General features: G+C 72.2%; 38 protein-coding genes and 3 pseudogenes. 27 read left to right on the top strand and 14 right to left on the bottom strand.

Annotated elements, in window-relative coordinates:
• Positions 1 to 46: 46 nt before the first annotated feature.
• From glgX to ACZ592_RS31825, 3 genes are all read left to right on the top strand, one after another.
• Positions 47 to 2,374, top strand: a complete 2,328-nt coding sequence (glgX, locus tag ACZ592_RS31835) for a glycogen debranching protein GlgX (RefSeq protein ID WP_471585153.1) — start codon at positions 47 to 49, stop codon at positions 2,372 to 2,374.
• Positions 2,375 to 2,433: 59 nt separating this feature from the next.
• On the top strand, positions 2,434 to 3,372 hold the full coding sequence (locus ACZ592_RS31830) for a LysR family transcriptional regulator (RefSeq protein ID WP_471585152.1): 939 nt from the start codon (positions 2,434 to 2,436) through the stop codon (positions 3,370 to 3,372).
• Between the two features lie 161 nt (positions 3,373 to 3,533).
• The gene (locus ACZ592_RS31825; protein ID WP_471585151.1) at positions 3,534 to 4,901 is read left to right on the top strand and encodes a carbohydrate-binding protein; all 1,368 of its coding nucleotides are present in this window, start codon (positions 3,534 to 3,536) and stop codon (positions 4,899 to 4,901) included.
• A gap of 4 nt (positions 4,902 to 4,905) precedes the next feature.
• On the opposite strand, the pseudogene ACZ592_RS31820 reads toward ACZ592_RS31825, so the two are convergent.
• A pseudogene (locus ACZ592_RS31820) lies at positions 4,906 to 5,252 on the bottom strand (LuxR C-terminal-related transcriptional regulator); the annotation flags it as partial.
• A 168-nt stretch (positions 5,253 to 5,420) separates the two neighbouring features.
• On the opposite strand from ACZ592_RS31820, the gene ACZ592_RS31815 reads away from it, so the two are divergent.
• The 5 genes from ACZ592_RS31815 to ACZ592_RS31795 all read left to right on the top strand — a co-directional run bounded on the left by ACZ592_RS31815 (position 5,421) and on the right by ACZ592_RS31795 (position 14,965).
• Complete coding sequence (locus ACZ592_RS31815; protein ID WP_471585150.1) at positions 5,421 to 7,625, top strand: ABC transporter ATP-binding protein; 2,205 nt, start codon at positions 5,421 to 5,423, stop codon at positions 7,623 to 7,625.
• Entirely contained in the window at positions 7,622 to 9,499 is a 1,878-nt protein-coding gene (locus ACZ592_RS31810) for an ABC transporter ATP-binding protein (RefSeq protein WP_471585149.1), read from the top strand. Before ACZ592_RS31815 ends, ACZ592_RS31810 begins: the two co-directional genes overlap by 4 nt.
• Positions 9,500 to 9,536: 37 nt before the next feature.
• Positions 9,537 to 10,379, top strand: coding sequence for a PaaI family thioesterase (locus ACZ592_RS31805; protein ID WP_471585148.1), 843 nt, complete (start codon positions 9,537 to 9,539; stop codon positions 10,377 to 10,379).
• A gap of 591 nt (positions 10,380 to 10,970) precedes the next feature.
• Entirely contained in the window at positions 10,971 to 13,037 is a 2,067-nt protein-coding gene (locus ACZ592_RS31800; RefSeq protein ID WP_471585147.1) for a M4 family metallopeptidase, read from the top strand.
• A 305-nt stretch (positions 13,038 to 13,342) separates the two neighbouring features.
• Positions 13,343 to 14,965: a M4 family metallopeptidase gene (locus tag ACZ592_RS31795; RefSeq protein ID WP_471585146.1), complete on the top strand. Its 1,623-nt coding sequence runs from the start codon at positions 13,343 to 13,345 to the stop codon at positions 14,963 to 14,965.
• 99 nt (positions 14,966 to 15,064) lie between these two features.
• Here the strand turns inward: ACZ592_RS31795 and ACZ592_RS31790 are convergent, their stop codons facing one another.
• The 3 genes from ACZ592_RS31790 to ACZ592_RS31780 all read right to left on the bottom strand — a co-directional run bounded on the left by ACZ592_RS31790 (position 15,065) and on the right by ACZ592_RS31780 (position 19,815).
• Positions 15,065 to 15,619, bottom strand: a complete 555-nt coding sequence (locus ACZ592_RS31790; RefSeq protein ID WP_471585145.1) for a hypothetical protein — start codon at positions 15,617 to 15,619, stop codon at positions 15,065 to 15,067.
• Between the two features lie 91 nt (positions 15,620 to 15,710).
• On the bottom strand, positions 15,711 to 18,341 hold the full coding sequence (glgP, locus tag ACZ592_RS31785) for an alpha-glucan family phosphorylase (RefSeq protein ID WP_471585144.1): 2,631 nt from the start codon (positions 18,339 to 18,341) through the stop codon (positions 15,711 to 15,713).
• A gap of 130 nt (positions 18,342 to 18,471) precedes the next feature.
• The gene (locus ACZ592_RS31780) at positions 18,472 to 19,815 is read right to left on the bottom strand and encodes a carboxylesterase/lipase family protein (protein WP_471585143.1); all 1,344 of its coding nucleotides are present in this window, start codon (positions 19,813 to 19,815) and stop codon (positions 18,472 to 18,474) included.
• A 137-nt stretch (positions 19,816 to 19,952) separates the two neighbouring features.
• On the opposite strand from ACZ592_RS31780, the gene ACZ592_RS31775 reads away from it, so the two are divergent.
• Together ACZ592_RS31775 and ACZ592_RS31770 are read left to right on the top strand one after the other, a co-directional pair.
• A complete protein-coding gene (locus ACZ592_RS31775; protein ID WP_471585142.1) occupies positions 19,953 to 22,709 on the top strand; it encodes a serine/threonine-protein kinase in 2,757 nt (918 codons plus the stop codon).
• 68 nt (positions 22,710 to 22,777) lie between these two features.
• Positions 22,778 to 25,249, top strand: coding sequence for a protein kinase domain-containing protein (locus tag ACZ592_RS31770; protein ID WP_471585141.1), 2,472 nt, complete (start codon positions 22,778 to 22,780; stop codon positions 25,247 to 25,249).
• 6 nt (positions 25,250 to 25,255) lie between these two features.
• On the opposite strand, the gene ACZ592_RS31765 is transcribed toward ACZ592_RS31770, so the two are convergent.
• Positions 25,256 to 25,723 (bottom strand): nuclear transport factor 2 family protein, encoded by a 468-nt coding sequence (locus tag ACZ592_RS31765; RefSeq protein ID WP_471585140.1) that lies wholly within the window; start codon positions 25,721 to 25,723, stop codon positions 25,256 to 25,258.
• Between the two features lie 335 nt (positions 25,724 to 26,058).
• Here ACZ592_RS31765 and ACZ592_RS31760 point away from each other — a divergent pair, with 335 nt between their 5' ends.
• The 4 genes from ACZ592_RS31760 (at position 26,059) to glgB (ending at position 33,967) form a co-directional block, all read left to right on the top strand.
• The gene (locus tag ACZ592_RS31760; RefSeq protein WP_471585139.1) at positions 26,059 to 28,095 is read left to right on the top strand and encodes an alpha-1,4-glucan--maltose-1-phosphate maltosyltransferase; all 2,037 of its coding nucleotides are present in this window, start codon (positions 26,059 to 26,061) and stop codon (positions 28,093 to 28,095) included.
• Entirely contained in the window at positions 28,092 to 29,819 is a 1,728-nt protein-coding gene (gene treS / locus ACZ592_RS31755) for a maltose alpha-D-glucosyltransferase (RefSeq protein ID WP_471585138.1), read from the top strand. The genes ACZ592_RS31760 and treS overlap by 4 nt, the downstream gene beginning before the upstream one ends.
• A gap of 162 nt (positions 29,820 to 29,981) precedes the next feature.
• A complete protein-coding gene (locus ACZ592_RS31750) occupies positions 29,982 to 31,412 on the top strand; it encodes a maltokinase N-terminal cap-like domain-containing protein (RefSeq protein WP_471585137.1) in 1,431 nt (476 codons plus the stop codon).
• Positions 31,413 to 31,630: 218 nt separating this feature from the next.
• The gene (gene glgB, locus ACZ592_RS31745; protein ID WP_471585136.1) at positions 31,631 to 33,967 is read left to right on the top strand and encodes a 1,4-alpha-glucan branching enzyme; all 2,337 of its coding nucleotides are present in this window, start codon (positions 31,631 to 31,633) and stop codon (positions 33,965 to 33,967) included.
• Positions 33,968 to 34,025: 58 nt separating this feature from the next.
• Here glgB and ACZ592_RS31740 read toward each other — a convergent pair whose 3' ends face one another.
• The 4 genes from ACZ592_RS31740 to ACZ592_RS31725 form a co-directional block, all read right to left on the bottom strand.
• The gene (locus ACZ592_RS31740; RefSeq protein WP_471585135.1) at positions 34,026 to 36,284 is read right to left on the bottom strand and encodes a HelD family protein; all 2,259 of its coding nucleotides are present in this window, start codon (positions 36,282 to 36,284) and stop codon (positions 34,026 to 34,028) included.
• Between the two features lie 152 nt (positions 36,285 to 36,436).
• Complete coding sequence (locus ACZ592_RS31735; RefSeq protein ID WP_471585134.1) at positions 36,437 to 36,769, bottom strand: thioredoxin family protein; 333 nt, start codon at positions 36,767 to 36,769, stop codon at positions 36,437 to 36,439.
• Between the two features lie 74 nt (positions 36,770 to 36,843).
• The gene (locus ACZ592_RS31730) at positions 36,844 to 37,236 is read right to left on the bottom strand and encodes a MerR family transcriptional regulator (RefSeq protein ID WP_471585133.1); all 393 of its coding nucleotides are present in this window, start codon (positions 37,234 to 37,236) and stop codon (positions 36,844 to 36,846) included.
• 84 nt (positions 37,237 to 37,320) lie between these two features.
• On the bottom strand, positions 37,321 to 37,956 hold the full coding sequence (locus ACZ592_RS31725; RefSeq protein WP_471585132.1) for a mycothiol-dependent nitroreductase Rv2466c family protein: 636 nt from the start codon (positions 37,954 to 37,956) through the stop codon (positions 37,321 to 37,323).
• 134 nt (positions 37,957 to 38,090) lie between these two features.
• Between ACZ592_RS31725 and ACZ592_RS31720 the strand changes: the two are divergent.
• Together ACZ592_RS31720 and ACZ592_RS31715 are read left to right on the top strand one after the other, a co-directional pair.
• A pseudogene (locus ACZ592_RS31720) lies at positions 38,091 to 39,062 on the top strand (glycoside hydrolase family 16 protein); the annotation flags it as partial.
• An 85-nt stretch (positions 39,063 to 39,147) separates the two neighbouring features.
• Entirely contained in the window at positions 39,148 to 39,531 is a 384-nt protein-coding gene (locus ACZ592_RS31715) for a VOC family protein (protein ID WP_471585131.1), read from the top strand.
• A gap of 122 nt (positions 39,532 to 39,653) precedes the next feature.
• Here the strand turns inward: ACZ592_RS31715 and ACZ592_RS31710 are convergent, their stop codons facing one another.
• Positions 39,654 to 40,583, bottom strand: a complete 930-nt coding sequence (locus ACZ592_RS31710) for a helix-turn-helix domain-containing protein (RefSeq protein ID WP_471585340.1) — start codon at positions 40,581 to 40,583, stop codon at positions 39,654 to 39,656.
• 171 nt (positions 40,584 to 40,754) lie between these two features.
• Between ACZ592_RS31710 and ACZ592_RS31705 the strand changes: the two genes are divergently transcribed.
• Positions 40,755 to 41,594 carry an alpha/beta fold hydrolase gene (locus ACZ592_RS31705; RefSeq protein WP_471585130.1) on the top strand — a complete coding sequence of 280 codons (840 nt, stop codon included), beginning with the start codon at positions 40,755 to 40,757 and terminating at the stop codon, positions 41,592 to 41,594.
• On the opposite strand, the gene ACZ592_RS31700 is transcribed toward ACZ592_RS31705, so the two are convergent.
• The 3 genes from ACZ592_RS31700 to ACZ592_RS31690 form a co-directional block, all read right to left on the bottom strand.
• Positions 41,591 to 42,205: a dihydrofolate reductase family protein gene (locus tag ACZ592_RS31700; RefSeq protein WP_471585129.1), complete on the bottom strand. Its 615-nt coding sequence runs from the start codon at positions 42,203 to 42,205 to the stop codon at positions 41,591 to 41,593. The two genes, ACZ592_RS31705 and ACZ592_RS31700, sit on opposite strands and share 4 nt — an antisense overlap.
• Before the next feature lie 351 nt (positions 42,206 to 42,556).
• Entirely contained in the window at positions 42,557 to 42,784 is a 228-nt protein-coding gene (locus ACZ592_RS31695) for a hypothetical protein (protein WP_471585128.1), read from the bottom strand.
• Between the two features lie 220 nt (positions 42,785 to 43,004).
• Positions 43,005 to 44,693 (bottom strand): MFS transporter, encoded by a 1,689-nt coding sequence (locus ACZ592_RS31690; protein ID WP_471585127.1) that lies wholly within the window; start codon positions 44,691 to 44,693, stop codon positions 43,005 to 43,007.
• A 184-nt stretch (positions 44,694 to 44,877) separates the two neighbouring features.
• Here ACZ592_RS31690 and ACZ592_RS31685 point away from each other — a divergent pair, with 184 nt between their 5' ends.
• On the top strand, positions 44,878 to 45,468 hold the full coding sequence (locus ACZ592_RS31685; protein WP_471585126.1) for a TetR/AcrR family transcriptional regulator: 591 nt from the start codon (positions 44,878 to 44,880) through the stop codon (positions 45,466 to 45,468).
• Positions 45,469 to 45,614: 146 nt separating this feature from the next.
• Here the strand turns inward: ACZ592_RS31685 and ACZ592_RS31680 are convergent, their stop codons facing one another.
• A complete protein-coding gene (locus tag ACZ592_RS31680) occupies positions 45,615 to 47,021 on the bottom strand; it encodes a cation:dicarboxylate symporter family transporter (protein ID WP_471585125.1) in 1,407 nt (468 codons plus the stop codon).
• A gap of 239 nt (positions 47,022 to 47,260) precedes the next feature.
• Between ACZ592_RS31680 and ACZ592_RS31675 the strand changes: the two genes are divergently transcribed.
• The 9 genes and pseudogenes from ACZ592_RS31675 to ACZ592_RS31635 all read left to right on the top strand — a co-directional run.
• Positions 47,261 to 48,907, top strand: a complete 1,647-nt coding sequence (locus ACZ592_RS31675) for a sensor histidine kinase (RefSeq protein ID WP_471585124.1) — start codon at positions 47,261 to 47,263, stop codon at positions 48,905 to 48,907.
• Entirely contained in the window at positions 48,904 to 49,590 is a 687-nt protein-coding gene (locus ACZ592_RS31670) for a response regulator (protein WP_471585123.1), read from the top strand. The genes ACZ592_RS31675 and ACZ592_RS31670 overlap by 4 nt, the downstream gene beginning before the upstream one ends.
• Positions 49,591 to 49,803: 213 nt before the next feature.
• Positions 49,804 to 51,171, top strand: a complete 1,368-nt coding sequence (locus ACZ592_RS31665; RefSeq protein ID WP_471585122.1) for an extracellular solute-binding protein — start codon at positions 49,804 to 49,806, stop codon at positions 51,169 to 51,171.
• A 104-nt stretch (positions 51,172 to 51,275) separates the two neighbouring features.
• The gene (locus ACZ592_RS31660) at positions 51,276 to 52,220 is read left to right on the top strand and encodes a carbohydrate ABC transporter permease (RefSeq protein ID WP_471585121.1); all 945 of its coding nucleotides are present in this window, start codon (positions 51,276 to 51,278) and stop codon (positions 52,218 to 52,220) included.
• A 24-nt stretch (positions 52,221 to 52,244) separates the two neighbouring features.
• Positions 52,245 to 53,123 (top strand): carbohydrate ABC transporter permease, encoded by an 879-nt coding sequence (locus ACZ592_RS31655; RefSeq protein WP_471585339.1) that lies wholly within the window; start codon positions 52,245 to 52,247, stop codon positions 53,121 to 53,123.
• A 256-nt stretch (positions 53,124 to 53,379) separates the two neighbouring features.
• Positions 53,380 to 54,027 (top strand): hypothetical protein, encoded by a 648-nt coding sequence (locus tag ACZ592_RS31650; RefSeq protein ID WP_471585120.1) that lies wholly within the window; start codon positions 53,380 to 53,382, stop codon positions 54,025 to 54,027.
• Positions 54,015 to 55,049, top strand: a complete 1,035-nt coding sequence (locus tag ACZ592_RS31645; RefSeq protein WP_471585119.1) for a hypothetical protein — start codon at positions 54,015 to 54,017, stop codon at positions 55,047 to 55,049. Before ACZ592_RS31650 ends, ACZ592_RS31645 begins: the two co-directional genes overlap by 13 nt.
• 45 nt (positions 55,050 to 55,094) lie before the next feature.
• The gene (locus tag ACZ592_RS31640) at positions 55,095 to 57,347 is read left to right on the top strand and encodes a protein kinase domain-containing protein (RefSeq protein ID WP_471585118.1); all 2,253 of its coding nucleotides are present in this window, start codon (positions 55,095 to 55,097) and stop codon (positions 57,345 to 57,347) included.
• Between the two features lie 112 nt (positions 57,348 to 57,459).
• A pseudogene (locus ACZ592_RS31635) lies at positions 57,460 to 57,671 on the top strand (putative T7SS-secreted protein); the annotation flags it as partial.

Below are 57,671 nucleotides of genomic sequence, written 5' to 3'. Positions count from 1 at the left end.
CGCCCTTCTTCGCGCGTCGACCGACCGAGCCGCGGGAGGCTGACAGGTGTCGAGCGCACCCGAGCAGGGGACAGTGCGAAAGGCGCGGGCGATGGGGAGCGGCACGGCCCGGCGGCCTGCCCCGACGGTGAACGGGAAGGGCAGGGCGGCGCCGGGGCCCGCGCCGGCGCGGGCCGTGTGGCCCGGCACGCCGACCCCGCTCGGTGCCCGCTTCCGGGTGGGGCCCGACGGCGTGGCGGGGACCAACTTCGCGCTGTGGGCGGGCGGGGCGGAGGCGGTGGAGCTGTGTCTCTTCGACACGGTGGGCGCCAGGGTCGTCGAGACGCGGTGCGCGCTGAGCGAGCTGACGCACGAGATCTGGCACGGCTTCGTGCCGGGTGTGCGCCCCGGGCAGCGGTACGGCTACCGGGTGCACGGCCGCTGGGATCCCTGGACGGGCGCCCGGTGGAACCCGGCGAAGCTGCTTCTCGATCCGTACGCGCGCGCGGTGGACGCCGGTGCGGGCAACGACTACGGCCGGCTGCCGGGCGAGGTGTACGGGCACGTGCGCGACTGGCCCCAGCAGCACGTGGCGGACACGGTCCGCGACGAGCGGGACTCGGCGCCGTACGTCCCCAAGGGCGTCGTCGTGCACGACGACGCGCCCGACGACGAGTGGACGCACGACCGGCGGCCCAAGACGCCGTGGGCGGACTCGGTCATCTACGAGCTGCACGTGCGGGGTTTCACCAAACTGCACCCGGGGGTGCCCGAGCGGCTGCGCGGCACGTACGCGGGCCTCGCGCACCCGGCCGCGCTCGACCACCTCGTGCGCCTGGGGGTGACGGCGGTCGAGCTGCTGCCGGTGCACCAGTTCGCGCACGAGGACCACTTGCTGAGCCGGGGCCTGAAGAACTACTGGGGCTACAACTCGATCGGCTACTTCGCCCCGCACGCGGCGTACGCGGCGTCCGGCACCCGCGGCGAGCAGGTCGGCGAGTTCCGGCGGATGGTGCGGGCGCTGCACGAGGCCGGCATCGAGGTCATCCTCGACGTCGTCTACAACCACACGGCGGAGGCCGGTGAGCTCGGCCCGATGCTGTCCCTGAAGGGCATCGACAACCGCGGCTACTACCGGCTGCAGCAGAACGACGCGCGGCGGTACGCGGACTACACGGGGTGCGGGAACACGCTGCAGGTGGTCCAGCCGCACGTGCTGCGGCTGATCACGGACTCCCTGCGGTACTGGGTGACGGAGATGGGCGTGGACGGCTTCCGCTTCGACCTCGCGGCGGCGCTCGCCCGCTCCTTCCACGACGTCGACATGCTCTCGCCGTTCCTGGCGGTGATCGCGCAGGACCCGGTGCTGCGGCGCGTGAAGCTGATCGCCGAGCCGTGGGACGTGGGGTCCGGGGGCTATCAGGTGGGGGCGTTCCCGCCGCTGTGGACGGAGTGGAACGACCGCTACCGGGGTGCGGTGCGGGACTTCTGGCGCGGCGCGCTGCCCGACGTGCGCGATCTGGGGTACCGGCTCTCGGGGTCGAGCGACCTGTACGCGTGGGGCGGGCGCAGGCCGTACGCGTCGGTGAACTTCGTGACGGCGCACGACGGGTTCACGCTGCGGGACCTGGTCAGTTACGAGCGCAAGCACAACGAGGACAACGGCGAGGGCAACCGGGACGGCTCCGACGACAACCGGTCCTGGAACTGCGGCACCGAGGGCGAGACGGCCGACGCGGACATCGCGTCGCTGCGCCGCCGCCAGCTGCGCAACCTCATGACGACGCTGCTGCTCTCCACCGGGGTGCCGATGCTGGTCGCGGGCGACGAGATGGGGCGTACGCAGGGCGGCTCCAACAACGCCTACTGTCAGGACAACGAGATCAGCTGGGTCGACTGGGGGCTGCGCGAGGAGCCGGGGTGGCGGGAGCTGTTCGCGCTCACCGCGCGCCTGATCGAGCTGAGGCACCGTCACCCGGTGCTGCGCAGACGGGCGTTCTTCTCCGGCCGCGCGCACTCGGCGGACGGGCTGCGGGACCTTGCGTGGTTCACGGCGAGCGGCGTGGAGATGGTGGAGGCCGACTGGTACGCCCCCACGGCGACGCTCGGCATGTATCTGTCGGGACGCGACATCCCCGGCCGTGACGAGCGGGGCGCGCCGATCCTCGACGACAGCTTCCTCGCGGTGCTGCACGCGGCGGACGAGGCCACGGCGTTCGTGCTGCCGGGCCCGCCGTGGGCCGAGGCCTACGAGGTGGTGGTGGACACGTCCCTCGAGGACCAGAGCGGGCCGCCCTGCGCGGTGCACCGGGCGGGTGACGCGGTGCCGGTGGCGGGCCGGTCGGTGCTGCTGCTGCGGGTGAGCGGCGGCCGGGGACCCGGTGGGCCCGGATGATCAGTTCTGGTCCGGACCTGAGTCTTGCCCCGGCCCCGGGGTGACCCCAAGCTCACCTCATGGACCTGGAGTTGCGGCACCTGAAGACGATCAGGGCGATCGCCGACGCGGGCAGCCTGACCAAGGCCGCCACCGCGCTCGGGCTCGCTCAGCCCGCGCTCAGCGCGCAGTTGAAGCGCATCGAGCGGGCGTTGGGCGGCGAGCTGTTCGAGCGGGGGCGGCACGGCGTGCGGGCCACCGCGCTCGGGGAGTTCGTGCTGGCGCGGGCCAGGGTCGTACTGCCGGCGGTGAGCGGGCTGCGGGAGGAGGCGCAGCGGTTCGCGCAGGCCTGGGAGGGCGGTACGGGGTTCCGGCTCGGCGGCATCCACGGGCCGCTGCTCGGCGCCCTGGTGGACCGGCTCGCCGCCGCGTACCCGGGGGTGTCCGTGACGACCCACACCTCCTGGTCCGAGCGGGAGATCGCCGCGCGCACGGCGGCGGGGCGCCTCGATTTCGCGCTGGTGGGCACGTGCGGGGCGAGCACGCCGCCGGAGAGCGAGCTGCTCGTGTGGCGTGAGGTGGCCCGCGACCCCGTCTTCGTGATGCTGCCCACCGGCCATCCGCTGGCCGACGCGCAGGAGATCGACCTGGCGCGCCTCGCGGACGAGGCGTGGACGGACGTGCCGGGCGACGGGTGTTTCGCGGACTGCTTCTCCGCGGCCTGCGCGCGGGCGGGGTTCACGCCGACGCGGGTGTACGAGACGGACGTCGCCTCGTGCGTCCATCTGGTGCAGGTGGGACGGGCGGTGGGGCTCTGCCGGGCGACGTTCCCGCCGACGCCCGGCCTGGTGACCCGGCCGCTCGCGGGGGCGCCGCTGTACTGGCGGCACCTGCTCGGCTGGCATCCGGCGGCGCCCGCCCACGACACCGCGGCCGCCGTCTTCGCACAGGCCCGCGCCGCCCACGCCGAGGCCGCGACACGCAGCGAGAGCTACACGGCGTGGCTCTCGGCGCCCTGAGCGGCGCCGGCGCGACACCTCGGCGGCGGCTCCACGGCGCCGGGGCCGGCGGGTTCCATAACGCCGGGGACGGGGGTCGACTGACAGCTGCTGACGGGCAGTTGAGGCTTCTACGGTATGGGCGATCCCCGCTCGTCCCCGGCAGCCCGAGGAGACCTCGTATGCTCCCCACCCATCACAGACGCCTCGCCGCGGCGTGTGCCGCGGTCGCCGCGGCCGGCACCCTGGTCCTCGCCGGACTGCCCGGTGCCGCATCCGCACAGACCGATCCCGCCTCCCCGTCCCTCTCCCCCGCCGAGAGCGCCGCCGTCGACAAGACTTCTCCCGGAGTCTTGAAGGCCATGCAGCGCGATCTCGGCCTCACGGCGGCGCAGGCCGAGGCCCGTCTGGTCAACGAGGCCGAGGCCGGCGCCGTCGCGGGAGCCCTGCGCAACGCGCTCGGCCGCGACTTCGCGGGTGCCTGGGTGCACGGCACCACGTCCGCGAAGCTGACCGTCGCCACCACCGACGCCGCCGACGTCCCCGCGATCGAGGCGCGGGGCGCGCGGGCCGACGTCGTCGAGCACTCCCTCACCCGACTGGACGCGGCCAAGGCGGCGCTGGACAAGGCGGCCCGCAAGACGGCGACGCGTGACGCGCCCGTCTGGTACGTCGACGTGCGCTCCAACCGGATCGTCGTGCGGGCCGTGCGCACCGCGGCGGCCGCGTCCCTGGTCTCCGCGGCGGGCCTGGACTCCTCCCTCGTACGCGTCCGGAAGAGCGCGGAGCGGCCGAGGCCGCTGTACGACCTCGTGGGCGGCGAGGCGTACTACATGGGCGGCCGCTGCTCCATCGGCTTCCCGATCACCAAGGGCACCCAGCAGGGCTTCGCCACGGCGGGCCACTGCGGGCGCGCGGGCACCGCGACCAGCGGCTACAACCAGGTGGCCCAGGGCACGTTCCAGGCGTCCATCTTCCCCGGCAGGGACATGGCCTGGGTCGCCACCAACTCCCAGTGGACCGCCACCCCGTACGTGAAGGGCCAGGGCGGGCAGCGGATCGGCGTCGGGGGCTCCACGCAGTCCCCGGTGGGTGCGTCGATCTGTCGCTCCGGCTCCACTACGGGGTGGCACTGCGGCACGATCTCGCAGCACAACACCAGCGTCACCTACCCCGAGGGCACCATCAGCGGGGTGACCAGGACGACGGTCTGCGCCGAGCCCGGCGACTCGGGCGGCTCCTACATCTCGGGGAGCCAGGCACAGGGGGTCACCTCGGGCGGTTCGGGCGACTGCTCCAGCGGCGGTACGACCTTCCACCAGCCGATCAACCCGCTGCTCCAGCAGTTCGCCCTGACGCTGAAGACCACGGGCGGCGGCGACCCGGGCCCGGGTGACCCCGAGCCGGGCGGCACGTGGGCCGCGGGCAAGGTGTACGCGGCGGGCGACTCGGTCACCTACGGCGGCTCGACCTACCGGTGCCTGCAGGGGCACCAGGCGCAGCCGGGCTGGGAGCCGCCGAACGTGCCGGCGCTCTGGCAGCAGGCCTAGGACGTCAGCCGAGGATGCCTCGGCTGTACGCCGTCGCGACGGCCGCGGCCCGGTCCTTGACGCCCGACTTGCCGTAGAGGTGGGTGAGATGCGTCGTGACCGTGGCCTCGCCGGTGAAGAGGCCGACGGCGATCGCACGGTTCACGTGCCCTCGGCGACGAGCGCGAGCACTTCCCTCTCACGGGTGCTCAGCGGTTCGTTGCCGGGGGCACGCACGCGTGAGACGAGCCGGGGGGCGACGACGGGCGACAGGACTGTGCGGCCCTCGGCGGCGGCCCGGACCGCGGTGAACAGTTCCTCGCGCGGGGCGTCCTTGAGGAGGTAGCCCGTCGCGCCCGCCTCGATCGGGGGGATCGGGGGGATCGGGGGGATCGGTGAGATCGCGGGGACGCCGCTGCCGCCGGGCGTGCGCAGGTCCATCAGGACGACGTCCGGGCGCCATGACCGCGCCACGACCGCACTCTGCCGAGCGGAAAACTCGGTGGGCTCTGTCAGTGGCGATCCGTAGGCTCGCTCCTGATGCCGAAATCAGATGCCCCTGCCAAGGATCGGTCCACCGTACGGACACTGCTGCGACTCTGGCCGTACGTGCGCCCGGTCCGGACTCGCCTGATCACCGCGGCAATTGTCGCGATCGTCGCCTCCTGTACGGGGCTCGTGTTCCCCCTCGTACTGAAGTGGATGGTGGACGGTCCGGTGGCCGACCGGGACCCGACCGGGGTGTGGCTGGGGGCGCTGCTGCTGCTTCTGCTCGGCGTCGCGGAAGCGCTCCTCTTCGGGCTGCGGCGGTGGCTGGTCGCCCGGCCCCTCGCGAGCGTCGAGGCGTCGATGCGGGCGGACCTCTACCGCCACCTGCAGCGGCTCCCGGTGGCGTTCCACGACCGGTGGGCATCGGGGCAGTTGCTCTCGCGCGGCACCACGGATCTGATGCTGCTGCGCATGTTCCTCGCCTTCCCGCTGACGTTCCTGCTGGTCAACGGCGCGACGATCCTGGTCGGCGTGATCATCCTGCTCGGCCAGGACTTCACGCTCGGCCTCGTGCTGTTGGCGCCCGTGGCGCCGATGGTGCTCGTCCTCGCGTACTACGAGGGCCGGTACACCGCCGTGGCGCGGCGCGCGCAGGACCAGGTCGGTGACCTGACGACCGTCGTCGAGGAGAGCGTGCTCGGCATCCGCATCATCAAGGGGTTCGGGCGCCACCGCAGCCAGGCGCGGGCGTTCCGCGAGCTGTCACGCACGCTGCGCGGCACCGAGATGGTAAAGGCGAGGATCCTCGCCGCGATCTACGCCGTGATCATGGCGCTCCCCGAGGCCGCGATCGGGGCGGCGCTGGTGCTCGGCACGGTGCGGGTCGCGGACGGCGGCCTGTCGGCGGGCACCCTCGTCGCCTTCCTGTCGACGGCGCTCGCGCTGCGCTGGCCGGTGGAGTCGATCGGCTTCCTGATCGCGATGAGCCAGGAGTCGGCGACGGCCACGGAACGGTACTTCGAGGTGATGGACGCGGAGCCGGAGGAGGGGGCGGTCGCGGCCGCCGCTGCCCCGGTCTCCGGTGCCGTCTCCGCCTCGGCCTCCGCCTCTGCGCCTGCGCCTGCCTCTGCGTCCGCTTCCGCCTCTGCCTCGGTTCCCGCCCCCGGCAAGGGCTTCGACGGTTCCGGTGGACTCCGTTTCGACGGCGTGGAGTTCAGATACCCCGACGCGCCGGCGGACGCGCCCCCGGTCCTCGACCGGATCGACCTCCACGTGCGGCACGGCGAGACCATGGCGATCGTCGGCACGACCGGCAGCGGCAAGACGACGCTCACCGCGCTCGTGCCGAGGCTGCACGAGACGACCGGCGGCCGCATCACGCTGGACGGCGAGGACATCACGGCGATGGACCGTGAGCGGCTGCGCACGCTCGTGGCCGTCGCCTTCGAGGAGCCGACGCTGTTCTCCGCGACCGTCGGCGAGAACGTCCTGATGGGCGCGGAGGAGACCGCGGGCGACGACGAGCTGCGCCGCGCGCTCGACGTCGCGCAGGCCGACTTCGCGCACGCCCTGCCGCAGGGCACCGGCACCCAGGTCGGCGAGCAGGGCCTGAGCCTCTCGGGCGGCCAGCGCCAACGCCTCGCCCTGGCCCGCGCGGTGGTGGGCCGGCCCCGCTTCCTGGTCCTGGACGACCCGCTGTCCGCCCTCGACGTCCACACGGAGGCGCTGGTGGAGGCCGCGCTGCGCCGGGTCCTCGCGGACACGACCGCGCTGATCGTCGCCCACCGCCCCTCGACGGTCCTGCTCGCCGACCGGGTCGCGCTGCTCTCGGGCGGCCGCGTCGCCGCGGTGGGCACGCACCAGGAACTGCTGCGGGAGAACGCGGAGTACGCCTGGCTGATGTCCGGCGCGGAGGCGGTGCGCCCGGACGGGGACGCCGACGACGGTCTCTCGGAGGGCGAGGACCACGGCAACCGCCCGGCCTCCGGCCCACGTTCCGACTCCGACTCCGGCTCCGGCTCCGGCAACGACTCCGGCAACGACTCCCGCACCAGCACCGGCACCGGCACCGACGAAAGGCGCGCGGACGACGACTCGGACCGCGTCACCGGCCCCACCGGCGGCCACCAGCACGCCCAAGGCAGCCGCCAGGACGCCGACGCCGGCTCCGGCAGGAGCCATCCGCACCCCGATGCCCCGCACCCCGATGCCCCCCACTCGACCACCGGCCACCCCGCCGAGGAGGCTGCCCGATGACCTCGTCGGCATCCGTACGTGAGAAATCCGCCGAATCCGAAGAGCCGGAGCTGCCCGGCGGGCCGGCCGCGCCCGACGACCCCTTCGACAAGGACGAGCTGCCCACGGCCCCGGGGGCGACCCGCGCGCTGCTGCGTTCGCTGCTCTCCCCGCTGCGCGGCCGCGTCACGCTCGCCGCCGTGCTGCTCCTCGTGCAGCAGGCCGTCGTGCAGGCCGGGCCGCTGCTCGTCGCGTACGCCATCGACAGCGGCGTACCCGCCGTGCGCGCCGACGACTACGGCCCGCTGATCGCCGTCGGCGTGGGCTACCTGTGCTGCGCGGCCGCGTCGGGCGCGCTGCAGTACGCGTTCATCATCGCCTCCGCCCGCGTCAGCCAGGACGTACTGCTGGATCTGCGCGGCCGCATCTTCCGGCACGCGCAGGCGCTCAGCGTCGACTTCCACGAGCGGTACACCTCGGGACGGCTCATCTCCCGCTCCACCACCGACGTCGAGTCGCTGCGCGAACTGCTCAACGAGGGGCTCCAGGAGCTCATGACGGTGCTGCTGTCCTTCGTCTACATCTCGGTGATGCTGCTCTGGCTCGACCTGAGCCTCGGCGCGGTGGCGGTGGCCTCGTTCGTGCCGCTCTACCTCCTCGTACGCAGCTACCAGCGGCGCGCGGGCGCTCTGTTCCGCGACCGCTCGACCGCCATCGCCGCGGTCATCGTGAAGTTCGCGGAGACCATGAACGGCATCCGGCCGGTGCGGGCCTTCCGCAGGGAGCGGAGCAACGACGCGGAGTTCGGCGTGCTCAACCGCCGGCACGAGCGGACCAACGGCGCCGCGATGCTGGAGATGGCCCGTTACGTGGTCGGCTCGCGGCTCGTCGCCAACACGGCCGTCGCGGGCATCGTCCTGTGGGGCGCGCACCGGGTCGCGGACGGCGGGCTCGCACTCGGCGTGCTGGCCGCCGCCGTGCTGTACCTGCGGCGCCTGTACGACCCGATCGACCGGCTCGGCATGTTCCTCAACTCCTACCAGTCGGCGGCCGCGTCCCTGGAGAAGGTCGCGGGGCTGCTCGCCCAGACGCCGACCGTGCCCGAGCCCGACGCGTCCCTCGCGCGCCCGCTGCCCGCCCTGGCGTCCGAGCACCCGGGCCGCGAAGTGCGGTTCGACGGCGTGCGGTTCGCCTACCGCACCGGCGGCGAGGTGCTGCCCCGCTTCGACCTGACACTGCCCGCGGGGCAGACCGTCGCGGTCGTCGGCTCCACCGGCGCGGGCAAGTCCACGCTGGCCAAGCTGCTCGCCCGCTTCTACGACCCGACGGAGGGCGGTGTCCTCCTGGACGGCGTCGACCTGCGGGAGCTGTCGGGGGCCGAACTGCGGCGCGGGGTCGTGATGGTGACCCAGGAGGCGTTCCTGTTCTCCGGGACCGTCGCCGAGAACATCGCGATCGGCAGGCCCGACGCGACCCGCGAGGAGATCGAGCGCGCCGCCGAGGCCATCGGCGCCCACGACTTCATCATGGCGCTCCCCGACGGGTACGACACCGACGTGCGCAAGCGCGGCGGCCGGATCTCCGCGGGCCAGCGGCAGCTGGTGGCCTTCGCGCGGGCCCTCCTCGCCGACCCGGCGGTGCTGATCCTCGACGAAGCGACCAGCTCCCTTGACATCCCGGGCGAGCGGGCCGTGCAGCGCGCCATGCACACCGTGCTGCGCGGCCGCACGGCCGTGGTGATCGCCCACCGGCTCTCCACGGTGGAGATCGCCGACCGGGTGCTCGTCATGGAGCACGGCCGGATCGTCGAGGACGGCAGCCCCGGCGAACTCGTCGCGGGCAGCGGCTCCTTCGCCGATCTCCACCGGGCCTGGCGGGAGAGTGTGGTGGGCTGAGGACATGGGCGGCACGGACAGGGAGACGGCCCTACCGATGGACAGGACCGTGAACATGGACATGGACATGGACATGGACATGGACATGGACACGGACACGGAACTGCGGGCAGGCGGGGCGGACGCGGGCGAGATCCTCACCGTCCCGCCGTCCTGCCAGGGGTACCCGGGCGTGGCCTTCGGCGGATACGTCGCCGGGCTGCTCGCCGCACGCGCGGGGGCCGGGACGGTACGGGTGGACTTCCGGGCCCCGACCCCGGTGGACGCGGCCGTCCGCCTGGCCGAACTCGCGCGCGGGGGCGCCCGGTTGACGGACTCCGCGGGCACGGTGCTCGCGACGGCGACGCCCGCTCCCGCCGTGGCCGCGGCCGGCGTGCCAAAGGTGCCGTCCCTCGCGCAGGCCGTGGCGGCGACCGAGGCCTTCCTCGCCGCCGGCCTCACGGGTCTCGCCGAGGACGGCGCCTCGGTCGACTGCTTCGGCTGCGGGACACGGCCGCCGGACCAGGGGCTGCGCCAGCACTGCATGCGGGTGCCCGGCCGTGACGTGGTGGCGACGGCCTGGACACCGCACCCCGCGTTCGCCGACGGGCAGGGCCTGTTGCGGGACGAGGTGCTCTGGGCGGCCCTCGACTGCCCGACGGCCTGGGCGGGCGTCCACGTCGGCTCCCTGCGCCCCGGCGCGGTGACGGCCTCCCTGACCGCGACGCTGCTGCGTCCCGTACGCACCGGTGAGGAGCACATCACGTACGCCTGGCCGACGGCGCAGGCGGGCCGCAAGCACACGATGGGCGTGGCGGTGGCCACGGCGCGGGGCGAACTGTGCGCGGTTGGCAAGGCGTTGTGGATCGATCCGCGGGCGCGGAAAACCGGCCGGGAGTGAGACGACCCCCGCCTCCTTCTCCTCCTTTCCGCCCCGTCCGGTCGCGAGATCCCCGCACACCCCACACCGCACAGGACTGGACCACCGGCGAAATACAGCCACACCTCGCCGATCACGGTGCCGCGTACCGCTTTCGAACAGCGTGGCGTACGGCGTCCTCACGTGCGGTCGGCCCGTGGGCGCGCCGGGCCGTACCGGAGTGGCGAACCCCCTGGCAAAGGGGGCGGAAAGCCTCGACACAGCACCGCCGCGCGGCACCGGACCGGGCCCGCGCCCGCCGCCCGCGCGGGGCCCTGCGCACCCTCGGCCGAGGCCCCCGGCCCCGACTCCGCATACCGAACGCGCGCCACCGACCAACGGACTGAATCCGGCCAACTACTGATGCGCACCTGACAACAGTGGTCCTCCGGTGCCACTCTTCCCCTCGACCGCCGCACGGCTTTCAACAACGCGGCGGTTTCTCTCACGCAATGCCCGTGCAACGCCTTGTGTGCACCGCCCAGTTCTGCGTTCCGCCTTGTTCTGCCCGGACGGCGATCCAGCTGCCCGGTAGCTCTGGCCGCGCAACCCGCGGCCGCGCAGAAGGAGTCCGTGTTGAGAAGCACCTCCCACAGACGCACCTCCCGCACTCGTTCGGTCCGCACCCGTGCGACCGCCGCCGGTGCGCTCTCCGCCGTCGCCGCTCTCCTGGCCGTAGCCGTCCAGGCGGGTCCCGCCTCGGCCGACCCGGCCGCCGCGCCGGCCCCCCAGGCCCAGAAGCTCGGCAAGGTCGACCCCGGCGCCCTGGCCGCCAAGCTCACCCCCGCCCAGCGCGCGGAGCTCATCCGCGACGCCAACGCCACCAAGGCGGACACCGCCAAGGACCTGGGCCTGGGCGCCAAGGAGAAGCTCGTCGTCCGCGACGTCGCCAAGGACCGTGACGGCACGGTCCACACCCGCTACGAGCGCACCTACGACGGCCTGCCCGTCCTCGGCGGCGACCTGGTGGTCGACACCGCGAAGTCCGGGCAGACCGAGGGCGTCACCAAGGCCGCCAAGGCGCAGCTCAAGGGCGTCGACGTGAGCGCCGACATCAAGGCGTCGACGGCCGAGAAGCAGGCGCTCGGCGCCGCGAAGGCCGAGGGCTCCAAGAAGACCGACGCGAACCGGGCGCCGCGCAAGGTCGTGTGGATGGCCGAGGGCAAGCCGACCCTCGCGTACGAGACCGTGGTCGGCGGGCTGCAGCACGACGGCACCCCGAACGAGCTGCACGTCATCACGGACGCCGCCACCGGCAAGAAGCTCTTCCAGTGGCAGGGTGTCGAGAACGGCACGGGCAACACGCAGTACAGCGGCCAGGTGACCGTCGGCTCCGTCCAGTCGGGCTCCTCGTACAACCTGACCGACTCGGGCCGCGGCAACCACAAGACGTACAACCTGAACCGCGGCACCTCGGGCACCGGCACCCTCTTCTCGGGTCCGGACGACATCTGGGGCAACGGCCAGGCCGCCAACGCGGAGACCGCGGGCGCCGACGCCGCCTACGGCGCCCAGCTCACCTGGGACTACTACAAGAACGTGCACGGCCGCACCGGCATCCGCGGTGACGGCGTCGGCGCGTACTCCCGGGTCCACTACGGCAACAACTACGTCAACGCGTTCTGGCAGGACTCCTGCTTCTGCATGACGTACGGCGACGGCTCGGGCAACGCCAAGCCCCTGACGTCCATCGACGTGGCGGCCCACGAGATGACGCACGGCGTCACCGCCGCGACCGGCAACATGACGTACAGCGGCGAGTCCGGCGGCCTGAACGAGGCCACCTCCGACATCTTCGCCGCGGCCGTCGAGTTCAACGCCAACAACGCGCAGGACAAGGGCGACTACCTCGTCGGCGAGAAGATCGACATCAACAGCAACGGCACCCCGCTGCGGTACATGGACAAGCCGAGCAAGGACGGCGCGTCCAAGGACTCGTGGTACTCGGGCATCGGCAACGTCGACGTGCACTACTCGTCGGGTGTCGCCAACCACTTCTACTACCTGCTGAGCGAGGGCAGCGGCGCGAAGGAGATCAACGGCGTCCAGTACGACTCGCCGACCTCCGACGGCCTGCCGGTCACGGGCATCGGCCGTGACAAGGCGTCGCTGATCTGGTTCAAGGCGCTCACCACGAAGTTCACCACGACCACCAACTACGCGGCGGCCCGCACCGGGACGCTCGCGGCGGCCGGTGAGCTGTACGGCACCACCAGCCCCGAGTACACGGCCGTGGCGAACGCCTGGGCGGCGGTGAACGTGGGCAGCCGTCCCGGCGGCGAGCAGCCCGGCACCTCGTTCGAGAACACCACGGACGTCAACATCCCGGACGCCGGCGCCGCGGTGACCTCCTCGGTCAACGTGACCGGCCGCACCGGCAACGCGCCGAGCGCGCTGAAGGTCGGCGTGGACATCGTGCACACCTGGCGCGGTGACCTGAAGGTCGACCTGCTCGCCCCCGACGGGTCGGTCTACCCCCTGAAGGCGGCCAGCAGTTCGGACTCCGCGGACAACGTCAAGGAGACCTATACGGTCAACGCGTCGTCCGAGGTGGCCAACGGCACCTGGAAGCTGCGGGTGCAGGACGTGGCCCGTCAGGACACCGGCTACATCAACAGCTGGAAGGTCACCTTCCCGTAGATCCATGCGCACCATCCGGCCCCTGACCTGCTGAGGGCCGACCTGCACGGCGCCGCCCCGGGTGACTCAACTCCCCGGGGCGGCGCGTTTGTCTGCCCCCGTGCTCACTTCACCGCCTGTTCGCATTGCGTACGTTGACCATCGCTCAACGGACGATTTCCGGCCAACATCCAGCCAGGGGCTGACATGTACCTGGCTCGAATGACACTCTTCCCTCGCACCACAACAAGAACCACACCCGCACCGCATCTTTCATGCCCGGGTAGTCCCCCATGCCACCTGGGCCCCCCACAGAAGGAGCCTGCGTGACCCCCCACATATCCCGTAAGCGTTCGACCCTGGCCATCGCGACCGCTGTCGCCGCCGGAGCGCTTCTCACCGCCGGACTGACCACCGGCGCCTCCGCCCAGCCCGCCGCGCCCTCCGGCGCCCCCGCCGCCCTCTCGGCGACGGCCCGCGCGGACCTCCTTCAGGACGCGAACGCCGACAAGGCCGCCACCGCCGACGCGATCGGCCTCGGCGCCAAGGAGAAGCTGGTCGTCCGCGACGTCGTCAAGGACCGGGACGGCACCACGCACACCCGCTACGAGCGCACCTACGACGGACTGCCCGTCCTCGGCGGCGACCTCGTCGTGCACACCGCCAAGAGCGGCAAGGTCAAGGGCGTCACGAAGGCCACCAAGGCCACCGTGAAGGTCGCCACCACCGACGCGAAGCTCGCCAAGGGCTCGGTCGCCAAGTCCGCCGAGTCGACCGCCGCGAAGGCGAAGACCGCCAAGGCCGACGCACAGTCGCCCCGCAAGGTGATCTGGGCCGCCTCCGGCAAGCCCGTCCTGGCGCACGAGACCGTCGTCACCGGCGTGCAGAAGGACGGCACGCCCAGCAGACTGCACGTCATCACCGACGCGGCCACCGGCAAGAAGCTGTACCAGTACCAGGCCATCGAGAACGGCACCGGCACCAGCCAGTACAGCGGCAAGGTCGAACTCGGCACGAAGAAGGGCGGCAGCGGCTTCGAGCTGACCGACGACTCGCGCGGCGGCCACAAGACGTTCGACCTGAACCACTCGCAGAGCGGTGAGGGCAAGCTCGTCACGGACGACGACGACACGTGGGGCACCGGCAAGCCGGACGACGCGCAGACCGCCGCCGTCGACGCCGCCTACGGCGCCCAGCTCACCTGGGACTACTACAAGTCCGTGCACGGCCGCAGCGGCATCAACGGCGACGGCAAGGGCGCGACCTCCCGGGTCCACTACGGCAACGGCTACGTCAACGCCTTCTGGGACGACAGCTGCTTCTGCATGACGTACGGCGACGGCGAGGGCGACAAGAAGCCGCTCACCTCGATCGACGTCGCGGCCCACGAGATGTCGCACGGCGTCACCTCGGCGACCGGCAACATGGAGTACAGCGGCGAGTCCGGCGGCCTCAACGAGGCCACCTCCGACATCTTCGCGGCGGGCGTCGAGTTCAACGCCAAGAACCCCGAGGACGTCGGCGACTACCTCGTCGGCGAGAAGATCGACATCAACGGCGACGGCTCCCCGCTGCGCTACATGGACAAGCCCTCCAAGGACGGCCAGTCCCTGGACAGCTGGAGCGAGGACGCGGGCAACGTCGACGTCCACTACTCCTCGGGCATCGCCAACCACTTCTTCTACCTGCTGTCCGAGGGCAGCGGCGCGAAGGAGATCAACGGCGTCAAGTACGACTCCCCGACCGCCGACGGCTCCAAGGTCGAGGGCATCGGCCGCGACAAGGCCGAGAAGATCTGGTTCAAGGCCCTGACGACGTACTTCACGTCCACCACGGACTACAAGGCGGCCCGCGAGGGCACGCTGAAGGCCGCGACGGACCTGTACGGCGCGGACTCCGCCGAGTACAAGGGCGTGGACGCGGCCTGGGCCGGCGTGAACGTCAAGTAACCCTCTTCACCGGGGCGGCGCCCGGGGGGCCTTCCTCCCCCCGGGTGCCGCTTTTCCGTTGCTCCAGGACAGCCGCTCTCCAGGACAGCCACTACCGGCTCATTCCGTTCTGAGCTCGCGGCTGTCGGCCCGGTTCTTCGCGATGTTCCGGGTCTTCCTGGTACGGGCCGACCCGGCGACGACGGCGAGCGCCTCCGGCGACCTCGAGAACTCGGCGAGATGGCGCTGCATCCAGTCGGTGACCTCCGCGAGCTCGTCCGGCGCCGGCACGTGGCCGTCCCTGACGGACAGGTGAAGCAGCCAGTCGTGGACGCGGCGGCGGATGAACTCGCGGAACGACTCCGTCTTGAGCCGTTCGGTCTCCGGCAGTACGTCATCCGCCCACCGCCGGAACTCGTCGGGACCGGACAGTTCACAGGCCATCTCGTCCACGAAGGCGACCACCGCCGTCCTGGACCCCATTTCGTCGGGGTCGCGCAGGATCGTGGCCACGATCGCCCGGTCCCGGTCGCGGTTCTGCGAGGCGGCGATCACCGAGATGACGCGGAGGTACGCGGACGTTCGCACATGCTCGTCCGCGACGGCATCGTCCACGTCGACGTCCACGATGCCGGCCTCCGCCAGCAACGCGGCCACATCGGAACTCAGTGTCATGGACGCATTCTGGATCGTCGCGGCCCCGGCACGCGACCGGGAACGGGAGTGGGAGCGGGAACGGAGGTGCCCTCATTCCGCCGCCCCCCTCTCACCGCATCAGAACCCCCGCCTCCTCCCCCGTCGCCTCGGAGGGAACCGCGACGAGGCCCAACTCCGCTGCCCCGCCGCTCAGCAGCCGGTGCGCCGGCAGAATGCGTACCGTGTAGCCGAACGGCCCCGTACGGTCCAGCGCCAGCGGCCCCTCGTACACCCGCCGCCCCTCCCCGTCGGGCCCGCTGACCGGCTTCAGCGGCACCGGGGACGCGTCGGCGAGATGGTCCTCCGGGTCGACGCGGCCCGCGACGGCCTGGACCTCCACGTCGTCGGGGGTCAGCTCACCGAGGTGCACGCGCACGCGCAGCGAGAGCGTGGCGCCCAGTTCGGCGGTGGCGCCGCTCGCCGACGCCTCGACGTGGTCGACGGCGACCCGCGGCCAGGCGGAGCGGACCCGGGCCTTCCACGCGGCGAGCTCCCCCGCGGCCGGGACGTCGAGCGTCCGGTGGGCCCGCGCGGCGGGCACGTACAGCGTCTCCACGTACTCGCGCACCATGCGGCCCGCGAGGACCTTCGGACCGAGCCGGGTGAGGGTCCTGCGGACCATCTCGATCCAGCGGTCGGGCAGGCCGCCTGGCCCCTGTTCGTAGAAGCGGGGCGCGATGCGGCGCTCCAGGAGGTCGTAGAGGGCGGCGGCCTCCAGGTCGTCGCGGCGGTCGTCGTCGGTGGCGGAGCCGTCCGCGGTCGGGATGGCCCAGCCGAAGTCCGGCTCGAACCATTCGTCCCACCAGCCGTCCAGGACGGAGAGGTTGAGGCAGCCGTTCAGGGCCGCCTTCATGCCGCTCGTGCCGCACGCCTCCAGGGGCCGGAGCGGATTGTTCAGCCACACGTCGCAGCCCGGGTAGAGCTTCTGCGCCATCGCCATGCCGTAGTCCGGCAGGAACACGATGTGCCGGCGCACCCGCGGGTCGTCGGTGAACCGGACGAGCTCCTGGATGAGCCGCTTGCCGCCGTCGTCCGCCGGGTGCGCCTTGCCCGCGACGACGATCTGCACGGGCCGCTCGGGGTGCCGGAGCAGCTCCATCAGCCGGTCGCGGTCCCGCAGCATCAGCGTGAGGCGTTTGTACGAGGGGACGCGGCGGGCGAAGCCGATGGTGAGGACGTCGGGGTCGAGCACCCCGTCGATCCAGCCCAACTCGGCGGTGGCGGCGCCGCGCTGGCGCCACGAGTCGTGCAGGCGCCGGCGGACCTCGTGGACCAGCTGCTCGCGCAGGGTGCGGCGCAGCTCCCAGATGTCGGCGTCCTGGATGTCGGCGACCGCGTCCCACCGGTCGGAGCCACCGACGGAGAGCGCGTCCTCGGTGCGCCGCTCACCGATCTGGCGGGCGCCGAGGCGGAACACCTCGGGGGCCACCCAGGTCGGGGCGTGCACGCCGTTGGTGACGGAGGTGATCGGCACCTCGTCGGCGTCGAAGCCCGGCCACAGGCCCGCGAACATCTGGCGGCTCACCGATCCGTGCAGGGTGCTGACGCCGTTGGCGCGGCTGCCCAGGCGCAGGCCCATGACCGCCATGTTGAAGACGTTCGGCTCGCCGCCCTGGTAGGTCTCCATGCCGAGCCGCAGGACGTCCGCCGCGTCCACGCGAGGCAGTTCGGCGCCGGGCCCGAAGTGCCGTGCGACCATCTCGCGGTCGAAGCGGTCGATGCCCGCGGGGACGGGTGTGTGGGTGGTGAAGACGGTGCCGGCCCGGACGGACTCGAGGGCCGTGTCGAACTCGACGTCGCGCAGCGCCAGTTCATGGATGCGTTCGAGGCCGAGGAAACCCGCGTGGCCCTCGTTGGTGTGGAACACCTCGGGCTCAGGGTGGCCGGTCAGGCGGCAGTACGCGCGGACGGCGCGGACGCCGCCGATGCCGAGGAGCATCTCCTGCAGCAGCCGGTGCTCGCTGCCGCCGCCGTAGAGCCGGTCGGTCACGTCGCGCTCGCCGGGGTCGTTCTCCTCGACGTCGGAGTCGAGCATGAGCAGCGGCACGCGCCCGACCTGCGCCTGCCAGACGTGGGCCCGCAGCGCGCGCCCGCCGGGCAGGGCGAGCGCCACGGTGGCGGGGGTGCCGTCGGCCTCGCGCAGCAGGGCGACGGGCAGCTCGTTCGGGTCGAGGACCGGATAGTGCTCCTGCTGCCAGGCGTCGTGGGACAGCGACTGGCGGAAGTAGCCGTGCCGGTAGAGCAGTCCGACGCCGATGAGCGGGGCGCCGAGGTCGCTGGCGGCCTTCAGGTGGTCCCCGGCGAGGATGCCGAGGCCGCCGGAGTACTGCGGCAGGGCGGCCGTGATGCCGAACTCCGGCGAGAAGTAGGCGACGGCGCGGGGCAGTTGACCATCGTGGCGGGCCTGTTCCTGGTACCAGCGCTCCCCGGTGACGTACTCCCGCAGCTCGTCGGCGGACTCCCGCAGCCGCCGCAGGAAGTCCGTGTCGCCGGCGAGCTCGGCGAGCCGCGCGGGCGGCACCTCGCCGAGGAGCCTGACCGGGTCGCACCCGGACGCCTCCCAGAGCCGCGGCTCGACGGCACGGAAGAGGTCGCGGGTGCGCGGATGCCAGGACCAGCGCAGGTTGTGCGCCAACTCCGCGAGATGGGCAAGGGGTTCGGGAAGAACGGGACGTACGGTGAATCGACGGATTGCCTTCACGGTCTCCACCTTCGTACGGCGTCTGGGAGCTTCGTACGGCGTGTGCGGGCAGGTGTACGTGTGCGGGGCGACGGCTCGCATCGACGGTAGCCGTGCCCGCCCTCTCCAACCACGGCGCACGGGGCGCACATCAGCCGAACCAGGCCACCCGTTCCGTCCCCAACGCGTCATCGGCGAGGCGGGGTTCGGCGTCCCAGAGGCGGGTGGCGCGCCGCTCCGGGGTGTAGCGCGGCCAGCCGCCGCCGGGGTCGAGGTCGCGGACGAAGGCGACCCAGGCCGCGTGCATCGCATCCGCCAAGGCCTGCGGCGGGGCGTCGCCCGCGGCGGCGGCGACCCCCTCGGCGCCGAGCAGGTCGAAGGCGAACGGCAGGTCGAGGCAGTGGAAGGCGAGGTCCCGGGTGGGTCCTGGGACGGGCGAGGGCCAGCGGAACTCGTAGAGCCAGGTGGGGCGCCGGCGGGCGGCGCGGGCCTCGGCGACGGCGAGGTTCGGCCTGCGGAAGACAAGGTCGGTGAGGTCCTGCCCGCCGAACGAGGTGAACTCGTGCCGGGTGAAGCCGAGCAGCAGCGGCACGTCGGCGGCCGGGTCGCCCGCGGTGAGCTCGTCGAGGACGGGCCGGGGCACCGAATCGCCGTCGGCGAAGGGCGCGAGAAGGAGGCCGGGCAGTTCCTCGCTGCCGGGTCCGGGGGCGGTCATCGCGTCCTGGAGGTCGAGGAGTCGCGCGTCGGGGAGGTCCCGCAGTGCCGCGGCCGTGGCGGGCAGGCCGGTGCGCCGTGTGAACAGCTCGGAGACGGCGAGGCCCACCGGGCGTTCCTGCGGCCGCATCATCGCGCCGGACATGGAGATCGCGCCGCGGAAGAGGCCCCGGGCGGCGGGCGCGGCGAGCAGGGTCTGGACGGCGCCGCCGCCCGCCGACTGTCCCGCGACGGTGACCTTGGCGGGGTCGCCGCCGAAGGCCGCGATGTTGTCGCGCACCCACTCCAGGGCGGCGATCCAGTCACGCACGCCCCGGTTGTCCGGAGCGTCGGCCAGGTGCAGGAAGCCCTCGATGCCGAGCCGGTAGCCGAGCGAGACGAGGACGACGCCGTCGCGGTTGAACGCGGACCCGTCGTACCAGGGGCTGGCCGCGGACCCGGCGACGTATCCGCCGCCGTGGATCCAGACCAGGACGGGGAGGGCCGCCGCCGCGTCGGCGGCGGGTGTGAAGACGTTCAGGTTGAGGGTGCCCGCGCCGGGGACCGACGGCTCGGGAATGGTGGCGCCCTCGCCGAAGCCGCGGCGCTGGGCCGTCGGTCCGTACGCGGTGGCGTCCAGCGGTTCGGTCCACGGGCCCGGCGGGGCGGGCGGGGCGAACCGGAGGGCGCCGACGGGCGGGGCGGCATAGGGGATGCCGAGAAAGCGGACGCCACTGGTCCGGCGCTCGCCGCGCACGGGCCCCCCGGCGGTGGTGACGATCGGGTTCGCACGGTCGGCCATGCCCCCACTCGACACCGGATTCGGCGCCCCGCGCAATGGTGGCAACACACCGCCCCGGCAGGCCCGGTCGCTGTAATCTGCAACCAGCCTGGGCATGACAGAAATGGTCGGCGGACAACAGCATCGGGGGCGGCCGGATGATCGGGCAGTTACGGGAGTCCTCTCCCCTGCGCATAGGCCCGTACGAGACATTGGCGAGGCTCGGCGCGGGCGGCATGGGCGAGGTGTTCCTGGCCACGCCCGACCGCCACGAGATCGGCGGCCCCCACGAGCCCGGCAGCCCCTACGACCCGGACGCGCTCGTCGCCGTGAAGGCGATCCGCAAGGACATCGCGGGCGACGCGGCCTTCCGCGCCCGGTTCCGGCGCGAGATCTCCGTCGCGCAGTCCGTCGACAGCCCCTTCGTGGCCCGTCTCGTCGCGGGCGACGCGGACGCGGCACAGCCCTGGCTCGCCACGGAGTACGTCGCCGGGCCCCACCTCGCCCAGGCGGTCCGGCGGCACGGCCCGCTGCCCGTCTCCGCCGTCGCCGCGCTCGGCGCCGGTGTGGCCAGAGCGCTGACCGCCGTGCACGCGGCGGGCGCCCTGCACCGCGACCTGAAGCCCGCGAACGTGCTGCTCGGCGCGGAAGGACCCAAACTCATCGACTTCGGCGTGGCCCGCGCGCTCGGCGCGACCACCATGACCTCGACGGGCCTGCTCGTGGGCACGCCCGGCTTCATGTCCCCCGAGCACGTGGCGGGCGGCCGCCACGTCGTGGCCGCGTCCGACGTCTTCTGCCTGGCCTCCGTCCTCGCGTACGCGGCCTGCGGCGACGATCCGTTCGGGGACGGCCCGGTGGCGGCGGTCCTGTACCGGATCTCGCAGGCCGAGGCCCGGCTGGACGACGTGCCCGAGGAGTTGCGGGAGCTGCTGTCCGCGTGCCTGGCGCGGGAGCCGGGGCGGCGTCCGGACCCCACGGAGGTGGCGGAGCGGCTCACGGCCCTGCGGGACGAGGCCGAGGAGACGGCCGACAACGGCACGGTCACCGGGGCGGGCTGGCCCGGCACCGTCATCGAGGACATCGCCGAAGTCCGGCGCCACACCGAGCAGTTGTGCGCCACGGGCCACCCGCTGCTGCCCCTGCCCCCGGCACCCACGGGCGCTGCGCACCCCGCCGCGCGGACCCCCACCCGGACACCCACGCGCACCCCGACGGCGCTCGACCCGCAGGCGCCCGCCCCCGAGGCCCCGGAGCCGCCCGCGCACGCCCTGCCCGTGCACGGCCTGCCCACCATGAGCTCGGCCGCGCCGCCGATGTCACCCCCGACGCCCCCGACATCCCCGCCTCCCCGGCGCGGTCCCGGCCGTCGCGGCGCCGTCCTCACCGTGGTCGCCGTGGCCGTGGTCGGCGCCGTCGTGGGCGGGCTGCTCGCGCTGCGCGGGCCCGACTCGGGGTCGGATGCGGGCTCCGGGCCCGGGTCCGGCTCGGACAGCAGCGGCAGCGGCACGGACGACGGTGACGCCGCGGGCGGGCCGAAGTCCCCCGGGGCGGCGAAGCCCTCCGTCTCGCCGGCCCGGCTCGTCGCCACCGCCGGCGTCACCGCGTCCGGGACCGCCGACCGCAGCGGCCTGGTCCCGCAGTACGCGGCGCAGCGTCCCGAGAACTGGAAGCCGTGGCGCGCCAAGTTCGCTCACGCGCCCATGAACTGCGCCGCCGACACCGAGGCCGTCGTATGCCTGCTGACCAACGGGACGTACGAGGCGCGCAGTGCCGTCGACGGCCACCGCCTGTGGACGTCGGACGGCCGCTCAAGGGAGGACGAGGGGGCGGGCGCGGAGGCGTACATCGGGCCGACCGGCGCGTTCTTCATGCCGGGCGACGAAGTGGATCCCCAGGTGCGCGGCGGGACCGCGGTCATCGCGTACAAGGGGCGCGTCCAGGTCCGTGACTCCGCCGACGGCGACGTGCGGTGGACGGCCGGTGCCCCGGCCGGCAAGAAGGTCGCCTCCGCCGTGCTCACCGACGACCACCTGATCGTGTCCTCGGAGGGCACCTACAAGGACACGTCCGAGGCGATCGGCGCCGTGGCCAAGGCGTACCCGCTGGCGCGCGGCGGCGACCCGGTGTGGACGTACGACCTGAGCACCGAGTCCCTCTCCAAGGCCGAACAGGGCGCCTACGGAGCCGATCTCGCCCACAACGGCCTCGTCTACGCGCACTCCAAGGACGGCGTCATCGCGATCGACGAGAAGAAGGGCAAGCGCGTGGGCACCGTCAAGGACAAGCGCCAGTGCCGCTCCCTGATGGCCGACTCCCGCGGCACCGCCGAAGCGGCCGACGACCAGATCCTCTGCACCCACGTACTCGGCAGCATCGGCAACCTCGACGATCCGACCGACGATCCGCAGACCCGGGTGAGCCGTCTGGACGCCCGCACCCTGGCCGTGAAGGACACGTTCGGCTTCAAGGCCCCGCCGGTCGGCGCCGACGGGTATCCCGCCCCGGACATCGTGGTGAGCGCGGTCGCCCCGGGCGCCGCCCTCGCCTACGACACGGCGGGCGCGAAGCTGCTGGTGGCGGACCCGAAGAACGGCAGGATCGCCCGCAAGGAGCCGTTCTCCGTCGTCGAGTACGTCATCGACCGGCCGGTCTCCTCGGGCGCGCTGGTCATCGGCGACCGCGCGCTGACCGCCGACAACTCCACGCTGCGCACCGTGCCGTTGACCGCGGCGGGCAAGGTCCGCTCCCTGCGGGTCCCCGGCGCCCCCGGCAACCGCGACGCGAAGCCGCCGCAGGACACCGGCACGGTGATCGCCGACCAGCCGAAGCCGCCGACGGTGCTCCCGTTGGGCGGGGTCGCGACGATCGTGTACGACCAGGGCACGGTCGTCTCGGTCGCGCTGCCCTCCTGACCTTTGGGCCGCCCTCCTGACCTTTTGGGCCCACAACTCCCGCGCTCTCAGCACCCTTTGGAGATGCCGTGCTCGACCCCCTGTCCGGACCGCCGCGGCTGGTCGGCCCCTACCGGCTGCTCGCCCTGATCGGCGCGGGCGGCATGGGCGAGGTCTATCTGGCCCGCGCGCCGCGGCCCGGCGCGCCGCTCGTCGCGGTCAAGACCGTCCGTCCCGACCTGGACATCGACCGGGAGTTCCGGATCCGGTTCCGCCGGGAGATCGCGGCGGCGCGCGCGGTGGCGGGGGCGGGCACGGCGGCGCTGCTCGACGGGGACGCGGACACCGAAGTCCCGTGGCTCGCGACGGAGTTCGTCGCCGGGCCCTCGCTCGCGGACGCGGTCCGGCGCTGCGGGCCGCTGCCGGTCGACGCGGTGCGCGCGCTCGGCGCCGGTCTGGCCCGCGCGCTCGCCGCCGTGCACGCCGCGCAGGTCCTGCACCGCGACCTCAAGCCCGGCAACGTCCTCCTCACCCCCGAGGGCCCCACCCTCATCGACTTCGGCATCGCGCAGGCCTTCGACGCGACGGCGCTGACGACGGCCGGGATGGTCGTGGGCACGCCCGGGTTCATGGCGCCCGAGCAGATCGAGGGCGGCCACGCGGTGGTCCCCGCGTCGGACGTCTTCACGCTGGGCGCGGTGCTCTGTTTCGCGGCGACGGGCCGGGGCCCGTTCGACGACCAGGAACTGGCCTCGGTGATCTTCCGTATCGCGCAGGGCGACGCGGACCTCTCCGACGTACCCGACGGCCTGCGTGACGTGATCACCGAGTGCCTGCGCCGGGCACCCGGCGAGCGGCCGACGGCGACGGAGCTCGCCGACCGCCTGGCGCGCGACGGCGGACACCGGGCGGGCACGGCCGGGATCTCCGTGCCGTGGCCCGCGCCGGTGCTGTCCCTCTTCGCCGAGCACCGCGAGGCGGTGGAGCGCTGCGAGCGCGAGGCGGCCCGGCGCTCGTCGGCGGAGGCGGACACGGCGACCGGCGCGGGCGGGGCCGGTGGCGGTGGCACCCCGCGGCCTCCGACGCCGCTGCCGCCCGCGCCCCGGACGCCTCCCCCCACCCCGCTCACACCCCCGGAACCCGAGCGGTCCCGGCAGGGGCCGCTCCGGCGCCGCAAGTGGTGGCTCGCCGGTGCGGCGGCGGTGGCGGCCGTGGTGACCGTGGCGGCGGTGCTGATTGCGGGCGGCGAGGGGGGCGGCGGAGGCGACAACGGCGGGACCGAGGCGGGCGGCCGGCCCTCCGCCTCCGTGTCCGACAGTCCCGGCGACGCGAACGGTTCAGGCGGCCCGGGTGGCTCGGACGGCTCCCAGGGCTCCGACGACGGCAACGGCAACAACGCCACCCGTATCGTCACGGAGTACGGAAACCCGGGCCACTCCGGCGAGTTCGGCGCGGCGACGGCCCGCGCCACCGCCCGCCCCAAGGGCTGGAAGCCCTGGTCGGTGGCGCGCCCGAAGGGCCTGGACGAGTTGGGCAACGGCTGCGTCCTGGTCGCGTCGACGCTGGTGTGCCGGGACGGCAAGGGCGCCGCCACGGCCCTCGACGCGGCGACAGGACGCCACCGCTGGACGTCCCGCGGCTTCCCCGCCGCGGCCGACAGCCTCCAGGGCGCCCAGGAGCTGCCGCCCGAGAGCGACGGCGAGCGCGTCTTCGTGCCCAGCGAGCGCGGCCTGATCGCGGTGGACCTCGCCTCGGGCACCGAACGCTGGCGCAAGCCCGCGGCGAGCGACACGGCGGTGATGGGTGTGACGTACGCGAACGGGGTCGTCTACACCGCCGAGTTCGGCTTCGCCGACGAGGCGACGGGGTCGAGCCGCGCCCATGTGCGCGCCCGCCGCGCGAAGGACGGCCGCGAACTGTGGACGTCGCCCCGCCTGCCCGCCAAGGTCCAGCACGCGCTGCTCGTCAAGGACGGCAAGGTGTACGCGGCGATCGAGAGCCACGGCATCCTGGCGCTCTCCACCAAGAACGGCGAGGTCACCCGCCGGGCGCCCGACGAGTCCTGCTACGGCCTCCTGGTCCACCGCTCCTCGGTCGTCTGCTGGGAGTACGGCACCCCCGGCGTCCGCGAGCTCGACCCCACGACCCTCGCCCGGCGCCGCACCCTGGCTCCCGGCCTGGAGCCCGCGCTGCCCCCGGTCGTGGGCGAGGCGGACGTCCTGGTGGTGGTCACCGCCAACGCCGACCCCGACGACCCGGTCACGCACTCCACGACGGCCTTCGACTGGCGCACCGGAAAGCGCCTGTGGCGCTACGGCGCCCCGCAGGACACGGTGGCGCTGGCCCTCGCGGGCAAGCGGGTCCTGGCCGTCGGCCGCTTCGACATGTGGGGCAGGTCCACGGAGAACGACATCGACTCCTACCGCCAGAAGGAAATCCCCCTGCCGTCCGGGGTCACGAAGTACGACGAACGGGAGACCCTGGGCTTTCCCCTGTACGTGGGCGGCGCGCTGTTCTCCGCCACCCACGACGGCAGGATCCTCTCGGGCTACGCTCCCTGACGCGGGCTACGCCCCTTGCGGCGCCGCGCACGCCTCCGCGATCCGCGCCGTGTCCCAGTAGAACGGCCGGACCTCGCTGATCCGTCCGTCCCTGACCGTGACCGTCTGGAGGATCGGGAAGTCGAGTTCCCGGCCGGTGGCGCGGGCCCGTGCGCGGATGTCGCTGTGCACCACCGCCGTCGCGCCCGTGGCGAGGAACTCCTGCCGCTCGATGGCGAAGACCTCCCACGTCCGGCTCATCGCGAGGAAGAACCGTGCCATCCCGTCGTGGCCGCGCCATGTCCCGCCGTACGGCAGGCCCGCTGCCTGGTGGAGGACCACCTCGGGCGAGAAGTAGGGCGCGAGCAGGTCGAAGGAGGCACGGCCGGGGCCGCCCGCCGCGAGGTACTCCACCTCGGCCGCGTACATCCCGGTCAGTACCCGCACGGACGCCGTCACGGCCGTGCCGTTCCGCTGAGCAGTCATGGCCCCCATCCGACCGTAAGGCCGTGTCGCGCACCGGCGGATATCGGACTTCTTCCTCCGTCCCTCCCCTCTCGCCCCTGTTCGCTCCCGCACAATCCATCAGGCATATGCGCACAGTTCAACCACCCGTACGGCATATGCGAATTCGGTCCGGTGCCGCCATTCATGGTGGAGACGGCCTTGCATGCGCCCTTACGCACAGGTAGTTAACAAAGCGCCGGATTGCCCACCCGAAGAGAGTGGGAAGGCTCCTTCGGTACGCACTTCGGCGCGCACAGGCCGGCACGCACCGCGGAACCCCTCCACACCCCCGTATCCGTGCACGCGGACAGGAGCGGTCAGACATGCCTCTTGGCTCACCCCAGCCAGGCTCACCCGCACAGCCCACCATCCCCGTCCTGGATGTCCACCCGGCCGTCCAGCGGGGTCGAAAACCGGCGAAGGCAGTACCGGGAGAAACGTTCCGGGTCACCGCCACGGTCTTCCGTGAGGGCCACGACGCCGTCGCGGCCGACGTCGTCCTGCGCGACCCCGAGGGACGACCGGGGCCGTGGACCCCGATGCGCGAACTCGCCCCCGGCACCGACAGATGGGGCGCCGACGTCACCCCCGACGCCGAGGGACTCTGGTCGTACGCCGTCGAGGCGTGGGCCGATCCCGTCACGACCTGGCGGCACCACGCGCGGATCAAGATACCGGCGGGCCTGGACACCGACCTGGTCCTCGAAGAGGGCGCCCGCCTGCACGAACGCGCCGCCGCCGGGGTGCCGCACACCGAGAGGAACCTCGTCCTCGACGCGGTCCGGGCCCTGCGCGACACGTCCCGTCCACCGGCGGCCAGGCTGGCCGCCGCCCTCACCCCTCAGGTGTCGGCGGTACTGGCAGACCACCCGCTGCGCGAACGCGTCACCTCCTCCGAGGAGTTGCCGCTCGTGGTGGAGCGGGAACGGGCCCTCTTCGGCTCCTGGTACGAGTTCTTCCCCCGCTCGGAGGGCGCCGTCGTCCGGCACGGCGCCCCGCCCGTCCCCGGGACCTTCCGCACCGCGGCCCAGCGGCTGCCCGCCGTCGCCGAGATGGGCTTCGACGTCGTCTACCTCCCGCCGATCCACCCCATCGGCACCACCTACCGCAAGGGGCCCAACAACTCCCTCTCGGTGGGCGAGCACGACGTCGGGGTGCCCTGGGCGATCGGCTCCCCCGAGGGCGGCCACGACGCCGTCCACCCGGACCTCGGCACGCTCGACGACTTCGACGCCTTCGTGCGCCGTGCGGGCGAGCTCGGCCTCGAAGTGGCGCTGGACTTCGCGCTGCAGTGCTCGCCGGACCACCCGTGGGTGGAGAAGCACCCCGAGTGGTTCCACCGCAGGGCGGACGGCTCCATCGCGTACGCCGAGAATCCGCCGAAGAAGTACCAGGACATCTACCCGATCGCCTTCGACCAGGACATGCCGGGGCTGATCACGGAGACCGTGCGGCTGCTGCGCTTCTGGATGGGGCACGGCGTCCGCGTCTTCCGTGTCGACAACCCGCACACCAAGCCGGTCGCGTTCTGGGAGCGGGTGCTCGCGGACATCAACGGCACCGACCCGGACGTCATCTTCCTCGCCGAGGCCTTCACCCGGCCCGCGATGATGCAGACCCTGGCCGCCGTCGGCTTCCAGCAGTCGTACACGTACTTCACCTGGCGCAACACAAAGGAGGAACTCACGGACTATCTGACGGAGTTGTCGCGCGAGACCGCGCATTTCCTGCGCCCCAACTTCTTCGTGAACACCCCCGACATCCTGCACGCATATCTCCAGGACGGCGGGCGCCCCGCCTTCGAGGTGCGGGCCGTACTCGCCGCCACGCTGTCCCCGACGTGGGGCGTCTACAGCGGATTCGAGCTGTGCGAGAACGCCGCCGCGCGGCGCGGGAGCGAGGAGTACCTGAATTCGGAGAAGTACCAACTACGGCCGCGCGACTGGGATTCGGCGGCACGCTCGGGTGACACGATCGCCCCGCTCATCACCGCCCTGAACCGCGTCCGGCGCGCCAATCCCGCCCTGCGGCAACTGCGCGACCTGCATTTCCACGGCACGGACAAGGACACGGTGATCGCGTACTCGAAGTCGGCCGTGGACGAGCACGGCTCGAACACGGTTCTGGTGGTCGCCAACCTCGACCCGCACCACACCCAGGAGGCCACGGTCTCGTTGGACATGCCGCGACTCGGCCTCGAATGGCACGCGTCCGTGCCGGTGCGCGACGAGCTCACCGGTGAGACCTATCACTGGGGCAGGACGAACTATGTGCGCCTCGAACCGGGCCGCGCGCCCGCGCACGTCTTCCGTGTCCTTGGCACGTCCTCACCGTTGATCGGAGGGTCACCCACACCATGATCTTCAACGAGCCCGTCCAGGACACCTTCGAGGACACACCCACCAAGGACCGCGACCCCGACTGGTTCAAACGCGCCGTCTTCTACGAGGTCCTCGTCCGCTCCTTCCAGGACAGCAACGGCGACGGCATCGGCGACCTCAAGGGCATCACCGCCAAGCTGGACTACCTCCAGTGGCTCGGCGTGGACTGCCTGTGGCTGCCGCCGTTCTTCAAGTCGCCGCTGCGCGACGGCGGTTACGACGTGTCGGACTACACCGCGGTGCTTCCCGAGTTCGGCGACCTCGCCGACTTCGTGGAGTTCGTGGACTCCGCGCACCAGCGCGGCATGCGCGTGATCATCGACTTCGTGATGAACCACACCAGCGACCAGCACCCGTGGTTCCAGCAGTCCCGCAGCGACCCCGACGGGCCCTACGGCGACTACTACGTCTGGGCCGACGACGACAAGCAGTACCAGGACGCCCGGATCATCTTCGTCGACACCGAGGCGTCGAACTGGACCTTCGACCCGGTCCGCAAGCAGTACTACTGGCACCGCTTCTTCTCCCACCAGCCCGACCTCAACTTCGAGAACACGGCCGTCCAGGAGGAGATCGTCTCGGCCCTGCGGTTCTGGCTCGACCTCGGCATCGACGGGTTCCGCCTCGACGCGGTGCCCTATCTGTACGCGGAGGAGGGCACCAACTGCGAGAACCTCCCCCGCACCCACGAGCTGCTCAAACGCGTCCGCGCCGAGATCGACGCGCACTACCCGGACACGGTGCTGCTCGCCGAGGCCAACCAGTGGCCCGAGGACGTCGTCGACTACTTCGGCGACTTCCAAAAGGGCGGCGACGAGTGCCACATGGCGTTCCACTTCCCCGTCATGCCGCGCATCTTCATGGCGGTGCGCCGCGAGTCGCGCTACCCGGTCTCGGAGATCCTCGCCAAGACCCCGGCCATCCCCTCCGGCTGCCAGTGGGGCATCTTCCTGCGCAACCACGACGAGCTCACCCTCGAAATGGTCACCGACGAAGAGCGCGACTACATGTACGCGGAGTACGCCAAGGACCCGCGCATGCGCGCCAACATCGGCATCCGGCGGCGCCTCGCCCCCCTCCTGGACAACGACCGCAACCAGATCGAGCTGTTCACCGCGCTGCTGCTCTCCCTGCCCGGCTCGCCGATCCTCTACTACGGCGACGAGATCGGCATGGGCGACAACATCTGGCTGGGCGACCGCGACGCGGTGCGCACACCCATGCAGTGGACGCCCGACCGCAACGCGGGCTTCTCCTCCAGCGACCCGGGCCGGCTCTCCCTCCCGACGATCATGGATCCGGTCTACGGATACCAGGTCACGAACGTCGAGGCGTCGATGTCGTCCCCGTCCTCGCTGCTGCACTGGACGCGCCGGATGATCGAGATCCGCAAGCAGAACCCGGCGTTCGGACTCGGCTCGTACACCGAACTGCCCTCGTCCAACCCGGCCGTCCTCGCCTTCCTGCGGGAGACCGCGGCGACCGGCGCCGACGGGGACGACAGCGACGACCTGGTGCTGTGCGTGCACAACTTCTCGCGGTTCGCGCAGCCCACCGAGCTGGATCTGCAGGCCTTCAGCGGACGCCACCCCGTGGAGCTGATCGGCGGGGTGCGCTTTCCGGCCATCGGTGAGCTGCCGTACCTCCTGACACTCGCGGGACACGGGTTCTACTGGTTCCGGCTGCGCAAGGAACCGGCGTAGGCTCCGGCAGCGCGACGCCCTCGCGGAGCGGTTTCCGCCGCTCCGCCCTGGGCACTCCTACGCAACAACCGGCACTCCCGGACGCACCACCGGCACCCCCTCCACGCACCAACGGCACTCCCGCACCCTGCCTTGTCCGCGACGCGGAAAGGACGCGACGCCATGTCGGAAGCCGCCACCCGCCCCAGTGCGCACGCCACCGCGCTGCTCGCCTCGCTCGACCCGCTGCTGCGCGCGTGGCTGCCCCGGCAGCGGTGGTTCGCCGGAAAGGGCCGCCCGATCAGCTCCCTGGAGGCGGTGTCGGCGACCGAACTCCTGCCGCGCGACGCGGCGTCGGGCCTGCTGCACCTCCTCGTGCGGGTCCGCCAGCCCATCGTGCCCGCGCAGGGCGCCGCGCTCGACGGCGTCGCCGCCGAACGGCCCGCGGACTGCTACCAGTTGCTGCTCGGCGCGCACCGCGCCCTGCCGCCGCACCTGGCACCCGCGCTGCTCGGCCAGGTCACCGAGGGCCCGTTCGCGGGCCGTGCCCTGTACGACGCGCTGCACGACCCGCGCCTTGCCGGGCTGCTCCTGGAACGGCTGCGCATACCCGGCCGGCACGGCGTGCTGCGCTTCGAGCGCGACATGAACGTCGAGATACCCTCCGGCCTCACCCCGCGCCTGCTCGGCGCCGAACAGTCCAACTCCTCGCTCGTCTACGGCGATACGTTCATCCTCAAGCTGTTCCGCCGTGTCGTACCCGGCATCAATCCCGACCTGGAACTCCCCCTGCACCTCGCCCGCGGGGGCTGCACCCGGGTCCCCCCGCCCGCCGCGTGGTTCCTCGCCGACCTGGCCGCCGACGAGGACGAGACCTGCGGACTCGGACTGCTCCAGCCGTATCTGGCCGGGGCCGACGACGGCTGGGAGCTCGCCCTGCGCATGCGGGACAAGGGCGAGTCCTTCACCGGCGAGGCACGGGCGCTCGGCCGCGCCACGGCCCAGGTGCACGCGGCGCTCGCCGCCGCGCTGCCGACCGTCTCCCTGGGCCGGGCGCAGGTGGAACTGCTCGCCGACGGCATGGCGGAGCGCCTGACCGCGGCGGCCCAGGCGGTCCCCGCGCTGCGCCCCTTCGCCCCCGGCCTGCTCACCGCCTACGAGGCGCTCGCGGACCTGGGCGGCGAGGGCCAGGCGTGGACGGCCCAGCGCGTCCACGGCGACCTGCACCTGGGCCAGTGCCTGCGCTCCCCCGACGGCGAGTGGTCGCTCATCGACTTCGAGGGCGAGCCCGCGAGGCCGCTCGCCGAGCGCCGCCTGCCGCAGTCGACGGTCCGTGACGTGGCGGGCATGCTGCGCTCCTTCGACTACGCGGCCTCGCACGGCACCTGGGCGCCCGGGTGGGCCGAGGACTGCCGGGCCGCCTACTGCCTGGGGTACGCGGACGTCTCGGGGCACGACCCGCGCACGGACCCGGTGCTGCTGCGCGCCCACGAGACGGACAAGGCGGTCTATGAGGTCCTCTACGAGGCCCGCCACCGCCCCGACTGGCTGCCGGTCCCCCTGGCCGCGGTGCGCCGCCTCGCCCAGGACGGTTCCGCCGACGACGCCCACTGACCATCCCTTCGGAGGAGGCCTCTCCCGTGACCCCGCGCCCCCGCAAACCGTCCGCCGAATCCGCCGCGCCCAGCAACCCGGCCACCCCGGACACCCCCGCCGGGCAGGGCGCGACAGGCGGGAATACGCCGAACTCACAGAAGGCACCGAAGACACCGGAGGCACCGCAGGCACCGCAGGCACCGCAGGCACCGAAGACACCGCGGGCGGCGAAGCCTGTGAAGAGCACCAAGACCGCCAAGGGCGGCAAAGCCGCCAAGAGCACCAGGAGCGCGAAGAGGACGGCGGCCGCGAAGGCACCGGCGAAGACAGCGGCGCAGGCCGTGACCGCGCCCGGCGCCGCCCCGCCCCCCGTCACCGAGTCACCCGTCACCGAGGCCGACCGCGACCGGCTCCTGAGCGGCACCCACCACGACCCGCACGGCGTTCTGGGCGCCCATCCGGTCACCGGGGGCATAGCCTTCCGGGCGCTGCGCCCGTACGCCAGGGCGGTCACCGTGGTCGCCGAGGACCTCCGTGCCGAGCTGCGCGACGACGGCGACGGCTTCTTCTCCGCGGTCCTGCCGCTGCGTGCCGTGCCCGAGGACTACCGACTCCACATCACGTACGAGGAGACGGAGTTGGAGATCCACGACGCCTACTCCTTCCTGCCCTCGCTCGGCGAGTTCGATCTGCACCTGCTCGGCGAGGGGCGCCACGAGCGGCTCTGGGACGCGCTCGGCGCGCGGCCGATGATCCACCGGGGCGCGACCGGCACGCGGTTCACGGTGTGGGCACCCAACGCCCTGGGCGTGCGGGTCGTCGGGAGCTTCAACTTCTGGGACGGCGTCGGGTTCCCGCTGCGCTCGCTCGGCGGCAGCGGGGTCTGGGAGCTATTCGTGCCGTCCGTCGGCGAGGGCGAGCTGTACAAGTTCGAGATCACCCGGCCCGACGGCTCCAAGACGCTGCGCGCCGACCCGCTCGCCCGCCGCACGGAGGTGCCGCCCGCCAACTCCTCGGTCGTGCACGCCTCGCACCACGAGTGGCACGACGCGCAGTGGCTGGCGCGCCGGGCGGAGGTGCCGGTCCACGAGGCGCCCTTCTCGGTGTACGAGGTGCATCTCGCCTCCTGGCGGCCCGGCCTGACGTACCGCCAGCTCGCCGAGCAGCTGCCCGCGTACGTCGCCGATCTCGGCTTCACGCACGTCGAGCTGATGCCCGTCGCCGAGCACCCCTTCGGCGGTTCCTGGGGCTATCAGGTCACCGGCTTCTACGCGCCGACGGCCCGCCTCGGCACCCCCGACGACTTCAAGTTCCTGATCGACGCGCTGCACCGCGCCGGGATCGGCGTCCTGATGGACTGGGTGCCCGCGCACTTCCCGCGCGACGACTGGGCGCTCGCCGAGTTCGACGGCCGGCCGCTGTACGAGCACGAGGACCCGGCCCGTTCCGCGCACCCCGACTGGGGGACCCTGGAGTTCGACTACGGCCGCAAGGAGGTCCGCAACTTCCTCGTCGCCAACGCCTGTTACTGGTGCGAGGAGTTCCACATCGACGGGCTGCGCGTCGACGCGGTGGCCTCCATGCTCTACCTGGACTACTCCCGCGAGCACGGCGAGTGGACCCCCAACGAGCACGGCGGCCGGGAGAACCTCGACGCCGTCGCCTTCCTCCAGGAGATGAACGCCACCGTCTACCGCCGCGCCCCCGGCGTCGTCACGATCGCCGAGGAGTCCACGGCCTGGGACGGCGTGACCCGGGCCACCCACCACCAGGGGCCCGGCGGCTTCGGCGGGCTCGGCTTCGGCCTGAAGTGGAACATGGGCTGGATGCACGACTCCCTCGACTACGTCGCGAAGGAGCCGGTGCACCGCAAGTTCCACCACCACGAGATGACGTTCTCGATGGTGTACGCGTACAGCGAGAACTACGTCCTGCCCATCTCGCACGACGAGGTCGTGCACGGCAAGCGGTCCCTGGTCTCCAAGATGCCGGGCGACTGGTGGCAGCAGCGCGCCGACCAGCGCGCCTACCTCGGCTTCATGTGGGCCCACCCCGGCAAGCAACTCCTCTTCATGGGGCAGGAGTTCGCGCAGGGTGCCGAGTGGTCGGAGAGCCACGGCCCGGACTGGTGGCTGCTCGACCCCGCGTACGGCGCGGAGGCCGACCACCGGGGCGTGCGCGACCTCGTCCGCGCGCTGAACACCGTCTACCGCCGCGAGGGCGCCCTGTGGCAGCGCGACACGGACCCCGGGGGGTTCGCCTGGGTGGACGGCGACGCCGCCGAGGACAACGTCCTCGCCTTCCTGCGCTACCCCGCAGAGGGCTCCGACGCGGTCCCGCTGCTCGCCGTCTCCCACTTCTCCCCGGTCGTCCGGCACGGCTACCGCCTGGGCGTACCGGACGAGTTCGCCGCGTGGCAGGAGGTCCTGAACACGGACGAGGCCCGCTTCGGCGGCAGCGGCATCGCCAACCCCGACCCCGTCAAACCGGACCCGACCCCCTCCCACGGGCGCCCCGCCTCCCTGCTCCTGACACTGCCGCCGCTGGCCACGGTGTGGCTGCGGCCGGTCTGAGCCACGGCCCGCGGGGCGCGGACGGGGTGCGGGGCCGCAGACCGCACCCCCGCACGGTTCACTCCTCCCGCCCGGCCTCCTCGCCGAGGCCCTTCAGCCCCGGCGGCAGCGCCTCGGCGTGCAGCACCCCGAGGCGCTGTGTGGCGCGGGTCAGTGCCACGTACAGGTCGCTGGTGCCGTAGCGGGCGGGCTCGACGACCAGGACCGTGTCGAACTCCAGGCCCTTCGCCTGACGCGGGTCGATCAGTACGACCGGCCGCGTCAGGTCCGGGGCCTGCCCGGCCGTCACCCCGGGCAGCTGTGCGGCGAGCTCCGGGTGGAACTCGCGGGGGGCGATCACCGCGAGGCGGCCCTCGTCCCGCGCCGCCGCGGCCACCGCGTCGGCCACGGCGGCGGCGAGGTCGTCGGTGCGGCGCGCCCAGGGCCGTACTCCGGTGGAGCGCACCGAGCTCGGCGGCCGGAAGTCGGGCTGCTCCAGGCGGGGCACCTCGGCGGCCACGTCCATGATCTCCACGGGCGTGCGGTAGTTGACGCCGAGCCGGGTGTACTCCCAGCGGTCCTCGACGTACGGCGCGAGGATGCCCTCCCACGAGCCGCAGCCGCCCGCCTCCGCGGTCTGCGCCGGGTCGCCGACGAGCGTCATGGAGCGGGTCGGGCAGCGCCGCATCAGCAGCCGCCAGGCCATCGCCGAGAGCTCCTGCGCCTCGTCGACGATGATGTGCCCGAACGCCCAGGTGCGGTCGGCGGCGGCGCGCTCGGCGGCGCTGCGGTGGTCGGCCTCCTCCTGCCGCTCGGCCATCCGCTCCGCGTCGATGATGTTGTGCGCGAGCAGGACCTCGGCGTCGTCCTCGTCCTTGTCCTCGAACTCGTACGTACGGGAGGCGCGCGAGACGTCCAGTACGCCCTGCGCGTAGGCGATCTGCTCGGCCTGCTCGGCCTCGGCCGCCGCCCGCTCCGCGCTGTCGTCGTGGCCGAGCAGCTCGGCCGCCTCGTCGAGCAGCGGCACGTCACACGGCGTCCAGGGCGAGCCGTGCGGCCTGCGGACGGCGTCCGCGTCCCGCTCGGCCAGGCCCGTCGGCTCCGCGAGGAAGTCGGCGACGAAGCGCTGCGGGGTGAGGGTGGGCCACAGCTCCTCCACCGCCGCGTGCACCTCTGCGCTGGCCGCGATGGCCTTGCCGAGCTGGGCGATGTCGTCGGGGCCGAGGAAGTTCGGCCCGCCGTACGGGTCGTGGCCGATGCGCTCGGCGAGCTGCGCGGTCAGCGCGTCGATGATGCGGAACGCGAAGTGCGGGCGCCCCAGGTTGTGCGGCACGTCCGCCGCGCGGGCCGCCTCGCGCGCCGCGTCGGCGATCGTCCAGTCCAGGATCAGGTCGCCGTCGTCGTGCTCGATGATCAGCGGCTCGCCCGGCTCGGGGGTCCGCTGCCGGTCGCGTACGGCCCTGGCGAGCACGTCCGCCATCTCCGCCCGGCCCTTCACCTCGGCCGCCGCGGGGCTCTCGACGCCGGTCGCGGTCACGCCGGGGAACAGCTCGCCGACCGTGGAGAGCAGCACGCCGGTCTCGCCGAGGGCGGGCAGCACCTCGCCGATGTAGCCGAGGAACGACGGGTTCGGGCCGACGATCAGGACCGCGCGCTTGGCGAGCAGCTCGCGGTGGGCGTAGAGCAGGAAGGCGGCACGGTGCAGCGCCACGACCGTCTTGCCGGTGCCCGGGCCCCCCTCGACGACGAGGACGCCGCGGTGCGGGGCGCGGATGATGCGGTCCTGCTCGGCCTGGATGGTCTGCACGATGTCGTGCATGCGGCCGGTGCGCGCCGAGTCGAGGGCGGCCAGCAGCACCTCGTCGGCGTCGGCGCCCTCGTGGCCGGTGCGGGTCGGGTCGCCGAGGTCCAGGATCTCGTCGTGCAGGTCGGTGACCTCGCGGCCCTTGGTGGTGATGTGCCGGCGCCTGCGCAGGCCCATCGGGGTGTGGCCCGTCGCGAGATAGAAGGGGCGCGCGACATCGGCACGCCAATCGATCACGAGCGGGGTGCGCTGGGCGTCGGACGAACGGATTCCGATACGCCCGATGTGGTGATCACGGCCGTCGCGGAATTCGAGCCGCCCGAAGCACAGCCCGTTCTCCCCCGCGTCGAAGGCGGCGAGCAGCCCGGACTGCTCCGCCACCAGCACGTCACGTTCCAGGCGCGCCTGGAGACCGTTGCCCACCTGCGACAACGACGCCTGTACGGCGGTCTCGGCCTCCTCGCGCAGCGCGTCCAGGCGTGCGTACAGCCCGGAGACGAATTGCTGCTCTTCACGCAATTCCTCGGTTGACAATTCAGCCCCTCGCCAGTTACAGTGCTCTTATTGAACTTCTCGTGAAGCCGCCTTGCCCGTACGGACAGAGCAAATAGGCAGAGCATCGCGAAAGAATCCAATATACGCAGAGAAATGCCCCGGACGTCAATTCGTCCGGGGCATTTCTCTTGTCAGAGCACGTCGGCCAGCTCCGCGAGGAGCTTCCGCTTGGCCCGCGCGCCCACCAGCTGCAGCACGGGCTCACCGCCACGGAACACGATCATGGTCGGCGCCGACAGCACCCGGTACGCGATCGCCGCCTCCGGGCTGCGGTCCACGTCCAGCTGCACGATCTTCAGCCGCGCCGCCTCCTCGTGCGCCAGCTCGCTCAGCACCGGGGCCAGCTGCCGGCACGGGCCGCACCAGTCCGCCGTGAACTCCACGAGCACGGGGCGCTCCCCCTCACGCAGCACCTCCCCCTCGAAATCCGCGTCCGTCACCTCGGCCACACCTGCTGCCTTCACTTCGCGTCTCCCCTCATCGCGTCATCCGTCATCACGTCACCCGCCATCACGTCATCCGTCATCACGTCATCACGTCATCCCGTCAGTTCGCACCGCGGCTCGGGGCCGCCGGGGAGCGCCGCCTCGGCGCGCGCGAGCTGTGCCCCGACCTGCTCCCGCACCGCGCTCAACTCGCCTATCAGCGCGTCGAGTTCGCCGAGCTTGCGGCGGTACACCGCGAGCGACGCGGGGCAGGAGTCACCCTCCGGATGGCCGGACCGCAGACACTCCACGAAGGGCCGCGTCTCCTCCAGGTCGAACCCGAAATCCTGCAGGGTCCTGATCTGCTCAAGGAGCCGCACGTCGTCCTCGTCGTACGTGCGGTAGCCGTTGCCGGTACGCCGTGCGGGCAGCAGCCCGCGGGACTCGTAGTAGCGCAGCGTCCGCGTGGTCGTCCCCGCGCGCGCCGCGAGCTCGCCGATTCGCATGCCCCGAACGTAATCCTTGACGTGGGCGTCAAGGCCAGGGGTTTTCGTCCGGGCCCGCCACCAGCTCCTCGGGCGCTCGGCGCCTCAGCCGAAGTCCGGCTCCCCGTACCCCCGCCCGAGCTCGCAGAAGCCGGCCACCCCGGCCATCAGCACCACTCCGTCCCACAGCCGCCCGGCCGCCTCGCCCCTCGGGGCCGGGGACACGACGGGGCCGAAGAGCGCACCCACCGCCTCGACGGCCAGTACCGGCGTGCCGACGTCCTCGCCGACCAGCGCGATGCCCGCGTCGTGCGAGGCGCGCACCACGGCGTCGTACTCCGTGGTCATCGCCACGGATTCGAGGTCCGGCGGGAGGCCCGCGCCGGCGAGCGCGGCCGCCGTGCCCGCCCAGTCCTGCCACTCGTGGATCCGCTCGCCGAGCGCGTCGAAGTACCGGCCGAGCGCCTCGTTCCCGAACCGCTCGCGGACGGCCGCGCAGATGCGCCCGGGCGCCTTCAGGTACTCCCCGTACAGCCCCTCGGGGTCCTCCGGATCGACGGCGAGGCCTTCGTTGAGCACGGCCAGGCTCATCACCCTCCAGTGCACGTCGACGTCCCGCACTCTCTCGACCTCGCGCAGCCAGCGCGAGGTGATCCAGGTGTACGGGCACACGGGGTCGAACCAGAAGTCGACGCGCGCGCCCCGCCGTTCGGGCCGGTCCGCTGCGGTGATGACGGTCACTCAAACACCGTACGCCTTGGGAAAGTTGACGCACCACACCCATTGACGCGCCGCGCGACCACAACTACAAAACCATCAGCACCGTTCTGAGAGCGCTCTCACCGCCACACTCCCACCCCCCACGGAGGTGCCTGATGAGCACGGTCCGCACATCCCGTACGCCCCGTACGGCCCCCACACTCCGCACACTCCGCAGGACCCCCCTGCTCGCCGGAATCGCCGCCGTCGGCCTGCTCGGGGCGCTGCTGCTGCCCGGCTCGGCGCGCGGCGACGTGCCGCCGTCCACGCCCGGCTGGTCGCTGAAGTGGAGCGACGACTTCGACGGTCCCGCGGGCAGCGGACCCTCGCCGGACGCGTGGCAGGTCGACACCGGCCACGGCTATCCCGGCGGGCCCGGCAACTGGGGCACGGGCGAGATCCAGGAGTACACGAACTCCCCGGACAACCTGAGCGTCGACGGAACGGGCAACCTGCGGATCACCCCGCGCAAGGACGCCTCGGGCCGGTGGACGTCCGCCCGGATCGAGTCGCAGCGCGCCGACTTCAAGGCCCCGGAGGGCGGCACGCTGGCCATCGAGGGCCGCATCCGGATGCCGGACGTCTCGGGTGACAGGGCGCTCGGCTACTGGCCGGCGTTCTGGGCGCTCGGCGCGCCCTACCGGGGCAACTACCAGAACTGGCCGTCCATCGGCGAGTTCGACATCATGGAGAACGTCAACGGCATCAACTCGGTGTGGGGCGTGCTGCACTGCGGCGTGAACCCGGGCGGCGACTGCAACGAGACGCAGGGCCTGGGCGCGAGCCGCGCCTGCCCCGGCGCCGCCTGCCAGGCCGGCTTCCACACCTACCGCTTCGAGTGGGACCGCTCGGTGACGCCGAACCAACTGCGCTGGTACGTCGACGGGCAGCAGTTCCACTCCCTGAGCCAGGACCGCTTCTCGGCGAGGACGTGGGCCGACATGACCTCGCACCAGGGCTACTTCATCCTGCTGAACGTGGCGATGGGCGGCGGGTTCCCGGACGGCGTGGCGGGGCACGCGACGCCGGTGGCCGCCACGGAGCCGGGCCATGCGATGGCGGTCGACTACGTCGCGGTGTGGACGCGCCCCTGAGGATCCGTCACGGGGCCGTGTCGCGGGTGCGCACAGACGAGCCCCAGGGCGCGGTGGCCCTCTCTGTACACTCCCGGCCATGGCATGCCGTATCAGTGAACTCGTCATCGACTGCGCCGACGCCGAGCGGCTCGCCGCGTTCTGGAGCGAGGTCCTCGGGTACGTCGAGCTGGGCCGGGAGGAGGACGGCAGCATCGAGATCGGGCCGCCCGACGTCGGCTTCGGCGGCCCGCAGCCCACCCTCGTCCTCAGCCCCAGCACCGACCCGCGCGTAGGGAAGCTCCCCCTGCACATCGACGTCAACGCCACCGACCGCGACCAGGAAGCCGAGTTGGAGCGGCTGCTCGCGCTGGGTGCCGTGCCCGTCGACGTCGGCCAGACCGGCGAGGAGAGCTGGCACCCGCTGGCCGACCCGGAGGGCAACGAATTCTGCCTCCTGCGCGCCCGGCTCCGGCCGCTCTGACGGTCACCACGGGAGGGACGGCTCCATGGGGCGGCGGCACCACGGGTGGGCGGCGGCGCGGCGTCGGGCGACCTGCGCACCGGCCCCGCACCTCCCGCACCTCCCGCCGTTCCCGGCCGGGCTCAGGCAGGCGTACCGCTCAGCGCCGCGCGCAGCCAGTTGTCCGCCGAGCCGGGCGTCGGCCGGGGCGGCGCCGAAGGATCCGACGGTTCCCCCGCGACCTCGGCGGCGAGCTGCCAGTAGCGGTCGATGCGCGGTTCCGCGGCGAGCATGCGGTGCAGGCCGCGGCGGAACGGGGCGGTGTCGCGGCGGTTGAGCGAGGCGGCGTGGACGGCGACGAAGCAGTCCAGGGCCTCGCCGGCCTGCGGCTCCCGTCCGGCCGCCAGCTCGGCGGCGGCCAGCTCGTAGGCCTCCGGGAGGCCCTCGTAGAGCATCGCGGGGCGGTATCCCTTGCCGGGCGCGTGCACTTCGGGCTGCCCGTGGTCGGTGCCCGCGCGGGGGCCCGAGACGAAGCAGGGGCTGACGACGAAGTCCTGCAGCCGGGCGAAGGCGAGCACCTGGGCCGGGGTCGGGGCGTCCGGCGGCACCGGCACCGCCTGGTCGACGACGGCGGACACCACCCGGGCAGGGAGCCGCGCGGGCAGCCAGCACCGCCAGAACCGGGCGAGCGCGGCCGTGCCGGGCGGTGTGGACACGGCGCCGACCAGGCGCAGCCGCTCGGCGCGCTCCTCGGCGGTGCAGTCGGTCAGGAGCTGCAGGGCCGCCTCGCGCCAGCGCAGCGCGGCCAGCCGCGAGCCGACCTCCTTGAGCTGTCCCGCGACGATGTCCGCGAGCTCGTCCTCGCCGTCGAGGACCCGGCTCACGTCGGGGACGGGCAGGTCGAGGGTGCGCAGGGAGCGGATGAGGCGGAGCCGGTCCAGGGCCTCGGGGCCGTAACGACGGTGGCCGCCGCCGCTGCGGGCGGCTTCGGGCAGCAGGCCTCGGTCGGAGTAGAAGCGGACGGTCTTGACCGAGACGCCCGCGCGTTCGGCGAGCTGTCCGATGCTCCACATGCCGTCGGCCGCCGTTCCATCGGTCGCCACGACTTGAACCTCCCTCAGGGGGAGTTCCTACGGTACCGGCGAGCGCGGGCGGCACGTCGGGCGGTCCGCGCGGACCCGGATGTATGAGGTGCACACGGTGTGCTCGGTGCACGCGGTGTACTCGGTGTACGAGGAGGACTCATGACGACGTTCGTGCTGGTGTCGGGCGGGTACACGGGCGGCTGGATCTGGCGGGACGTGGTGGCGGGGCTGCGGGCGGCGGGGGCGGAGGCACATCCGGCGACGCTCACCGGCACGGGTGAGCGCCGCCATCTGGCGGGCCCCGGGACCGGCCTGGAGACGCACATCGAGGATCTGACGCAGCTGATCGACCACTTGGACGTGCCCGATGTGGTGCTCGTCGGCTACTGCTACGGCATCTATCCGGCCGTCGGCGCCGCCGACCGGCGCCCCGAACGGGTCGCCCGGGTCGTCTACCTGGACTCCCCCATGCCGCAGGACGGCTTCTCCATGCTGGACCAGGTGCGCGAGGCGATGCCCGAAGGGGCGACCCGCGACCGCGTGTTGGGACAGGCGGAGCGCGCCGAGGACGGCTGGCGGATCCCCGCGCCGACGCGGGCGGAGTGGCAGGAGTGGGGGAACCTCGCGGGCGTGGCCCCGGACGCGCTGGACCGGATCGTGCGCCTCGCCTCACCGCAGCCGCTGGGCCCGCTCGACCAGAAGCTGCGGCTTTCCGGAGCGGCCGCCGGTCTGCCGCTCACGGGCGTCTTCTGCACCGACGGCGGCGCGACGGACATTTCCACGCTGGAGGCGCTCGTGGCGTCGGGCCTGCCGCTCGTGCAGGGGCTCGTCCGGCCCGACGCGGGCTTCTTCGAGATCGCCACCGGGCACTGGCCGATGATCTCCACCCCCGGCGAGCTGACGGACGTCCTGCTCAGGTCCGCCGCGGGTGAGGGCCATCGGCTCGCCGCGCCTGCCACGCCCGACGACGACCGTCAGGAGACGCCCCCGGCCCGCTAAGAGGCGTCCGCCGCCCCGCCGTTCACCTTGTCGTAGGTGAGGAAGACGGTGCCGCTGTCGAGGAGGGCGGCGTCCGTCCGCTCGTACAGGACGGGGTCGAACGCGGCCTTGTCCCCGAAGAGCGGGATGCCCGAACCGAGCGTCAGCGGGCCGAGCTTGACGACGAGACGGTCGATCTCGCCGCGCAGCACGCCGGCGAGCTCGCCGCCGCCGCACAGCCAGATGTCCTTGCCGTCCTCCCGCTTCAGCTCCCGCACCCTCTCGACGGGGTCGCCCGCGACCAGCTCGACGCCCGGGTCGGGGCTCTCGGTGAGGGTGCGCGAGAACACCAGGTGCCTCAAGTGCGGGTAACAGTTGGCGAATCCGGCGTCCAGGCCGATCTGGTACGTCCTGCGGCCCTCGATGACCGTGTCGAACCGGGTCCCCTCCGCGGTGACGCCGAGGGCTTCCCTGGCCGGGGCCGGGAGGGTCTCGGGGTAGGACGCGGCGAGTTCCTGGACGTAGTCCTGTCCGATCGGCCAGAAGCCGTCGGGGCCCGAGGGGTCGGCGCCGTCGGGGCCCGCGATGAATCCGTCGATGCTGACGGCGATGAAGTAGACGAGCTTTCGCATGCGGACTCCTTGAGGGCGACGGTCGGGGTGGTCGTGGCGGTCGGTCGGGAGCGTGCCGCGGCCGGTCAGCTGCGGCTCCCGGGCTTGGGGAGCGGCCGGGGGGCCGGCACGGAACGGGGCTTGGCCGGCTGCGGGAAGGGCCGGTGCGGCCGCGCGTTCCGGGACGGGAACGCGGACTGGCCGCGGGGTTGCCGCTGGGTTCGCATCTGTCTCCTCTTGCAACGCTCGAAGCACATTGGTCGTTGTACTCTGCTTGAAGTGGTCCGAACATAGTACTTCGCCTGGAGTGGTGTCAATGGTTTTCCAGCGACCTCTTCGCCCGGGGCCGCCCGGAACGCAGGGACCCCGCGCTCACTTGTCCGCGCGGTAGAGCTGGATGTTCCGGTTCACAAAGAGGTGCACGTATCCGCACCGCCAGCAGATCAGCCCCGTCGCCGCCTCGTCGGCCCAGGCCAACTTCATGAACTCCATGCCGAAGCTGTTGAGCTTGACCTCCCGCTCACGGAACTGGTTCCCACCGCACACCTGGCAGTTGATCCACATCTCCCCGATGGCGGCATGAACCGGCTTGGGCGCCATGACTTTTCCCTTCCCCCATGAACGTCGGCGTAGGTCAACACCGACGCCGTCGAGGCTAACGGGCCACGTCAGCCCCGCGATTGCGGACCGTGGACGGGACCGACCCGAGGACGAGACCGGCCCGAGGACGAGAACCGCCCGAGGCCGGGCCGCCCCCCGTCGGGTCGGCCCGGCCTCGGGCCGGAGTGGTGGGGCGCGGGGCGAACCCCGCGGCCTCGGCTCAGTGCTGGGGCTGCGGCTCCCGGTCCGGGGTGCGGTCGTGCGAGGGGTCCCCGGCGTCGGCGGGCGCCGGCGCGTTCCGGCCCTTGCGGGGCAGGAGGACCGCCACGAGGACCGTGCCGACGCCGAGGATGCCCGCGCCGATCAGGCTCGTGTGCGCCACCGCGTCCGAGAACGCGGAGCCGACCGCGTCGGCCATCTTGCCCGCGCCCTGCGCGAGTTGGTCGGCCTGGCCCTTGAGCTGAGCGGCCTGCTGCTGCGAACCGGCGTGGGCCGCCTTCTCCGCCGCCGCGCGCGCCTGGTCGCCGATGCCCTGCGCCACCGCGTACCCCGCGCCGACCGAGTCCTGTGCGGTCTCCAGCGTGCCGTCGGGGAGCTTCGTCCCGGAGGCCGAGGCCGCGTCCGCCAGCTTGGAGGAGTAGGAGCTGGCCAGCACCGAGCCGAGGATGGCGATGCCGAGCGAGCCGCCGAGCTCCAGGGAGGTGTCGTTGACCGCGCCGCCGACGCCGAGTTCGGACTCGGGGAACGCGCCCATGATGGCGTCGGTGCAGGGCGAGAGCGCCAGGCCGATGGCCAGGCCCAGGATGATCAGCGGGGCGACGAAGTCACCGTACGAGGAGGACGCGTCGACCCGCGTCAGGAGCGCGAGCGCCACCGTGCCCGCGACCATGCCCGCCGACACCGTGATCTTCATGCCGATGCGCGGGGTCAGGTACCCGGTCAGCGCCGAGCCGACGAATACCGCGCCCGCGAGCGGCAGCATGCGCACGCCCGTCTCCAGCGGGTTGTAGCCGAGCACGAACTGGAGGTGCTGGGTGAGGTAGTAGAACGCGCCGAAGACCGCGAGGAAGAACAGCGCGACCGCGAGGTTCGAGCCGGCGAAGCGCCGGTCGAGGAAGCGGCGGACGTTCAGGATCGGGTGCGGGTGGCGCAGCTCCCAGGCGACGAAGGCCAGCAGGCCGACGCCCGCGACGACCGCCGCCGAGATCGCCTTCGCGTCCCAGCCGAAGTGCGGTCCCTGAATGATCATGTAGACCAGCGCGCCGGTCCAGACGACGGAGAGCAGACCGCCGACGTAGTCGATCCGGTTCTGGTGTCCCGCCTTGGACGGCGGGATGAGCGCCAGGGCTCCGACGATCGCGACAACGGCCACCGGCACGTTGATCAGGAAGGTCGACGCCCAGCCGTGGTTCTCCAGGAGCGCGCCCGCGACCAGCGGCCCCGCCGCGATCGCGAGGCCCGCCGTGGCGGTCCACAGCACGATCGCCTTGGCCCGCTCCGCGCGCGGGAAGGTCGCGGCGAGCAGCGACAGCGTGGCCGGCATGATCATCGCCGCGCCGAAGCCCATCACCGCGCGGGCCGCGATGACCCCGCCCGAGCTGTCGACGAGGGAGCCCGCGACCGATCCCGCGCCGAAGACGACGAGGCCGAGGACGAGCGCGCCGCGCCGGCTGTACTTGTCGCCGATCGCGCCGAGCAGCAGCATCAGTGCGGCGTAGGGGACGGTGTAGCCGTCGATGACCCACTGCAGGTCGGAGCTGGAGAGCCCGAGGTCCTTGGTCATGTCGGGGGCGGCGACGGTCAGCGCCGTGTTCGCCATCACGATGATCAGGAGGCTCAGACAGAGCACCAGCAGCGCCCACCAGCGGCGCGCGTACGGCTGCTTCATCTCCTCGACCGGTTGCTTCATGAGTAGAGCCACCGAAGCCTCACCCTTCCCTGCTCCATGTACGTTCCTGCCTGCCCGGTGACCTTGCACATCGCTGTGCAATTACACACGAGTGTGCAACTTACGCCACTGCACACCGCTGTGCAAAACGGACGGACGACACGCCTCGGAACCCGCACACGGACTCGCGTGCACAATGGGGGCCATGAGCCGAGCCGACGCCAACCGCCGCCGCATCCTGGAGGTGGCCCTCGCCGAGCTGCTGCGCGACCCGGACGCCTCGATGGACCAGATCGCGCGCGCCGCGGGCGTGGTGCGCAGGACGGTGTACGGCCACTTCCCCAGCCGGGAGGCGCTGATCGGCGCGCTCATCGACGGCGCCGTCGAGGACGTCGCCGCGGCGCACGCCTCCGGGCGCGCGCGGTCGGACGACCCCGCCGAGTCGCTCGCCCACTCGATGGTCGCCGTGTGGGAGATCGCCGACGGCTACCGCCTGCTCGTCGCCCTCGCCCAGCGCAGCGTCGCGATGGAGGGCATCAGGCAGCGGCTCGCCCCGGTCCGCGACGAGTGCGTGAACGTGCTCCAACTCGGCCTGGAGAAGGGTGAGTTCAGCTCGACACTGCCGCCCGCCGCCCTCGCCTACGTCCACGAGCAGCAGCTCTTCGGCCTGATGGAGGCCGTCAACGACGGACTGCTCGAACCGGAGGACGCGGGCCTGGCCGCCGCGTCCACGGCGCTGCTCTCGGCAGGCGTCCCGGTGGAGCGGGCACGGGAGATCATCGCCGGGCTCGCCTGACGCGGGCCGCCCTCCCACACCCACCGAAGACAGCGCCGCCCGCGCCGTACGAGGGGGAAGTCCCGTACGTCGCGGGCGGCGCCCGAACGGCCCCGTTCCGGCGGCCTGGTCAGATGGCTCGGCGAACCGTTCCGCCGGCCCGGCGGCTACGCCTTCACCGGCTCCTTGCCGTCGCCCCGCTGCTGCTCCGGCACGTCCGCCTCACGGTCGTCCGGCGCCGCCGACGACGCCCCGTGCCCGTCGTCCACCAGCGTGCGTTCGTCGAAGGGCAGCCGGCCCGCGAGCACCTCCTCGACCCGCTCCCTGTCGACCTCCTTGGTCCAGGTGCCGATCAGGAGGGTGGCGACCGCGTTGCCCGCGAAGTTCGTGAGGGCGCGGGCCTCGCTCATGAAGCGGTCGACGCCGATGATCAGGCCGACGCCGTCGACCAGCGCGGGCTTGTGCGACTGCAGACCGCTCGCGAGGACCGCGATGCCCGAGCCCGAGACGCCCGCCGCGCCCTTGGACGCGACCATCATGAAGAGCAGCAGCGAGATCTGCTCGCCGATGCCGAGCGGCTGGTCCATGGCGTCGGCGATGAAGAGCGAGGCCATGGTCAGGTAGATCATGGTGCCGTCGAGGTTGAAGGAGTAGCCGGTCGGGACGGTGATGCCGACGACCGGGCGGCTGACCCCCAGGTGCTCCATCTTCGCGATGAGCCGCGGCAGCGCGGACTCGGAGGAGGAGGTGGAGAGGATGAGCAGGAACTCACGGCCCAGGTACTTGAGCAGCTTGAAGAGGTTGACGCCGGTCACGATCCGCACGAGCGTGCCGAGCACGACCACGACGAACAGCGCGCAGGTGACGTAGAACCCGATCATGATCGTGGCGAGCGCCTTGAGCGCGTCGACGCCGGTCTCGCCGATGACGGCGGCCATCGCACCGAACGCGCCCACCGGAGCGGCCCACATGATCATGCCGAGCACCCGGAAGACCAGCTTCTGGATGTGCTCGATGCCGCGCAGCACCGGCTCGCCGGAGCGTCCCATGGCCTGCAGCGCGAAGCCGACGAGCAGCGCCACGAGCAGCGTCTGCAGCACTTCCTGCTGGGTGAAGGCGGAGACCATCGTGGTCGGGATGATACCGAGGACGAAGTCGACGAGGCCCTTGTCCGCCTCCTCGGCCGCGCTGTGGCCCACGCCCTTCACGGACTCGGTGAGGTCCATGCCCGAGCCCGGGTGCAGGATGTTGCCGACGACGAGGCCGATGGCGAGCGCGACGACGGACATCGCCATGAAGTAGGCGAGCGCGAGCCCGCCCACCTTGCCGACCTTGGCGGCCTTGCGCACCGAACCGATGCCGAGAACGATCGTGCAGAAGATGATCGGCGAGATCATCATCTTGATCAGGTTCACGAAGCCGGCGCCGACGGGCTTCAGTTCCTTGGCGAAGTCCGGCCAGATGAAACCGACGGCGATACCGAGCAGGACGGCACCGATGACGGCGATGTAGAGGTAGTGCGTGCGGTCCCGCCTGGCTGCGGGCTGCGCTTGTGGGTCGGCCGTGCTGGTCACGGGGCCCTCCTTGAACGACGACGTCGGCGTTGTGGTGCCTGCGGTGCGTGCGGCTCACGTCCCGGGCGGTCGGCCCCCGTCCCTGGCGGCCGATGCGGACCCCGGACGTGCGGCTCGCACCCGCCGTGCGGTCCGCGGCCCACGTCCTGGGCGATCCCGGTGACTATCTCCCGCCCTGTGAGGGCGGTCACCCTTGCGTTCATTTAGTTCGCACTTATACGAGAAGGCAGACTGGCAGCATGTCCCGCACCCCGTCCGCCCGGCCTCGCCGGCTGCCCCGCAGCCTGGCGGGCCAGCTCTTCGCGATGCAGATCGTGCTGGTGACGGTGGTGGTCGCCGGGTGCGCGCTCTTCACCTACCTCAGCGACAAGCACCAGGCGGAGGAGGGCGCGCGCCGCCAGGCGACCGCGGCGGCGCGGGCCGTCGCGGACTCCCCCTCGGTACGGGAGGCCATCGGTGGCGGCGACCCGTCCGGGGAGCTCCAGCCGTACGCGGCACGGGTGCAGGGGAACACCGGCGTCGACTTCGTCACGATCATGGACCCGCACGGCATCCGCTGGACGCACCCCGACGAGCGGCGCATCGGCGAACGCTTCCTCGGCCACCGGGCGGACGCCCTGCGCGGCAGGACGTTCGCGGAGACGTACACGGGCACGCTCGGCCCCTCGGTGCGGGTCGTCACCCCGGTCTGGGGCGGCGCGAAGGAGGGGCAGGGCGACATCGTCGGCCTGGTCAGCGCGGGCATCACCATCGAGGAGATCACGGCGAAGGCCCGCGGCCAGCTCGTCGCGCTGCTCGGGGTCGCCGCGGCGGCGCTCGTGCTCGGCGGCATCGGCACGTACGTCATCAACGCGCGCCTGCGCCGCAGCACGCACGGCATGAACGCCGCCGAGCTCAGCCGCATGCACGACTACCACGAGGCGGCACTGCACGCGGTGCGCGAGGGACTGCTGATGCTGGACGGGCAACGGCGGGTCGCGCTCATCAACGACGGCGGCCGCGAACTGCTCGGCGTCCACCAAGGCCCCGTCATCGGCCGCAACGTCGCCGAGCTCGGGCTGCCCGTCCCGCTCACCGGCGCGCTGCTCGCCGCCGAGCCCCGCGTCGACGAGCTGCATCTGACCGCCGACCGCGTGGTGGTCCTCAACACCTCGCCGGTGACGGGCGGCGAGCGCCGCGGCACGGTGGTGACCCTGCGCGACCACACCGAACTCCAGGCGCTCGCCGGGGAGCTGGACTCCGAACGCGGCTTCACCCGGGCCCTGCGCTCACAGGCCCACGAGGCCGCCAACCGGCTCCACACGGTGGTCTCCCTCATCGAACTCGGCCGCGCGGACGAGGCGGTCGACTTCGCCACGGCCGAGCTCGAGCTGGCCCAGGCGCTGACGGACCAGGTGGTGGCCGCCGTCAGCGAACCCGTCCTCGCGGCCCTGCTGCTCGGCAAGGCGGCACAGGCCAACGAACACGGCGTGGAGCTCGTCGTCTCCGACGACAGCAGCATCGACGACGGCATGCTCCCCGCGTCCCTGCCCGCCCGCGACCTGGTGACGGTCCTCGGCAACCTCATCGACAACGCGGTCGACGCGGCGCAGGGCTCCCACGCGGCCCGGGTCACCGTGACCGCGCGGGCGGACGAGGCGGGCCTCCTGCTGCGCGTCTCGGACACGGGCCCGGGCGTCGACCCCGCCCAGCGCAAGCAGGTCTTCGAACGGGGCTGGTCGACGAAGGCGCCGACGGGCCGCGGTCTGGGCCTGGCCCTGGTCCACCAGACGGTCACCCGCAACGGCGGCACGCTGACGGTACGAGAATCCCCCGAGGGCGGCGCGGAATTCGAGGTGACGCTCGCGACGACCGGTGACAGCAGCGACCAGGGAGGCGCCCGGTGACCATCCGCGTACTCGTAGTCGAGGACGACCCCGTGGCGGCGGACGCCCACGTCCTGTACGTGAACCGCGTTTCCGGTTTCGAGGCCGTCGAACGCCCCGCGCACTCCGCGGCCGAGGCCCGCCGCACCCTCGACCGCACCCCGGTCGACCTGATCCTCCTGGACCTGCACCTACCGGACGGCCACGGTCTCCAGCTGGCCCGCTCGCTGCGCGCCGCGGGCCATCCCACGGACGTGATAGCGGTGACGTCGGCCCGCGATCTGGCGGTGGTCCGCGAGGGTGTCTCCCTCGGTGTCGTCCAGTACGTCCTGAAGCCCTTCACCTTCGCGACGCTCCGCGACCGCCTCACCCGCTACGCGGAGTTCCGCACGGTCGCGGCGGAGGGCGAGGCGACCGGCCAGGACGAGGTGGACCGCGCGCTCGCCACCCTGCGCGCGCCGGGCCCCGCCGACCTGCCGAAGGGCCTCAGCGGCCCCACCCTGGAACGCGTCATCCACACCCTGCGCGCCGCCCCCGAGGGCCTGACCGCCACCGCGGCCGCCCAGTCGGCGGGCCTGTCCCGGATCACCGCGCGCCGCTACCTGGAGCACCTGGTCGACACGGCCCGCGCGGCCCGCAGCCCCCAGTACGGTCACGTCGGCCGGCCCGAACTGGTGTACCGCTGGCTCACCCCGAACGACTGAACTCCGCCGAACTCCCCCCGGGCGCCCGCCTCTTCCCACCCCGGAGGCCTCACCAACGTACGCCCGATAACAACGTTGTCACGTTGGTGACAAGCAACGATGCCCAGCGTCCGCAGGGGCATTGACCTTGCTCCGAGCACGCCCTTACGTTCACCGGGCAACCCGCGTTGCAGCCCCGCGTGGCGACCCAGCCGCGTCGGCCAGTAGGAGGTCGTGCCCGTGCGCCCCACCACCACCCCTCTGCTCCTCGCCGCCTCGACCCTGCTCGCCGCCGGCACCCTCACCGCGTGCGGCGGCGGCTCCGGCGACGACCCCGACACCGTGAGGATCTCCTTCAAGCAGTCCACGGACAACCAGATCAAGGTCATGGACACCTATCTGGAGGGCATCAAGAAGCAGTTCGAGAAGGCGAACCCCGGCAAGAAGGTCAAGCTGGTGCCGATCAAGGCGCCGGACTCCGAGTACTACACGAAGCTGCAGCAGATGCTGCGCTCCCCCAAGACCGCCCCCGACCTGGTCTACGAGGACACCTTCCTCATCAACTCGGACATCACCAGCGGGTACCTGAAGCCGCTCGATCCGTACCTGGCCAAGTGGAAGGACTGGGACCAGTTCATCGACACGGCCAAGACGGCGGCGAAGGCGGCCGACGGCAAGACGTACGGCGTGCCGGACGGCACGGACACCCGCGGACTCTGGTTCAGCAAGGCGATCTTCAAGAAGGCGGGCCTGCCGGAGAACTGGCAGCCGAAGACCTGGGACGAGGTGCTCGAAGCGGCCCGTACGGTCAAGGAGAAGGTCCCCGGCGTCACCCCGCTGAACGTGTACACGGGCAAGCCGGCCGGTGAGGCCGCGACCATGCAGGGCTTCGAGATGCTCGCGTACGGCACGGGCAAGGACCCCCTGTACGACCCGAAGACGAAGAAGTGGGTCACCGGCAGCAAGGGCTTCAAGGACTCCCTGTCGTTCGTGGAGACCGTCTACAAGGAGAAGCTCGGCCCGGACGTGTCGGACGCGCTGGACCCCAACTTCGCCACCCGCGTGCGCGGTGAGCTGCTGCCCGAGGACAAGCTGGCGATCAACCTCGACGGCTCGTGGCTGCCGCAGGACTGGGGCAAGGGCGCGGGACACGAGTGGCCCGAGTGGTCGCGGAAACTGGGCCTCGCGGCCATGCCGACCCAGCACGGCCAGGCCCCCGGCAAGGTGAGCATGTCCGGCGGCTGGACCTGGGCGGTCCCGTCCAAGGCGAGCAACCCCGACCTGGCCTTCAAGTTCATCGAGACGATGCAGACCAAGGACAACGCCAAGAAGTGGTACATCGCCAACTCCGGCATCTCGGTACGTGAGGACGTCGCCGCCGACCCGTCGTACGTGAAGGCGCAGCCCGGCATCAAGTTCTTCACGGACCTCGTCTCGCAGACGCACTACCGGCCCGCGTTCCCCGCGTACCCGAAGGTCTCGACGGCGATCCAGGAGGCGATGGAGTCGGTGACGACGGGCGACGGCTCGGTGGCCGACGCGGCGAGCGGGTACGACGAGGAGGTCGAGTCGGCGACGGACGGCAAGGTGATCGAGAAGTAGCGCGACCCGTCGGCCCGTCACCGCCGCCACCGCCGCCACCGCCGTCACCGCCGTCACCGCCGTCACCGCCGTCACCGCCGTCACCAGAGAGTGAGTGTCCGCACGTGACCACCGCATCCCCCGCGGGCCCGGGCGGCGTCGTCAAGACGTCGCCGGGTCCGGCCGGCGCGCCGCCGACCCCGCGCGCCCGCGCCCGGCGAGGCCTGCTCCGGGCCCTGCCCGTCTCCCCCGCAGTCATCCTGCTCGCCCTCTTCCTCGCGGGCCCGATCGGCTACTGCGCGTACATCGCCTTCACCGACCTCCAGCTCACCGGACAGGCCGAGTCGAGCTTCGTGGGTTTCGACAACTTCCGCGAGGCGTTCGGCGACGAGCGGTTCCTCAACGCGGTCTGGCTCACCCTGGTCTTCACCGTCCTCTCCTCCCTCATCGGCCAGAACACGCTGGGCCTCGCCCTCGCCTCCCTGATGCAGCGCGCGTCCAAGCCGGTCCGCACCCTCACGGGCGCCGTCGTCGTCACGGCCTGGGTGCTGCCGGAGGTCGTCGCCGGCTTCCTCCTGTACGCGTTCTTCCGCCGCGAGGGCACCCTCAACGCCGTGCTCGACTTCCTCCATCTCCCGTCCCAGAACTGGATGTTCACGCTGCCGATCCTGGCGGTGTCGTTCGCCAACGTCTGGCGCGGGACGGCGTTCTCGATGCTGGTCTACTCCGCCGCCCTCAACGAGATCCCCAAGGAGATCACCGAGGCCGCGGAGGTCGACGGCGCGAGCGGCTGGCGCCGCATGTGGCACATCACGCTGCCGATGATCCGCCGCTCGATCGGCACGAACCTCATGCTCAACACCCTCCAGACGCTCTCCGTCTTCGGTCTGATCTGGGTGATGACGCGCGGCGGGCCGGGAAACCGCAGCCAGACGCTCCCGCTCTTCATGTACGAGCAGGCCTTCCAGAAGAGCATGATCGGCTACGGCACGGCCGTGGCGCTCCTGCTCCTGCTGGTCGGCTCGCTCTTCTCCCTCGTATACATGCGCCTGCTGCGTACGGAGGTCTGAGTGACCGTCAAGACACCTTCCGCGGTGCCGAGTTCAGGCCCCGCCCGGCGCTCATCCCGGCGCGCCCGCCGTACGCTCCGTTCCCGCCGCACGAGCCATCGGCTGGCGGCCGACGCGGGCCTGCTGGTCGTGGCCGCGGCGTTCGTGCTCCCGCTGGCCTGGGTGGTGCTTTCCTCCTTCGACCCGAAGGCGGACCTCCGGGTGCGGCTCCCCGACAGCCTCACCCTGGACAACTACGACAAGGTCCTGACCCCCGAGATCACCTTCACCCCGCTTCTGAACAGCCTGCTGCTCTGCGGCGGCGGCACCCTGCTCACGGTGGTCTGCGCGGCACTCGCCGCGTACCCGCTCTCCCGCTACCGCTCCCGCCTGAACCGCCCGTTCATGCTGACGATCCTCTTCGTGACGAGCCTGCCGATCACGGCCATCATGGTGCCGGTGTACGCGCTGTTCGTGCAGGTCGACCTGATCGACACGATGCAGGGCACGATCTTCTTCTTCGCCGCGTCCCAACTCCCCTTCGCCATCTGGCTGATGAAGAACTTCATGGACGGCGTACCGAAGGAGCTGGAGGAGGCGGCGTGGACGGACGGCGCGTCGTCCTTCCAGTCCCTGCTGCGCATCGTGCTGCCTCTGATGGGCCCCGGCGTGGCCGTGGTGACCGTCTTCTCGTTCGTCATGATGTGGGGCAACTTCTTCGTCCCCTTCATGCTCCTGCTCACCCCGGAGCAGATGCCGGCGTCGGTCAGCATCAACGACTTCTTCGGCAACAAGGGAACGGTGGTCTACGGCCAGCTGGCCGCGTTCTCCATCCTCTACTCGACGCCGGTGATCCTCCTGTACGTCCTGGTCTCGCGGAAGCTGGGCGGGGGCTTCGCGCTGGGCGGGGCGGTGAAGGGCTGAGGACGGTGAAGGGCCGAGGGAGATCGCGGAGGACCCGCGGAGGACGGGGAGGATCTGAGGAGGGGCCCGGGGAGGGGCCTGGGGAGGTCGAGGGAGGGCGGGCGAGGGTACTGCTTTCGGACACAGAACTGTGACATGAGTTCGGGGCGATACGTCCCCGGCGCCCCTTTCATGACCACACATCTCCCTGGTATCGGGCCCCGCTCCGCACTAGCGTGCTGAGCTCGCGCCATCTCCCACCTGCCAGGAGCCGACAGTGAACCGCCCTCTCCGCCTCGCGACGGTCGCCCTCGCCGCGTCCGCAGCACTGCTGCTCACATCCTGCGGCAGCGACGACAAGCCCAAGGACGACGACAAGATCGCCGGCGCGGAACAGGGCGACGAAAAGTCGACCACGCCGAGCGAGCCCGCGGACGCGGTGGCGGACCGGCCGAAGATCGAGCTGCCGTCCGATGTGACGTTCGACTTCCAGTGGCCGAAGACCGGCGACAAGACCAAGGACGCGGTGCTCGCCGACCGGCAGCAGGCGATCCAGTCGGTGGACATGGCCATCGCCGACAAGGAGCCGGCCGGCAAGGCCATGCGCTTCTACCACGAGGGTGAAGCGGCGGCGAACGCGGAGAAGTACATCCAGGCCTACGCGAAGGCGCAGGCCCGCACCACCGGGTCCTACCGCTACTACGCCGCGACCGTCACGGCCGAAGGCAGCGGCGCGGGCCTCACGTACTGCGAGGACCAGAGCAAGGTGTACGACAAGTACCTCAAGAAAAACAAAATCGACAAGTCGCCCGCCACGAAGAACAGCTACGTGCTCTACGCGGCCGAGCTGCGCAAGAACGACGCGGGCGTCTGGGTCACCACCAAGCTGAACGCGACTCGGGGGAGCGACAAATGCCAACCATGAAGTACAGGCCAGCGGCGCTGACGGCCGCGGCGGCCCTGGGCTGCGTGCTGCTGTCAGCGGCACCGGCCGCCGCCGAGAAGGAAATCGGCGGAGGGTCCGCGACGCCACCGCCCGCCGTGTCCGGTGACGAAAAGGACGGCTCCCTGCTGGCCTCCGCCGGCGGCATCGTCTACGACCGTTCCAAGAACGGCTCGGGTGCCAAGTCCGGCGCCATCGCTCCCACGGGCACCTACTCTCCCCCGCCCTGCTGGTACGGCCCCACGTACACGCCCGCCCAGTTCAAGAAGGAGCGCGAGGCGATCTGGGCCGTCGACTCCACGGGCCACCAGTGGGACCTGGAGCAGCGGAAGCGGTACGTCGAGGGCGAGCCGTACAAGGACTTCAACATGGACAAGGCCGGGAAGGGCTACTGGTGGACGTCGTTCCCCAACAAGTCCTATCCGCCCGGCTGGGACAAGTGCACCAAGGAGACCTTCTGGGTCGACAAGGGCGATCCGCCGCCCGCCGACGTCCCCGAGGCCATCGACCCCGAGATCCTGGCGAAGCTCGCGTACGCCGAGATCCGCGTGCCCGGCACAAAGGTTTCTCTCGCCCCCGAGGCGGCCACGAAGGTGAACCTCCCCACCTGGGCATGGCTGGACGGCGCGGAGTTCAAGCCGGTGTCGGTCACGGCGTCGGTGCCGGTCCTGGGCATCCAGGCGACGACCACCGCCGAACCCGTCTCCCTGAAGATCGACCCGGGCACCGCGGACGCGGAGACGTTCCCCACGGACGGCGTCTGCGAGATCGTGGACGGAAAGATCGGCCGCCCGTACGCCAAGGGCAACGCCAAGGAGACACCGCCCTGCGGAGTGAAGTACCTCCGCTCCTCCGGCGATGGCTCGTACCCGCTGAAGGCCACCGTCACGTGGAAGATCCACTGGACGGGAACCGGAGTGAACGGCGAACAGGCCCTGCCCAACGGTGAGTTCGGCGCCGAGCAGGACGTGGTGGTGGAAGAGGTGCAGTCCATCAACCGCTAGCACGACGCGGCATCAGCGGCGTCAGAGCCATCGAGGGGGAACACCGTGCGGGGGCGGCTGCTCAACGGCCGGTACGAGCTGCTCGCGCCGATCGGCGCGGGCGGCATGGGCCAGGTCTGGCGGGCGCTCGACAGGAGCCTGGACCGTGAGGTGGCGGTCAAGCTCCTCGCGCCGGAGACGGTGGCGGGCGAGGACGAGCAGCGGCAACTCCTGGCCCGCTTCCGGCAGGAGGCGCGCGCCGCCGCCTCCCTGGACAGCCCGTACATCGTCGCCGTCCACGACCACGGCGAGGACGACGGCACACCGTACCTGGTGATGGCCCTCGTACAGGGCCGTTCCCTGGAGAGGGTGCTGCGCGAGGACGGCCGGGTCCCGGTGGCGGACGCGCTGCGCTGGGCGGCGGACGTCTGCCGCGCCCTGGCCGTCGCCCACGCGGCCGGCATCGTGCACCGCGACATCAAACCCGGCAACGTGATGGTCGCGCGGGACGGCACCGCGAAGGTCGTCGACTTCGGCATCGCCACGTTCGTGGAACGCGCGGCCGGCGACTCGCGTCTCACGCGGACGGGGCATCTGCCGTTCGGGAGCGTGCCGTACCTGGCGCCGGAACGGTTCCGGCAGGAGCCGGGGGACGGCCGCACGGACCTGTACGCGCTGGGCTGCGTCCTGTACGAACTCCTCGTCGGCCGACCGCCGTTCACGGGTACGGCGGTCGGCGTCATGTACCACCACGTCAACGACGCGCCACTGCGGCCGGGTGCGGCGCGCCCCGAGGTGCCGCGCCTGGTGGAGCGCCTGGTCCTCGACCTCCTCGCGAAGGATCCGGCGGACCGCCCCGCGGACGCGGCGACGGCGCTGGACCGGCTGGAGACGGCGGCGGCTTCCCTGCGGCCGGGCGAGCCCGCGACGCGTCCTGAGCGGGGCACGCGTCCTGAGCGGGGCACGCGCCCCGGACCCACACCTGTCACGCCCTCCCGCACCCAACCGGTGGCAGGCGTGGCGGGCATGGCAGGCGTGCCGGGCGTGCCGCGCGTCGCCAAGACGAGCGCGCCCGGCAGCACGACGACCCCCACGCCCCTCGCCCCACCCCTCCGCTCCCGCAGACGCCGCCTGCTCCTGATCACCGCCCTGATCGTCGTGATCGGCATACCCGCGGGTCTCGGCATCCGTTTCCTCGCCACGGGCGACGGCGGTTCGGCGGCAAGCGCGGACGACGGCGAGGGCTCCGGCTCGGCGGCCCCGATCGTCTACAAGATCGGCGTGGCCCACAGCTACCGTCACGTCGGCTCCGACCGCTACGCCGACGAGGACGAGAAGTCGGAGTACGACCAGTTCACGACGCAGCAGCGACGCACGGTGGAGTCCGCGTTCGCCGAGACGCTCGGCGCGAAGAGCGGCGCCCGCTTCCGCGTCGTCCCGGTGACCGCGGACCCGGACGTCAGCTCCCGCAAGATGCTGGCGAAGCACCCGGACATGCTCGCCGTCATCGGCGACACCGTGGACTTCGCCTGGGTGCACGACACGGACGAGGCGTTCCTGCCCGAGATCAGCACCTGCACCGAATACGCCCACCCGGGCGGCGCGTTCGCCGTCCCGGCCGACGACGCGCGCCAGGGCGAGGCGATGGCGCGCTACCTCCGCTCGGAGACGGGAGCGCGCCGCGTCCTGGTCGCCGAGGACAAGCTCTGGGTGGACCGCGAGGACGGCATCGCGACCGGGCTGCGCAGGGGCGGAGCCACCGCCGAGGGTCTGGACGTCGACACCGACAAGGTGAAGGCGTCGCAGGTCCCGTCGCTGGTGGCGAAGGCGCGGGCGGACGCGGTCGTGGTGCCCGCCGGCGCGTCGGTCCAGTGGTGGGCGAAGGCGCTGCGGGCGGACGGCTTCCACGGGCCCGTGCTCGGCCAGGGTGACGCGGAGGGCGCGTGCGCCGACTCCGCGGACCTCTCCGAGGCGAAGTCGCGCGACGAGAACGTCCCGGACGGCGTCGTCCGCACCCGCAACCACTCGGGCGAGCCCGACGCGAACCTCCCGGCACGCGGCAACCAGGAGCTGTACGACGGCGCCCTGGCCCTGGCGGCGGCCCTCAAGAAGCTCCCGCCCGACGCCTCCCCCGCGTCCCTGCGCCACACTCTGGACCGCGAGATCCAGAACGTCTCGGTGAACGGAGTCCTCCACGAGGTCTCGTTCGAGAAGAGACGCTCGGCACGGAACTGGCCGGTGTGGTTCGACCGCCGGGACGGCGACCGCTGGACGGAGATCGGCACGGTGGACAAGAACTTCACACCGACGAAGCCGTAGCCATGGACGAAGCCGTAGCCATGCTTCCTCGTCTTCACGCGGGTATCCCGATTCGGTAGTTTCGCTTGTGCGCACGGTTACGGAAGTTGCGGACGTGTCGGGGGTGGGGGAGATGGCGGGTCATCGTCCGTCGGACTGGCATGTCCTTGACCTGGAGAAGGATCCGACGCCGGGTGATCCGCACCGGGTGCGCAATCTGGCCAAGAACCTGCACGATTTCGCGGACGACGTCGGCCGGGTGTTGCGGGACATCAAGGGCATGGCGGGTGAGGAAGCGATCCTGCAGTGGGCGGGCAAGACCGCCGACGCCTTCACGGAGAAGTT

The sequence above is a fragment of the Streptomyces sp. NPDC040622 genome (assembly GCF_055593965.1).
This window is presented reverse-complemented; position numbering and strand designations above follow the sequence as displayed.

Coding starts and splice junctions, on each gene's coding strand:
- ACZ592_RS31780 (WP_471585143.1), bottom strand. CDS start 19,815: ATGGCCGACCGTGCGAACCCGATCGTCACCACCGCCGGGGGGCCCGTG.
- ACZ592_RS31730 (WP_471585133.1), bottom strand. CDS start 37,236: ATGCGAATCGGCGAGCTCGCGGCGCGCGCGGGGACGACCACGCGGACG.
- ACZ592_RS31715 (WP_471585131.1), top strand. CDS start 39,148: ATGGCATGCCGTATCAGTGAACTCGTCATCGACTGCGCCGACGCCGAG.
- ACZ592_RS31695 (WP_471585128.1), bottom strand. CDS start 42,784: ATGGCGCCCAAGCCGGTTCATGCCGCCATCGGGGAGATGTGGATCAAC.
- ACZ592_RS31675 (WP_471585124.1), top strand. CDS start 47,261: ATGTCCCGCACCCCGTCCGCCCGGCCTCGCCGGCTGCCCCGCAGCCTG.
- ACZ592_RS31775 (WP_471585142.1), top strand. CDS start 19,953: ATGATCGGGCAGTTACGGGAGTCCTCTCCCCTGCGCATAGGCCCGTAC.
- ACZ592_RS31815 (WP_471585150.1), top strand. CDS start 5,421: ATGCCGAAATCAGATGCCCCTGCCAAGGATCGGTCCACCGTACGGACA.
- ACZ592_RS31805 (WP_471585148.1), top strand. CDS start 9,537: ATGGACAGGACCGTGAACATGGACATGGACATGGACATGGACATGGAC.
- ACZ592_RS31690 (WP_471585127.1), bottom strand. CDS start 44,693: ATGAAGCAACCGGTCGAGGAGATGAAGCAGCCGTACGCGCGCCGCTGG.
- ACZ592_RS31760 (WP_471585139.1), top strand. CDS start 26,059: ATGCCTCTTGGCTCACCCCAGCCAGGCTCACCCGCACAGCCCACCATC.
- ACZ592_RS31750 (WP_471585137.1), top strand. CDS start 29,982: ATGTCGGAAGCCGCCACCCGCCCCAGTGCGCACGCCACCGCGCTGCTC.
- ACZ592_RS31765 (WP_471585140.1), bottom strand. CDS start 25,723: ATGGGGGCCATGACTGCTCAGCGGAACGGCACGGCCGTGACGGCGTCC.
- treS (WP_471585138.1), top strand. CDS start 28,092: ATGATCTTCAACGAGCCCGTCCAGGACACCTTCGAGGACACACCCACC.
- ACZ592_RS31825 (WP_471585151.1), top strand. CDS start 3,534: ATGCTCCCCACCCATCACAGACGCCTCGCCGCGGCGTGTGCCGCGGTC.
- ACZ592_RS31645 (WP_471585119.1), top strand. CDS start 54,015: ATGCCAACCATGAAGTACAGGCCAGCGGCGCTGACGGCCGCGGCGGCC.
- ACZ592_RS31810 (WP_471585149.1), top strand. CDS start 7,622: ATGACCTCGTCGGCATCCGTACGTGAGAAATCCGCCGAATCCGAAGAG.
- ACZ592_RS31685 (WP_471585126.1), top strand. CDS start 44,878: ATGAGCCGAGCCGACGCCAACCGCCGCCGCATCCTGGAGGTGGCCCTC.
- ACZ592_RS31710 (WP_471585340.1), bottom strand. CDS start 40,583: ATGTGGAGCATCGGACAGCTCGCCGAACGCGCGGGCGTCTCGGTCAAG.
- ACZ592_RS31705 (WP_471585130.1), top strand. CDS start 40,755: ATGACGACGTTCGTGCTGGTGTCGGGCGGGTACACGGGCGGCTGGATC.
- ACZ592_RS31830 (WP_471585152.1), top strand. CDS start 2,434: ATGGACCTGGAGTTGCGGCACCTGAAGACGATCAGGGCGATCGCCGAC.
- ACZ592_RS31790 (WP_471585145.1), bottom strand. CDS start 15,619: ATGACACTGAGTTCCGATGTGGCCGCGTTGCTGGCGGAGGCCGGCATC.
- ACZ592_RS31700 (WP_471585129.1), bottom strand. CDS start 42,205: ATGCGAAAGCTCGTCTACTTCATCGCCGTCAGCATCGACGGATTCATC.